This is a genomic window from Actinoplanes sp. NPDC024001, assembly GCF_040638955.1.
In the GTDB taxonomy this organism is placed as follows: domain Bacteria; phylum Actinomycetota; class Actinomycetes; order Mycobacteriales; family Micromonosporaceae; genus Actinoplanes.
Genome location: NZ_JBEZZB010000083.1, coordinates 1 through 44502, shown reverse-complemented (window position 1 = coordinate 44502; position 44502 = coordinate 1). Strand labels below are relative to the sequence as shown.

Annotated in this window: 40 protein-coding genes and 1 pseudogene; 23 read left to right on the top strand and 18 right to left on the bottom strand. The window is 71.8% G+C overall.

The features are described 5' to 3' along the window. Positions 1-1238 (top strand): D-alanyl-D-alanine carboxypeptidase family protein (locus AB0F81_RS29010; protein WP_360202273.1); only part of this gene is annotated, 1238 nt, incomplete at its 5' end. 224 nt (positions 1239-1462) lie between these two features. On the opposite strand, the gene AB0F81_RS29005 is transcribed toward AB0F81_RS29010, so the two are convergent. Continuing rightward, entirely contained in the window at positions 1463-1963 is a 501-nt protein-coding gene (locus tag AB0F81_RS29005) for a DUF456 domain-containing protein (protein ID WP_360202271.1), read from the bottom strand. Positions 1964-2165: 202 nt separating this feature from the next. On the opposite strand from AB0F81_RS29005, the gene AB0F81_RS29000 reads away from it, so the two are divergent. Then, a complete protein-coding gene (locus tag AB0F81_RS29000; RefSeq protein WP_360202269.1) occupies positions 2166-3092 on the top strand; it encodes a sigma-70 family RNA polymerase sigma factor in 927 nt (308 codons plus the stop codon). A 46-nt stretch (positions 3093-3138) separates the two neighbouring features. Here AB0F81_RS29000 and AB0F81_RS28995 read toward each other — a convergent pair whose 3' ends face one another. After that, a complete protein-coding gene (locus tag AB0F81_RS28995; RefSeq protein ID WP_360202268.1) occupies positions 3139-3981 on the bottom strand; it encodes a GNAT family N-acetyltransferase in 843 nt (280 codons plus the stop codon). A gap of 118 nt (positions 3982-4099) precedes the next feature. Next, positions 4100-6418, bottom strand: coding sequence for an ATP-binding domain-containing protein (locus tag AB0F81_RS28990; RefSeq protein WP_360202266.1), 2319 nt, complete (start codon positions 6416-6418; stop codon positions 4100-4102). Positions 6419-6593: 175 nt separating this feature from the next. Between AB0F81_RS28990 and AB0F81_RS28985 the strand changes: the two genes are divergently transcribed. Beyond that, positions 6594-7109 carry a hypothetical protein gene (locus tag AB0F81_RS28985; RefSeq protein WP_360202264.1) on the top strand — a complete coding sequence of 172 codons (516 nt, stop codon included), beginning with the start codon at positions 6594-6596 and terminating at the stop codon, positions 7107-7109. A 54-nt stretch (positions 7110-7163) separates the two neighbouring features. On the opposite strand, the gene AB0F81_RS28980 is transcribed toward AB0F81_RS28985, so the two are convergent. After that, positions 7164-8021, bottom strand: a complete 858-nt coding sequence (locus AB0F81_RS28980; RefSeq protein ID WP_360202263.1) for a sigma-70 family RNA polymerase sigma factor — start codon at positions 8019-8021, stop codon at positions 7164-7166. A gap of 248 nt (positions 8022-8269) precedes the next feature. Between AB0F81_RS28980 and AB0F81_RS28975 the strand changes: the two genes are divergently transcribed. Continuing rightward, positions 8270-9808 (top strand): DEAD/DEAH box helicase, encoded by a 1539-nt coding sequence (locus AB0F81_RS28975; RefSeq protein WP_360202261.1) that lies wholly within the window; start codon positions 8270-8272, stop codon positions 9806-9808. Positions 9809-9847: 39 nt separating this feature from the next. Here AB0F81_RS28975 and AB0F81_RS28970 read toward each other — a convergent pair whose 3' ends face one another. After that, positions 9848-10369, bottom strand: a complete 522-nt coding sequence (locus AB0F81_RS28970) for a YceI family protein (RefSeq protein ID WP_360202259.1) — start codon at positions 10367-10369, stop codon at positions 9848-9850. A 34-nt stretch (positions 10370-10403) separates the two neighbouring features. Continuing rightward, on the bottom strand, positions 10404-13115 hold the full coding sequence (locus AB0F81_RS28965) for an AAA family ATPase (protein ID WP_360202258.1): 2712 nt from the start codon (positions 13113-13115) through the stop codon (positions 10404-10406). A 127-nt stretch (positions 13116-13242) separates the two neighbouring features. Here AB0F81_RS28965 and AB0F81_RS28960 point away from each other — a divergent pair, with 127 nt between their 5' ends. Genes AB0F81_RS28960 through AB0F81_RS28950 form a run of 3 tightly spaced genes read left to right on the top strand, consistent with a single transcriptional unit; the run spans position 13243 to position 14428 of the window. Further along, positions 13243-13785 carry a hypothetical protein gene (locus AB0F81_RS28960; RefSeq protein ID WP_360202257.1) on the top strand — a complete coding sequence of 181 codons (543 nt, stop codon included), beginning with the start codon at positions 13243-13245 and terminating at the stop codon, positions 13783-13785. Continuing rightward, complete coding sequence (locus AB0F81_RS28955) at positions 13773-13973, top strand: hypothetical protein (RefSeq protein ID WP_360202255.1); 201 nt, start codon at positions 13773-13775, stop codon at positions 13971-13973. Before AB0F81_RS28960 ends, AB0F81_RS28955 begins: the two co-directional genes overlap by 13 nt. An 8-nt stretch (positions 13974-13981) precedes the next feature. Next, the gene (locus AB0F81_RS28950; protein WP_360202253.1) at positions 13982-14428 is read left to right on the top strand and encodes an RDD family protein; all 447 of its coding nucleotides are present in this window, start codon (positions 13982-13984) and stop codon (positions 14426-14428) included. A gap of 10 nt (positions 14429-14438) precedes the next feature. On the opposite strand, the gene AB0F81_RS28945 is transcribed toward AB0F81_RS28950, so the two are convergent. Then, positions 14439-15089: a hypothetical protein gene (locus tag AB0F81_RS28945; protein WP_360202252.1), complete on the bottom strand. Its 651-nt coding sequence runs from the start codon at positions 15087-15089 to the stop codon at positions 14439-14441. A 17-nt stretch (positions 15090-15106) separates the two neighbouring features. Here AB0F81_RS28945 and AB0F81_RS28940 point away from each other — a divergent pair, with 17 nt between their 5' ends. Continuing rightward, positions 15107-15268, top strand: coding sequence for a hypothetical protein (locus tag AB0F81_RS28940; RefSeq protein WP_360202251.1), 162 nt, complete (start codon positions 15107-15109; stop codon positions 15266-15268). 4 nt (positions 15269-15272) lie between these two features. Here the strand turns inward: AB0F81_RS28940 and AB0F81_RS28935 are convergent, their stop codons facing one another. The 3 genes from AB0F81_RS28935 to AB0F81_RS28925 all read right to left on the bottom strand — a co-directional run bounded on the left by AB0F81_RS28935 (position 15273) and on the right by AB0F81_RS28925 (position 17507). After that, on the bottom strand, positions 15273-16319 hold the full coding sequence (locus AB0F81_RS28935) for a phosphatase domain-containing protein (protein WP_360202249.1): 1047 nt from the start codon (positions 16317-16319) through the stop codon (positions 15273-15275). 99 nt (positions 16320-16418) lie between these two features. Further along, complete coding sequence (locus AB0F81_RS28930; protein WP_360202247.1) at positions 16419-17120, bottom strand: hypothetical protein; 702 nt, start codon at positions 17118-17120, stop codon at positions 16419-16421. A gap of 66 nt (positions 17121-17186) precedes the next feature. Continuing rightward, complete coding sequence (locus AB0F81_RS28925; RefSeq protein WP_360202246.1) at positions 17187-17507, bottom strand: hypothetical protein; 321 nt, start codon at positions 17505-17507, stop codon at positions 17187-17189. Positions 17508-17611: 104 nt separating this feature from the next. On the opposite strand from AB0F81_RS28925, the gene AB0F81_RS28920 reads away from it, so the two are divergent. From AB0F81_RS28920 to AB0F81_RS28875, 10 genes are all read left to right on the top strand, one after another. Continuing rightward, a complete protein-coding gene (locus AB0F81_RS28920) occupies positions 17612-18472 on the top strand; it encodes an NAD-dependent protein deacetylase (protein WP_360202245.1) in 861 nt (286 codons plus the stop codon). A gap of 111 nt (positions 18473-18583) precedes the next feature. After that, complete coding sequence (locus AB0F81_RS28915; RefSeq protein WP_360202243.1) at positions 18584-19585, top strand: LacI family DNA-binding transcriptional regulator; 1002 nt, start codon at positions 18584-18586, stop codon at positions 19583-19585. A gap of 145 nt (positions 19586-19730) precedes the next feature. Next, the gene (locus AB0F81_RS28910) at positions 19731-21419 is read left to right on the top strand and encodes an ABC transporter substrate-binding protein (RefSeq protein WP_360202241.1); all 1689 of its coding nucleotides are present in this window, start codon (positions 19731-19733) and stop codon (positions 21417-21419) included. Positions 21420-21482: 63 nt separating this feature from the next. Further along, positions 21483-22571: an ABC transporter ATP-binding protein gene (locus tag AB0F81_RS28905; protein WP_360202239.1), complete on the top strand. Its 1089-nt coding sequence runs from the start codon at positions 21483-21485 to the stop codon at positions 22569-22571. Then, a complete protein-coding gene (locus AB0F81_RS28900) occupies positions 22568-23548 on the top strand; it encodes an ABC transporter permease (protein ID WP_360202238.1) in 981 nt (326 codons plus the stop codon). Before AB0F81_RS28905 ends, AB0F81_RS28900 begins: the two co-directional genes overlap by 4 nt. Positions 23549-23641: 93 nt before the next feature. Continuing rightward, positions 23642-24700 (top strand): ABC transporter permease, encoded by a 1059-nt coding sequence (locus AB0F81_RS28895; protein WP_360202236.1) that lies wholly within the window; start codon positions 23642-23644, stop codon positions 24698-24700. A gap of 150 nt (positions 24701-24850) precedes the next feature. Continuing rightward, positions 24851-25858, top strand: coding sequence for an ABC transporter ATP-binding protein (locus AB0F81_RS28890; protein WP_360202234.1), 1008 nt, complete (start codon positions 24851-24853; stop codon positions 25856-25858). Positions 25859-25923: 65 nt separating this feature from the next. Further along, a complete protein-coding gene (locus tag AB0F81_RS28885) occupies positions 25924-27240 on the top strand; it encodes a GH1 family beta-glucosidase (protein ID WP_360202232.1) in 1317 nt (438 codons plus the stop codon). Next, positions 27237-28043, top strand: coding sequence for a class I SAM-dependent methyltransferase (locus AB0F81_RS28880; protein WP_360202230.1), 807 nt, complete (start codon positions 27237-27239; stop codon positions 28041-28043). The genes AB0F81_RS28885 and AB0F81_RS28880 overlap by 4 nt, the downstream gene beginning before the upstream one ends. Before the next feature lie 54 nt (positions 28044-28097). Further along, complete coding sequence (locus tag AB0F81_RS28875; protein ID WP_360202228.1) at positions 28098-28298, top strand: hypothetical protein; 201 nt, start codon at positions 28098-28100, stop codon at positions 28296-28298. 1 nt (position 28299) lies between these two features. Here AB0F81_RS28875 and AB0F81_RS28870 read toward each other — a convergent pair whose 3' ends face one another. After that, positions 28300-28794 carry a hypothetical protein gene (locus AB0F81_RS28870; RefSeq protein ID WP_360202226.1) on the bottom strand — a complete coding sequence of 165 codons (495 nt, stop codon included), beginning with the start codon at positions 28792-28794 and terminating at the stop codon, positions 28300-28302. 177 nt (positions 28795-28971) lie between these two features. Between AB0F81_RS28870 and AB0F81_RS28865 the strand changes: the two genes are divergently transcribed. Further along, positions 28972-29931, top strand: coding sequence for an aldo/keto reductase (locus AB0F81_RS28865; RefSeq protein ID WP_360202224.1), 960 nt, complete (start codon positions 28972-28974; stop codon positions 29929-29931). Positions 29932-30295: 364 nt separating this feature from the next. On the opposite strand, the gene AB0F81_RS28860 is transcribed toward AB0F81_RS28865, so the two are convergent. Continuing rightward, the gene (locus AB0F81_RS28860; protein WP_360202222.1) at positions 30296-30670 is read right to left on the bottom strand and encodes a cupin domain-containing protein; all 375 of its coding nucleotides are present in this window, start codon (positions 30668-30670) and stop codon (positions 30296-30298) included. Positions 30671-30742: 72 nt separating this feature from the next. On the opposite strand from AB0F81_RS28860, the gene AB0F81_RS28855 reads away from it, so the two are divergent. Both AB0F81_RS28855 and AB0F81_RS28850 read left to right on the top strand, forming a co-directional pair. Next, entirely contained in the window at positions 30743-31186 is a 444-nt protein-coding gene (locus AB0F81_RS28855; protein WP_360202220.1) for a MarR family transcriptional regulator, read from the top strand. A gap of 271 nt (positions 31187-31457) precedes the next feature. Continuing rightward, a complete protein-coding gene (locus tag AB0F81_RS28850; RefSeq protein WP_360202218.1) occupies positions 31458-32489 on the top strand; it encodes a sigma-70 family RNA polymerase sigma factor in 1032 nt (343 codons plus the stop codon). Here AB0F81_RS28850 and AB0F81_RS28845 read toward each other — a convergent pair. The 4 genes from AB0F81_RS28845 to AB0F81_RS28830 all read right to left on the bottom strand — a co-directional run bounded on the left by AB0F81_RS28845 (position 32470) and on the right by AB0F81_RS28830 (position 39254). Continuing rightward, positions 32470-33705: a BtrH N-terminal domain-containing protein gene (locus AB0F81_RS28845; RefSeq protein ID WP_360202216.1), complete on the bottom strand. Its 1236-nt coding sequence runs from the start codon at positions 33703-33705 to the stop codon at positions 32470-32472. The genes AB0F81_RS28850 and AB0F81_RS28845 overlap by 20 nt on opposite strands. A 207-nt stretch (positions 33706-33912) precedes the next feature. Beyond that, on the bottom strand, positions 33913-36435 hold the full coding sequence (locus AB0F81_RS28840) for a DNA topoisomerase IV subunit A (protein ID WP_360202214.1): 2523 nt from the start codon (positions 36433-36435) through the stop codon (positions 33913-33915). A gap of 14 nt (positions 36436-36449) precedes the next feature. Further along, positions 36450-38531 carry a DNA topoisomerase IV subunit B gene (locus AB0F81_RS28835; RefSeq protein ID WP_360202212.1) on the bottom strand — a complete coding sequence of 694 codons (2082 nt, stop codon included), beginning with the start codon at positions 38529-38531 and terminating at the stop codon, positions 36450-36452. A 114-nt stretch (positions 38532-38645) separates the two neighbouring features. Then, the gene (locus tag AB0F81_RS28830; RefSeq protein WP_360202210.1) at positions 38646-39254 is read right to left on the bottom strand and encodes an adenylate/guanylate cyclase domain-containing protein; all 609 of its coding nucleotides are present in this window, start codon (positions 39252-39254) and stop codon (positions 38646-38648) included. 175 nt (positions 39255-39429) lie between these two features. Here AB0F81_RS28830 and AB0F81_RS28825 point away from each other — a divergent pair, with 175 nt between their 5' ends. Both AB0F81_RS28825 and AB0F81_RS28820 read left to right on the top strand, forming a co-directional pair. Further along, on the top strand, positions 39430-42246 hold the full coding sequence (locus tag AB0F81_RS28825) for an AAA family ATPase (protein WP_360202208.1): 2817 nt from the start codon (positions 39430-39432) through the stop codon (positions 42244-42246). Positions 42247-42420: 174 nt separating this feature from the next. Beyond that, positions 42421-43191: a DUF5995 family protein gene (locus AB0F81_RS28820; protein WP_360202206.1), complete on the top strand. Its 771-nt coding sequence runs from the start codon at positions 42421-42423 to the stop codon at positions 43189-43191. On the opposite strand, the gene AB0F81_RS28815 is transcribed toward AB0F81_RS28820, so the two are convergent. Together AB0F81_RS28815 and AB0F81_RS28810 are read right to left on the bottom strand one after the other, a co-directional pair. After that, positions 43192-43668 carry a hypothetical protein gene (locus AB0F81_RS28815; protein WP_360202204.1) on the bottom strand — a complete coding sequence of 159 codons (477 nt, stop codon included), beginning with the start codon at positions 43666-43668 and terminating at the stop codon, positions 43192-43194. A gap of 35 nt (positions 43669-43703) precedes the next feature. Continuing rightward, a pseudogene (locus AB0F81_RS28810) lies at positions 43704-44405 on the bottom strand (HAMP domain-containing sensor histidine kinase); the annotation flags it as partial. Positions 44406-44502 lie beyond the last annotated feature (97 nt).

The following is a 44502-nucleotide window of genomic DNA, read 5'->3' as shown; positions in this document are numbered from 1 at the left end:
GCCGCTGCCGACGGCTGCCTCGGCGGCAGCGGCGAACTCCTCCGGCGACGCGCCAGCGCCCAGATCGAGCGGATTATCGTGCAGAGCCGGATCGGCCACCGGCCGAGAACCCGGCCGACATGGCGGTCGGCGGCAGCGCGCTGGCCACGCACGGGCTCGTCGTCGCGCCGGGCAGCCCGAAACCGCCGGCGCTGACCGCGACCACCTGGCTGGTCGCCGACCTGGACACCGGTGAGGTGCTCGGCGCCTGCGGGCCGCACGTCCACCAGACCCCGGCCAGCGTGCAGAAGATGCTGCTGGCGGCGACCGCGATCGAGCAGCTGGACCCGGCGCAGAAGGTGACCATCACCCAGGGCGACCTGGACATCGAGCCGGGCAGCTCGGCGGTCGGCCTGATAGTCGGCGGCACCTATCCGGTCTCGACGCTCTGGCTGGGCCTGATGCTCAACTCCGGCAACGACGCGGCCAACGCCCTGGCCCGGCTGGCCGGCGGGGGCGGCACGGACGGCCTGGCGAAAACGGTGGCGGCGATGAACGCCAAGGCAGCCTCGCTGGGCGCCAACCAGACACACGCGGTCACCCCGTCCGGATTGGACGGTCCGGGTCAGTTCACCAGTGCGTACGATCTGGCGCTGATCGCCCGGGTGTGTTTCGCCAACGCCGACTTCCGCAAATACGTGCTGACCCGCAGCGCGCAGATGCCCGCCCAGAAACTGAAGTCGCGCAAGGTGGGCGGCTTCCAGTTCCAGAACGAGAACAAGCTGGTCTACAACTACCCGGGCGCGCTGGGCGGCAAGACCGGCTTCACCACCCTGGCCCGGCACAGCTATGTCGGCGCGGCCGAGCGCAACGGCCGCCGGCTGGTGGTCACCCTGCTCGGCGCCGAGGCCCGGCCGATCCGCGGCTGGGAACAGGGCGCCAAGCTGCTCGACTGGGGGTTCGCGCAGCCGCAGGGCACCGCGGTCGGCAATCTGGTGACGCCCGAGGAGGTGGCCGCCGCGAAGGCCGCCGCCACCACCGAGCCCACCGAGGAGAAGGCGGCCCAGGGCGCGCCGCAGAGCGGGAACACCCGTCCGGGCGCGCCGCGTGGCCTGTCGGTGGCGGCCGCCCTGTCGGTGGCGGTCGTCCTGGCCGGCGCGCCGCTCCTGCTGCTGCTCACCCAGCGCCGCAAGCGGCGCCTGGCTCGCCCGCCGGCACCCGCGGATGAGCCGGCGGGCCACCTGCCGTTGAGGCGCTGACCGCCCCGCCGCCGACTTCCCGCTGCCCTGGCGTCTTCCGGCTCCGCCGGCCTCCGGCTCCCGCGAGCCGGGTCTGCCGGCTCCCGCGGACCGGGTCTGCCGGCTACCGCGGGCCGGGTCTGCCGGCTACCGCGGACCGGGTCTGCCGGCTACCGCGGACCGGGTCTGCCGGCTACCGCGGACCGGGTCTGCCGGCTACCGCGAGCCGAGTCTGCCGGCTACCGCTAGGCGAGGATCAACCCGAATACCCAGACCACGGCGATCGCCAGCGCCGCCGCGAACTCCACGAGCAGTGACAGCCCGACCGCGGCGAACGCCGCCCGGGTCGACGGCCAAGCCCGCTCGTGACCCACCCGGCTCAGCTCGACCAGCCAGACACCGAGCAGGAAGCCCAGCACCAGGCCGATCACCGGGATCACGAAGAACCCGATCAGACCGAGCACCCCACCGGCCATCAGCGCCGACGACGGCACCCCGGTGCTCTTCAGCCGTTTGCCGGGCCAGAGGAACTTGGTCACCAGCCCGGCGCCGGCGATCAGCGTGGCGACCGCCAGAACCGTCCATCGCACGCCGGCCGAACCGCTCCCGAGCAGCGTCCAGAGCAGCACTCCCGACCAGCTGAGCAACAGGCCGGGGAGCACCGGCAGCATCACGCCGATCGCCCCGACCGCGATGAGCAACCCGGCGAGCAGCGTGACCAGTTCGCCGGTGTCAGTCAGATCCATGCGGCACACCCTGCACCACCGGCCCGGAACCCTCAACCGGGCCCGCCGGCCGCCGATGGAACGGCCGTCGTGGAGAACGCCGGGCGAAGCAACCGGTACGCAACCGTGCGTGACCGGAACGCGCACCCTCCGCAGTTGAAAGTTTCTCTTGTCAGCCGGTGCCCACCAGCCAGGGGCGCCGACAACAACCGGGGGAAACGACATGACCAGCACCGTGACGACCGCTGCCGACTTCGCCGCCGACACCGCCACCGCCACGCCCGTGCTCTCCGCCGCGGAGCAGGAGAACCTGATCCGCACGCACATGCCGCTGGTCGGCCACCTGGTGCGGGACATGCTGAGCCGCATCCCGAACCACATCCACCGCGACGACCTGACCAGCGCCGGCCTGCACGCCCTGGTCACCGCTGTCCGCGGCTGGGACCCGAACCGCGGCGTCCCGTTCCACCGCTTCGCCGGCACCCGCATCCGCGGCGCGCTCCTGGACGAGCTGCGCGCGCTGGACTGGGCGACCCGCTCGGTGCGGTCCAAGGCCCGCAACACCGACGTGACCCGTCAGCAGCTCACCACCACGCTGGGCCGTACGCCCACCCCGGAGGAGCTGGCCCAGGCGCTCGGCACCACCACGACCGAGCTGCACCAGACCGACACCGACGTGCAGCGCGCCACCGTGCTCTCGCTGCAGGGCTTCACCACCAGCAGCGCCGACGACCTGGTCACCGAGCGCGACCCGGGCCCGGAGGAGATGCTGCTGCGCCGTGAGCAGATCGGCTACCTGCACCACGCGATCGGCTCGCTGCCGGAGCGGCTGCAGATGGTCGTCACCGAGTACTTCCTGCACGAGCGCCCGATGGCGGACATCGCCGCCGACCTGGGCGTCACCGAGTCGCGGGTCTCGCAGCTGCGCGCCGAGGCGCTCTCGCTGCTCAAGGACGGCCTGAACACCCACCTCAACCCGGAGCTGGCGCCGGTGCCGGACAACCCGGAGAGCATCACCGCCCGCCGTCGCGCCTCCTACTACGCCAACATCGCCAACAACACCACCATGCGCAGCCGCCTCGCCATGACGAACGAGCACGGTCACACCACGTTCGGCCGCGGCCAGAAGCTGCCGGCCACGGCTGCCTGACGTACCGACGAGAAGGGCCCGGCGTCCATGACGCCGGGCCCTTTCGTCAGCCCAGTTCCAGGCTGGTGACGGCGTAGATACCGGAGTGGTCCAGCTCCGGCGGGCCGGCGGTGTACATCCGGGCGGTGTCCCAGACCGGCTGGAGCCCGAGCCGCTCGGCCAGCTTCGCCGCCTCCGGGTTGATGTGCGGCACGTCGGCCAGGACCGGCATCTCGTACTCGGTGCTCAGGCCGGCGTAGAGCGCCTCGGCGACCGCCAGGTCGTCGGCGAAGAGCGGCCCGATCCGGTCGGCCGCCCCGGCGGCCCGGCGCACGCCGAAACCCACCACCTCGTCGTCGCGGATCACCGCGACGCCGTGCCGGCCCGGCGCGGTGATCCACAGCGCCAGGAAGGTGTCGCGCTCGGCCGGGAAGAACCGGCGATCGTACGCGGCCAGCTCGTGGAACGGGACCTCCCGTGCCTCCACCACCCGCAGGCCGGGGGCGACGGTGGCGCCGGTGAGCACGCCGTCGTATCGCGTGGTGGTCCAGGCCGGCTGGAATCCGGATCTGCGGTAGTTGTCCTGCTGCGCGACCACGCCGTCGAGGCCGATGGCGCGCCCGGCGAGCCGTTCCATGCCGGCCTGCCAGGTGCGCAGGCCGTAGCCCTGACCGCGGAACTCCGGGTCGGTCACGTAGAGGCCGATGAAGCCGTGATCGGTTCCGTACCGGATCGCCGCGATCGTGCTGATCGGCCGGCCGTCGAGGCGCCCGACGAGGATCCCGCCGGGGTCGGTGACGAAGAAGACGTCCGCGTCACCGTCCCCCGGGTGCCAATCCTCGTTGCGCGCCCACTGCGCGATCAGCCGCAAGTCGTCCGCGCTCGCCGACGAGACCGTGAACTCCGCCATGCCGCCACCATAGCGTCGCTTATTCCTGTTATGCCCGGTATTGCGCCGCAGCCCGGTTCCCGGCATCACCCGCTGCGTGAAGTTGCGGCGTGGAGCGCGCCGCAACTTCACACGCTGGTCAGGCCAGGGCGGAGAGGACGCCGGGGAGGTCGGCGGTGTGCAGGACACCGAGGTGGCGGGTGGCGCGGGTGACGGCGACGTAGAGGTCGGAGAGACCGCGCGGGCTCTCCGCGATGATCTCGTCGGGCGCCACCACCAGCACCGAATCGAACTCCAGCCCCTTGGCCTGGCGCACGGTCATCAGCACGACGTGGTTCAGCAGGTCGGGCTGCTCCCCCACGGCCGCACCGGGGATCGCGGCGACCAGCTCGGCGCCGAGCGAGGCTTCCAGCCGGTCCGGCACGAGCACCCCGAGCCGGCCGTCCTCGATCAGGGCGGCCTCCTTGCGTACGTCAGCGATCAGCTCCTCGGCAAGCGTGCCGGCCGGCACCCGCCGCGCCCACGGCGTGACGCCGGCGGACCGCACCGACCGCGGCGGCCGCAGCGCGGGATCGACCGCGGCCAGCACATCGGCCGCGACCGCCATCACCTCGGCCGGGGTGCGGTAGTTGACGCTCAGCTCGACCAGACGCCACCGCTGCGCCACATAGGGCTCGAAGATCTGCTCCCAGCTGGTGCTTCCGGCCAGCTCCGAGGTCTGCGCGACGTCGCCGACCGCGGTGATCGACCGGCTCGGGCAGCGGCGCATCAGCAGCCGCCAGGCCATCGGCGACAGCTCCTGCGCCTCGTCGACGATCACGTGACCGAAGACCCAGCTGCGATCGGCGGCGGCCCGTTCCGCGGCGGTCCGGGTGTCCAGCACCTCGTGCCGCTCGACGAAGGCGCTCGCGTCGACCACGTCCAGCGCGGAGAGGATCTCGTCCTTCTCGCTGCCCTCGTCCTCGAAGTCCAGCGACCGGGAACCCTCGACGATCTCGAGGACACCCTCCGCGTACTCGATCGCGGCCTTGCGCTGGCGCTGCTGCTCACGCACCTTGAGGGTGTCGTCGACGCCGAGCAGCTCGGCCAGCTCGTCGAGCAGTGGCACGTCGGCCGGCGCCCAGCCGGCGCTGCGGTCGCGCAGCAGCAGGGCCCGCTCCTCGGGAGTGCAGCCCGCCGACTCCAGCCGGTCGTCGTCGGAGAGCAGGTCGCGCAGCACCTGGCGCGGGGTGAGCACCGGCCAGAACTCGAAGAGCGCCTGCTGCACGTCGATGTCCTCGCGCAGCTCCCGGCGGGTCTCGGCGAGGTCGGCCTCGGAGAGCAGGTTCTCCCCGCCCAGCGGGTCGGCGCCGATCCGCTCGGCGATCAGCAGCGACAGCTGGTGGATCGCCTCGGTCACGAAGATCTGCCGGGCCACGTTGTGCGGGCGGCCGGAGCGGCGGGCAGCGGCCCGGGCGTCCTCCAGCACGGCCCGCTCGATCCGCAGCGGGTACCCGTCGTGGTCCACCTCGACGAACTCGTCCGGCACGGTCTGCCGGTCGGCGACCGCGTTCTCCAGGACGTCGAGCATGTGCAGCGAACCCTTGAGGGCAGCGGTCGCCGGCGGCTCCACGGCGCGGGCCCGCACGCCGGGGAACATGTCGCCGAGGGTGGCGAGCAGCACACCGGTCTCCGCCAGCGACGGCAGGACCTGGGAGATGTAGCGCAGGAACGTGGTGTTCGGTCCGAGGATCAGCACACCGGTCCGGGTCAGCTGCTCCCGGTAGGTGTAGAGCAGGTAGGCCGCGCGGTGCAGCGCGACCGCGGTCTTGCCGGTGCCGGGACCGCCCTGCACCACCAGCACCCCGGGCAGCCCGGAGCGGATCACCTCGTCCTGCTCGGCCTGGATGGTCTCGACGATGTCGCGCATCCGGCCGGTCCGGTTGGCGGTCAGCGCGGAGAGCAGCGCCGCCTCACCGGTCACGTCCTCGCGGCCGCTGCCGTCGCCGGCCTCGATGTCCAGGGTCTCGTCGTCGATGCCGGTGAGGACCCGGCCCCGGGTGCGCAGGTGCCGCCGCCGGGTCACGCCGTCCGGGTTGACCGCGGTGGCGAGGTAGAACGGCCGGGCCGCGGGGGCCCGCCAGTCGACCAGGAGCGGGTCCTGGTCGCGGTCCTCGGCGAACAGGCCGATCCGCCCGATGTAGCGGGGGCTGCTCGCGGAGAAGTCCAGCCGGCCGAAACAAAGTCCGTTCTCCACCGAATTGAACTGGGCGAGTTGTTCCGCGTAGTGGCTGCGGGTGGCCTCCCGCTGGGCGCGTCCCTGCGGGGTGCCACCCGCCTCCAACAGGATCGCGCGCAGGCGACTGTCGGCCTGCTCACGCAATTGATCCAGACGCTGGTAGAGCGTGGTCAAGTACGCCTGCTCGCAATCGATGTCGGCGCTCGAGCTTGACAAAGTCGCCCCTTTTCGTGCTATCATTCCGGCGCTGGCAACCATTTTTATGGTTGCCTTTTTGTGTTTGCGGCAATGCATTCCGCAAACGACCAGAATAGCGGAAGCCGCTCGGGTTACGGCCTGCGGTGCGTCTGTCCGGAATCCGTCATCGACACGCCGGGGCCGTTACGCCCGGCCGCCGACCGGGATTAACCGGGACATGGACTACAACACCCCGTACCGCCGCTTCAGCGCCCTGGCCCTCGCCGCGGCTGCCACGCTCACCTTCTCCGCCGCCTGCTCCGACGACGCCGAGGAGCCGGCCGGCAACGCCGCCGCGGCCGCCGCGGGCGGACCGGAACAGAAGACCCTGGAGGGCGCCAAGACCGCCGCGCAGACCGTGTTCGACCGGTTCAGCGGCGGCGACTTCGCCGGGGCGTGGGAGATGTACACCACGGCCGGCAAGCAGGCGATCAGCAAGGACGACTACGTCAAGCTCAACCAGGCCTGCTCCCGCAAGGGCCTGGCGATCCAGCTCACCAGTGCCCGGATGGAGGGCACCGACCGGGCCATCGTGATCGCCAAGCAGCTGGTCGCGGCGCAGTCGTACACCATGGTCTACGAGGGCGACGCCTGGAAGCTGGAGCCGGCCAAGGAGGGTCTGGCCCTCTACAAGCTGGGCGCGGCGAAGGCCATCGCCGCCCAGAAGAAGGCCGGCACCTGCGCCAACGCCTGAGAAATTTATTGGGGCCCGCCGCGAACCGCGGCGGGCCCCTCCTCCTCATCGGGTCTATGCGGCGACGGCCAGCGGCAGGCCGTCCGGGCTGGTCAGCGCGAGCCGGGTACGCAGGGTGCCGCGACTGGCGATCCGGTCGTAGTACGCCGCCCGGCGCCGCGCCACGCAGCCCTCCTTGGGCGGGTTCTGCGCCGCCAGGGCCGGGTCCAGGTGGGCGTTCATCCCGTCCCGGAGCAGGACCAGAGCCTCGGCGCGCAGCTGCGACACCCGGGACTCGCTGACCCCCAGCTCGGCGGCGATCTGCGCCATCGGCCGCTCCTCGAAGAAGTAGCCCTGCACCACCACCCGGAGCCGGTCCGGCAGCGCGTCCACGGCGTGCCGCAGGTAACCGAACCGCTCCCGGCGCAGCAGCAGGTCCTCCGGGCCGGCGCCCGGCTCGGTGACGATGTCGTCGGCGGTCGCGGTGGCGAACCCCTGCAGGCTGAAGACGGTGGCGCGGTGCACGTCGTCCTCGGAGTGCTCGATGTCCTCCACCGTGCAGCCGAGCCGTTCGGCCACCTCCTGCACCGTGGGGGTGCGCCCGAGCTCGGCGATCAGCTCCTCCCGGGCCGAGTCGGTGCGCCGGGCCCGCTGGCGCACCGAGCGGCTGGCCCAGTCGAGGCCGCGCAGCTCGTCCAGCAGAGCGCCGCGCACCCGGGTGGCGGCGAAGCGCGGGAACGGGACGCCGCGCTCCGGGTCGAAGCCACGTGCGGCCGCCACCAGCGCGGCGTATCCGGCGGAGAGCAGGTCGTCACGGTTCACGTGGGCCGGAACCCGGGCCAGGATCTCCCGGACCAGGTGGCCGACGAGCGGCATGTTCGCTCGTACGATGTCCTCTCCGCGCCGCTCGACAGCGGGTGCCTCACCGGTCATCGGGGGTCTCCTCAGGTCCCGGCCGGGTTTCGGGGGAGCCCGGCGCTGAGGAAAAAGATGCGGTGCGTTGAGTGCCACCCGGTTCGCCTTCGGGTGCGACATGGTTGCGAAGTTCTGGCGGTACAATGATCGTGAGCGGCCTGGCACGTCTTGCCCGGGCCGCCCTCGGATCGACCACCACGCGCCGCGGCTGGGTACACGGTCTGCGCCGGGCAGGACGACCTCGACTCTTGGGAGTTCCCACCTTCATGACGACCTTCACCGAGCTCGGCGTGCCCGCCGTCCTCACCACGGCACTGACCGGGCTCGGAATCACCACCCCGTTCCCGATCCAGGCGGCCACCCTGCCCGACTCGCTGGCCGGACGTGACGTCCTCGGCCGCGGTCGCACCGGCTCCGGCAAGACCTACGCGTTCGTGCTGCCCGTGGTCACCCGCCTGGCCGCCGGCCGCAAGCCGGCCCGTCCCGGGCGCCCGCGCGCGCTGATCCTCGCCCCCACCCGGGAGCTCGCCACCCAGATCGAGGCGACGCTGCGCCCGCTCGCCGACGCGGCCCGGCTGCGGACCCTCGTGGTCTTCGGCGGTGTCGGGGCGAACCCGCAGATCAAGGCTCTGCAGGCGGGCGTCGACATCCTGGTCGCCTGCCCCGGCCGGCTCGACGACCACATCCGCAACGGGCACGCCTCGCTGGAGTCGGTGGAGATCACCGTCCTGGACGAGGCCGACCACATGGCCGACCTGGGCTTCCTCCCGGTGGTGCGGCGGCTGCTGTCGCAGACCCCGGCCACCGGGCAGCGGCTGCTCTTCTCCGCCACCCTGGACAACGGGGTGGACGTGCTGGTGCAGCGGTTCATGCGCAAGCCGGTCACGCACCACGTGGACGCGGCTGCGCAGGCGCCGGTCGAGATGGACCACCACGTGCTGCACGTGCAGCACGACGACCGGTTCGGGGTGCTGGTCGAGCTGCTCGCGGCGCCCGGCCGGTCGGTGGTGTTCACCCGGACCAAGCGGCGCGCCAAGGTGCTGACCCGGCAGCTGTGCGCGGCCGGGGTGCCGGCGGTCGAGCTGCACGGCAACCTCGCGCAGAACGCCCGCAACCGGAACCTGTCGGCGTTCTCCGACGGCACGGCCGCGACGCTGGTCGCCACCGACATCGCGGCGCGCGGCATCCACGTCGACGACGTGACGCTGGTCGTGCACGCCGATCCGCCGGTGGAGCACAAGGCATATCTGCACCGCTCCGGCCGGACCGCCCGGGCCGGCGCCCGCGGCACGGTGATCACGCTGATGACCGACGACCAGCAGGCCGACGTCCGGGATCTGGCGCGCAAGGCGGGCATCCGCCCGGTCACCCAGCGGGTGCGGCCCGGTGACGCGCTGCTGGCCGAGTTGGCGCCGGGCGAGCGTACGTTCGTCGCCCCCGCATCGACTCCGGCCGCCCCGGCGCCGCAGGCCTCGCCGGCGGCTGCCGAGGGCCGGTCGCGGTCGTCCCGGCGCCGGCGTGGCCGCGCCCGTGGGGCGGAGAACGGCGTGCCGGTCGCCGCCGCGGAGAAGCCGCGGACCGCTCGCGCGCCGCGTTCCGGTCAGGCGCAGGGTCAGGGCAACGCGCGCGCCGCGGCCACGGCCTCCGGCCAGACGCGCAACGCCGGCCAGGCACGCGGGTCCGGCCAGGCACGGGGTTCCGCTTCAGCCCACCGCCCGGGTACGCCGCAGCAGCGCCCCGCCTCCTCGGGCGGCGGTGCGGCGGCGTTCTCCGCCCGGGCCGGCGGCCGCCGCTCCACCCGCTGAAAGTCCTTGTGGCATGGGGGTGCGCTGCGCACCCCCATGTCACGCGGTTCGGGTGGCGTGGATGTCGAGGGTCACGTGGACCAGGCGGCCGATCAGCAGGCGGCCTGAGGTGACGCCGGCGGCCACCCGGTCGACGGCGCAGGTCGCGACGAAGCGGTAGCCGTCGGCTACCGGTTCGGCGGAGACCAGGTCGAGGACCACGTCGCAGGAGCCGCCGCGGACCGCGAGCACCCCGGCGAGCTGCCAGCCGTCGCCGGTGCGCCGGCAGCGGGTGCTGCGGAAGCCGATCTCCGGGTGGTCGGCCACGTCGAGGAGCCGTCTGCCCCGGACGTCCCGGTCCCGGCGAGGGTCGTCGGTGGTGAACGAGGCCGCGTCGAGTTCGGCGGAGGCGATCGAGCGTTCCGGATCCGCGGCGACGCTGATCGTGCCGCCGGTCACCGCCATGGTGCCGGGGACCGGTTTGAGGCCGAAGATGTGGGTTCCGGTGAACCGGCACACCGAGCGGGCCGGCTCGATGCGGTAGGTGCCGGTGCGTACCTCGGTGAGTGTGTTCGTCGTCATGTGCCCAGCCTGCGGCGGGGCGCGGCCGGGCACCTCAGTGCTGGTACTGATCCCCGGCACGCAACCGGGCGGCCAGCTGGGTCCGGTTGGCGAGGCCGAGTTTCGCCAGGGCGTTGCGGACGTGCGTCTCCACGGTCCGCTCGGAGATGTGCAGGCGCTCGGCGATCACGCGATTGGCCAGGCCCTCCGCGGCCAGCCGGACGATCTCCCGCTCCCGGGCGGTCAGGTCGTCGCGGGTCAGCTCGGCGGCGGCCGTCGCGATCGCGGCCAGCCCGAGACGCCGCGCGGTGGTCAGCGCCTCCTCGGCGAGCGTCCGGGACCGGCGTCCGTCGACGTCGCGCAGCGCTTTCGCGTACGCCAATCGGGCCTGAGCGGCGAAAGCCGCGGCGCCGAGCCGGTCCTCCATCCGGATCGCGGTGGTCAGATGCCGCTCGGCGGCGTCCCGGTTGCCGAGAGCCGCCGCGACGACCCCGAGCGATCGTGACATCGCGCCGTGGCAGGCGGTCATCGTGTTCAGGTAGCGGTCCGCCAGCGGCAGCGCGCGGGCGTAGGCGTCGGCCGCCAGATCCGCCTCGTCCAGCCAGACGGCCAGCTCCCCGGCGCTGAACAGGACGAAGCTGCGGCGGCTGTCCGGCGGCAGATCGGGGAGCATGGCGCGCAGGGTGCGAGCGCAGTCCGCGGCGGTCGGCCGGTCGCCGCCGAGCCTCGCGAGCTGGGCGATCTGGGCCACCGCGATCGGCTCGGAGCCGAAGGCGGCCAGCGCGGCCGGCAGCCCGCCCGGCCAGTCGGGGACGATGCCGGTGAACACCGCGAGTGAGCCGCGGAAAGCCGCGTAGAGTTCGGCGGCCGGCTGTTCCTCGAACGTTCCGGCCACCGCGAACGCCTCCGCGGCGACCTCGGCCGCCGCCTCGACCCGGCCGTTGAGCAGCAGCCTCGCGGCGCGGGCCCGAAACAGATGCCAGCGGGCCATCGGCCGGCCCAGCCGCTCCGCGAGATCGGCCAGGGCTGCCGTCTCGGCGTCGTAGGCGGGAAGATCGCCGATGGCGAGCAGGGCGTCGAGACGCCACAACCGGCCCCACAGCTCGGCCTCGACCCGGCCACCGGCGGCGGCCAGCTCGCAGCTGCGGCGGGCCAGGTCCAGCACCTCCTCCGCGGCGGCGACCGTGTCGAGCACCTCGTGCCGGGCGTGCACGGCGGCAGCCAGCGCCCGCGGGTCACCGGTCTGTTCGGCGAGCGCCATCGCCTGCCGGCTGATCGGCTCGGCGCGCTGGTGCTGACCGGTTTCGGCCAGCAGGAAGGCGTAGTGGGCGAGCAGCTCGGCGCGGGTGACGTCCCCGGCGCCGGATTCGAAGGCGAGGGCCCGCTCGCAGAGCCGGAGGACGGCTGCGGCGACCTGGCCGCCGTAACCCCGCACGACGAGCGCGGCGGCCGCGGCCTCGTCCGCGCGCTGCGCGGTCTCGGCCTGGTTGAGCACGGAGGTGCAGTCGGCTACGGCGACGGCGAGCCGGCCGTCCCGGCAGGCGGCCTCGGCGCGAGCCAGCAGCAGCGACGGGTCGGCCGGGAAGAGGTCCAGGGCCTGGCCCAGCCAGGTGGCCGCGGCGTGGTGGTCGAGCTGCCGGGTCGCCTCGTCCGCTGCCGCCACGCAGGCGTCCCGGGCCAGCTGCCGGGAGCCGTCGTCGACCACGGCGCGCACCCGATGGCGGGCGGTCTCGCCGGGCCGGGCCGAGCCGGCGGCGAGCACCTCGGCGATCCGGCGGTGGGCGGTGATCCGATCGGTACGGCTCAACTCCGCGTACCGTGCCTCGCGGACCAGCTCGTGGGCGAACCGCAGCCGGGCCGGCGTCCACGGGTCCTCGACCAGCACCCCGGCGGCGATCGCCTCGGCCAGCAGCGGCTCGACCGGCTCGGCGGCGATCCGGGCCAGCACGACCACGTCGATCTCGGCGCCCAAAGCCGCGGCCAGGCCGAGCAGGTCCCGGCAGCCCGGGGAGAGTCCCGCGGTCCGGCGGCCGACCAGGCGCAGCAGCCCGTCCGGCAGGTCCAGGTGGGCGGCCGGGCCGCGCAGTCCCCCGGAACCGGCGAGCAGGCGGGCCAGCTCCCGGGTGTAGAGCGGGTTGCCGCCACCGAGCCGGTGGATCACGGGCGGCCAGGAGGGGTGCGCCTGGCCGTACGCCTGGGTCAGGTAGGTGGCGACGGTGCCCTGGTCCCAGGGGCGCAACGGGAGGATCTCGGCGCCGGGCAGGTCGACGTCCAGGGCTCGGGCGGTCGCGACGACCAGCAGCGGGACCCGGGCCACCTCGCGGGCCAGGGCGGTGAGCAGGGCGAGCGAGCCCGGATCGGCCCAGTGCAGATCCTCCAGGACCAGCAGCAGGCCCCCATCGGCCCGGGACGCGGCCGCGCACAGGGCGCGGACGGTCGACTGGACCACACGGAACCGGGCGGTGGCGGGCGGTTCGCCGGTGTCGGCGGTCTCCAGCAGGGCCGGGGTGAGGCCGGGCAGCTCGCAGTCGAGCAGGCGCAGCCACGGCCAGAAGGCGGGCGCCCCCTCGTCCGGGTCGGCCCGGCCGGTCAGCACGGTGACGCCGGCGGCGTTCGCCCGGGCCACGGCCTCCTCGACGACGGCCGTCTTGCCGATCCCGGCCTCGCCGGTCAACAGCACGACCGCGCCCGACCCGGCGGCGGCGTCGGCACGCAGCCGGTCCAGAGCGACCACTTCGGCCACCCGGGCGACCAGAGGCGTTCCCATGCACGGATTGTCCGCCGTGACCGGCCGGACCGGGTGGTGGCCCGCCCGGAACGTCGCCGTCCGGACAACCGGTGAGTCAGTCGTTCAGGCGACGCGGCCTACTGATGATCAACTTTAGGATCATCGGATGCCGCATCTGGGTCCGCAGCGCTACGTCCCCGGCCAGAGTCGTCCATACCCTCCGCCGCAGAGCGGCAGCCCGGTGCCCCCGCACTGGTGGTGGTTCGTGGTTCCGCTGGCGACGTTCGGCTTCGGAACCTTCGCCATGGTCTGGATCGCCGGAACTCGCCTGGCCACGCGGCGCACCACCATGGCAGCCGCAGGGTATGCAGCAAGCGCGTTCCTTACCTTCCTGCTGATCATCGTCGGCTCACCCGATGGCGTGCTCGGTGGCCTGACCGCGTTGCTTCTCCTGATGCTCTGGTTCGGCGGGACGGCGCACGTCGCCGTGCTGCAGACCCGGGTTCGACAGTTGGACGCCGGCACACCCGCCCCGCCGGTGGTCACACATGCCGACGATCCGGGGATCGCCGCCGCGCAATGGCGGCAGCAGCGCCGCCGGGAGGCCCGGGAGCTGCTGCTGACCAACCCCGGCATGGCCGCTGAGCTGCGGATCGGGCGCCCCGATGTACCAGATCGGAGCTATAGGACGGCGGCTTGGTCGATGTGAACCATGTACCGGCCGAGTGGCTGCGGAACGAACTCGACCTAACGTCCGAGCAGGTCGCCGAGTTGATTCAGGTACGCGAGGAACGCCGTGGCCTCCACGGGCTGGACGACATCCTGACCTACTGCAAAACCCTCTCCCCGCAGCGGCTGATGCTCATCGAGGACCGGCTCGTCTACCTGCCCTGGTGAAGGAACTCATGACCTACGACCCGCACCGACCTGCCTACACCACACCGGCTCCAGCCCTGCAGCAGCCGCCCGTCACCTTCCCGTCCTTCGTCCCGCCCCCACCCCCGGCCAATTCGGTGCTCTTGGTCTCGGTGGGCGGCAGGGCAGCGGCACTTCTACTCGATTTGATGCTTTTCTTCCTCACGATGTACATCGGTTGGATCGTGTGGTCGGTGTACACCTGGGGCACCGGACAAACGCCGGCCAAAAAGATCCTCGGCCATGTGGTCGCTGATGCGAATACCGGCGCGCCCATCGACTGGCACCGCATGTTCCGCCGTGAAGTACTCGGCAAGATCCTTGTAGGTTTCTTCACCGGCGGCATGGCTACTGCTGTAGATGCGCTGGGCGTCCTGCGACGCGACCGGCGCACGCTCCATGACCAGGCCACCGAGACGATCGTTCGGTACGAGTAGGGGCAGGGCGTCAGGCTTCCGGGACGCGTACCGTCAGCTCGTCGCCGAGGGTGTAGCCGGTGCAGAGCTCCAGTTCGTCGCCGGACCAGAAGCGGCCGGGGTCGTACCAGTTGGCCTTGCGGCCGCGCGGCAGCAGGCCCATGTCCTCGTAGGTCACCGCGACCACCTCGGCGCAGTAGGCCCGCTCCAGGGTGGCGTCGCTGACCTCGCCCCTCTGCCAGGGCAGGCGGATCTGCGGCACCCGGCCGCGGGCCCACCGCCAGGCCAGCTGCGAGGTCGACGGGAACGGGGTGCCGTCCAGGCGGGCCACCGTCTTGAGTGCCTTGTCCTCCATGGCCCGGGTGACGCCCGGTTCGAGCTGGCGCAGCCAGCCGCGCTGACCGTAGCGCCGGGCCCAGACCGTGACCGCGTCGCGCAGGTCGTGCAGCTGCACGCCGCGCTGGAAGGTGCCGGACCACAAGTCGGGCAGCGACTTGCCCAACTCGGCGTGCCACATCAGTGGCGGCATGTCCTCGATCACCAGGGACATGCCGACGTGGTTGACCGGGCTGTTGGTGAGGGTCTGGATGGCACGGTCCGGGCCGGAGCGCCCCCGGAAGATCCAGATATCACCCGTACGCGTCAGATCTATCGCCTCGTCGAGGCTGAGTTCGGCAACCACGTGTCTATCCTCAGCTGATGCGTTGGTGGAAGGTAGCGGGACTGGCAGGGCTGGCGGGCGTCGCGGCGACCGGGGTGGTGATCGCCCGCTCGGAGCGGCGGCGCCGGGCGTACACGCCGGACGAGATCCGGAGCAGACTGCACGAGCGCGTCGCTGAGGCTACCGAGAAAAAGGACTGACCGCTCACACCAGCTCGGTGTCGCGCAGCACCGACCACAGGCCGGCGCCGTCCGGGGCGGAGAACCAGATCTTGCCGCCGGACGGCACCACCTCGGCGGTCTCCGACGGGCCGGGAATGGCGCCGGCCAGCACCGCCTGGGTGGGTGAGAGCCGGCGGATCGCGACGGCCGCCACGTTCTCCGGGTGGGTACGCGCGAACTCGGAGTAGATCTCCTGGTCGTGCTGCCCGTCGTCGCCGATCAGCAGCCACTTGACGTCCGGGAACTCCTCGGCGAGCCGGCGCAGCGTCTTGCGCTTGTGCTCCTGGCCGCTGCGGAACCAGCGGTCCGGGGTGGGACCCCAGTCGGTGAGCAGGATCGGGCCGGCCGGGTAGAGGTGCCGGCTGAGGAAGCGGGTCAGCGTGGGCGCGACGTTCCACGCGCCGGTGGAGAGGTAGACCACCGGGGCGCCGGGGTTCGCGTTGACCAGCCGCTCGTAGAGGACCGCCATGCCGGGCACCGCGGTGCGGGCGTGCTCGTCGAGGACGAACGTGTTCCAGGCGGCCAGCAGGGGACGCGGCAGCGCGGTGACCATGACCGTGTCGTCGATGTCGGAGATGACACCGAACTTGACCGCCGGGTCGAGCACCCGGATCGGCGCCTCCACCGGGGTGTTGCCCTCGGTGCTGAGTTTCGCGCAGCCCCAGCCCGGGTCGAGGTCGCCCTTGACCCGGCAGTCCAGGTAGCCGCTGCGGTCGGTGCGGGCCTCGGTGACGGTGCCGCCGATCTCGATGCGGACCACGGCGCTGCTGGCCGGGGTGGTGGTGAAGCTGCGCCAGCCGCGCACCTTCTCGCGGCGTTTGCGGACCAGGCCGGGCCGGGCCAGCAGGACGCGGCCCATCACGCGCGCCCAGCCGGGCGCGCCATATCCGGTGTACGCCGTGATGTACGGCTTCCAGCCCCGAACCCGCAGCCGGCGCTCGATCATCTCGTGCACCGCGTCCTCGATCAGAGCGGCCCGGTGGATCCGCACCGCCGGCGGGCTCGCACCTGCGGGAGTAACGGTCACCATCGCCTCCTTACCCGTCCGACGTACCGCCCGTCCGCTCGGCCACGTTACCCGGCGCTCGTCACCGCCAATCGAGAACGGTGCGCTGGTCCGGGTTGGACATCACGCGGCTGCCGGGAGTTCGGCCGGCGTCCACTGCTCGGACCACCAATGGCGGTCGATGGGTTCGGTGGCGGGGTCGCGCAGCCGGGCGGCGGCCGCTTCGGCGCGCAGCTGCCGGACCGCGTCGGCGGCGGCCTCGGCGCTGCGCCAGGCGGCCTGCTCACGCTGCACCGCCTGCTGGTATGCCTCCCACCGGTACGCCCGGGAGGCCTGGCTCAGCACCGACTCCTGCTGGACCGGGTGCAGGCGCGGGTTCCAGCCGCGGTGCGCGTAGACGTCGTTGAGCTGGGCGATGGACAGGTCGTGGGTGCGGCACAGCCGGGTGGCGGCGCGGTGCAGGTAACGCTGCCGGTCCGCGTTCTCCCCCAGCTTGCGGCGGCGGCTCATCAGCGGATAGGCGGTCGCCGCGGCCATCTTGCGGGCGACCAGTTCGGCCTGCTCGTACTCCGTCCAGGCGGTCTCGACCGCCTCCTGGGCGGCGAGCCACTCGGCGCGCCGTCGGCCGGCGGCCTCGGCCGCCTGGGCGGCCGCGGTCTCCAGCTCGGCCGCGTAGTGGTTCTCCTCCGCCTCGGGCGGGGCCGGCGCGAGGCCGCGGGGCACCTTCGCGGTGGCGACCGCGACGGCCAGAACGAGCAGGATGATCAACCAGATCGCGGCTGCCTGCGGCACCGCGCTGACGAAGGTCTGCAAAGCGGAATCCATGGAACACCCCCAGTGATGGATCTACGGCCGGCGACGGAACCGGACGGGCCACGACGGCCCGCCTGGTCAGCGGACCGGGGGTGCGCGTGGGCCGGCGCTCTGTGGGGTCTCGCCGGCCGGCAGGTGGCGCGGCGTCGCGACGGTCGCGGCGACCGGAACGGCCGGGACCGGCGGCTGCGGCTCGGTGCGGGCCCGGGTCCGGACGGGCTGCTCAGCGGGGGTCTCGGCAGCGTCCGGAGCGGGGGTCTCGGCGATGACCGAGACGGTGACCGATGTGACAGCGGGGGCGTCGACGGCGGCGGGCGCCGGCGCGGGGCCGGGCAGGCGCAGCGTCACGGCAAGCGCCAGTAACGCCAGGCTGGTGAGGAACCGCACAACCGCGATCACGGATATCAACCTACTAGTGACCGGGTGAACGCGCACCGCTCGTTCTCGTCACGCCCACCCGAGAGATGTCGTCGGCGGTCACCCGGACGAGGGACCATGTGGGCATGGACCTACAGGTGGTGGAGCAGGTGGCGCGGCTGGACGGGTGGATCGCCGAGGGCGGCGTGGTCATCCTCAGTGGCGCGGGTCTCTCGACCGACTCCGGGATCCCCGACTACCGGGGTCCCTCCGGCTCCGCCCGCCGCAGCACCCCGATGACGTACCAGACCTTCACCTCCGACCCGATCGCCCGCCGCCGGTACTGGGCGCGCAGCCATCTGGGCTGGCGGACGATCGGTGACGCCCGGCCCAACGACGGGCACCGGGCGGTGGCCCGGTGGCAGCGGCAGGGCCTGCTCACCGGGTTGATCACGCAGAACGTGGACGGGCTGCACCAGGCGGGCGGCGCCGGCGACGTGGTGGAGCTGCACGGCAACCTGGCCCGGATCGTCTGCCTGGACTGCGGCGAGCTGACCGCCCGGGCCGAGCTGGAGCACCGGCTGACCGAGGCGAACCCGGGCTTCAGCGCGGTGGCCGCGTCGATCAACCCGGACGGCGACGTGGAGCTGGACGACGCCGAGCTGGACGGGTTCACCGTGGTGCCCTGCCGGTCCTGCGACGGGACACTGAAACCGGACGTGGTGTATTTCGGCGAGACCGTGCCGGCCGACCGGGTGGCGACCGCGTTCTCCCTGGTGGAGGCGGCTCGTACGCTGCTGGTCCTGGGGTCGTCGCTGACCGTCATGTCGGGCCGGCGGTTCGTGCTGCGCGCGGTCCGCGAGGGGATCCGGGTGGCGATCGTGAACCGGGGCGTGACCCGCGGTGAGCCCTATGCCGATCTGGTGATCGATGCCCCGCTCGGTGTGGTTTTACCCAATCTGGCCGGGACCGGCGACGCCATGGTTACCGTCTCGAAATCTAATTAGATCTCTGGGCACATTGACGTGACCGCCCTCACTGAGGTTGACTGCCGAAACCGGTACCGAAACCGGTTCCGAAACGCCGACGCAACCGCGTAGTCACACCCCGGAGGAGCTGTGCCGATCACCATCGCCGATGTGGCGGCCCGGGCCAAGGTCAGTAAGACCACCGTGTCCCGGGTGCTGAACGGCAAGGGCGAACTCGACGAGACCACGGCCGCCCGGGTCCGGGCGGTCATCGACGAGCTCGGCTACGTGCCGAGCGCCCGGGCGGTCAACCTGGCCCGTGGGCGCACCCGGGTGGTCGGCATGCTGGTCCCCTCACTGACCTGGCCCTGGATGGGCGAGGTGGTGCAGGGGGCGGTGGACGTGCTGGAGGCCGAGGAGTACGGGCTGCTGCTGTTCACCTGCAACCGCGGTGCCGACTCGATGCGCCAGTTCAGCGCTCAGGTCGCCGCGAAGTCCTTCGACGGGCTCCTGGCCATCGAGCCGGAGGGCACCTTCGACTACATCGCCAACCTGCACGCCCGCGGCCTGCCGATGGTGCTGATCGACGACCGGGATCAGGTGGACGGCCAGATCCCGAGCGTGGGCACCACCAACCACACCGGTGCCGCCGCGGCGGCCCGCCACCTGCTGGAGATCGGGCGCCACAAGCCGCTCGTGATCACCGGGCCGTCCCGCTTCGGCTGCACCCAGCAGCGCACGGACGGCTTCACCTCGGTCTTCGCCGAGGCCGGGCATCCGGTTCCTGAGGAACGCCGGATGCTGGGCGACTTCACCTTCGCCGCCGGCGTGGACAACGTCCGGCGGGCGATCGAGTCGGGCATCGAGTTCGACGCCGTCTTCTGCCACAACGACATCTCCGCCACCGGCGCCATGCAGGCGATCCTCGACTCGGGCCGCCGCATCCCGGAGGACGTCGCGGTCGTCGGCTTCGACGACATACCGCTCGCGGCGCACACCCAGCCGCCGCTGACCACGGTCCACCAGCCCATGCGGGAGATGGGCGAGGCAGCGGCCCGGACGCTGCTCGCCTCCTTCGAGGGCACCCCGCTGCCGAGCCGGCCGACGATCATCCCGGCCACGTTCACCGTCCGCGCCTCGACCGCCTCCTGACCCACATCTGAACCTGCCGGCCGCCGTCGCGGCCGGCCCCTCAGCGACACCTGGTGACCGGCCCCGGCCGGCCGCACGGTACCGCACGCCCTTCGGGCACCCCTCTCACCCGAAATACCGCGTTTGACCCCGAGGAGTATTTGCGATGCAGAGAAGGAAACTGTTCGCGGTGGCCCTGGCAGGCGTGCTCGCCACGGGCGGTCTCGCCGCGTGCGGTGACTCGCCGAACGCGAACAACAAGAACGCCAACAGCGGCAAGACGGCCGACTTCCTGTCGATCGGCATGCCGAACGGCACGGTCACCGAGAGCAACAACCCGTTCGTCAACACCGCGGCCGGCACGTCGCTCGGCTACCGCTGGATGATCTTCGAGCCGCTCGGCCAGTGGAACAACACCAAGCCGTCCGACCCGCTGACCCCGTGGCTGGCCAGCGAGATCAAGTGGTCCGCCGACTACAAGACCGTGGACCTGGTCATCCGGGACAACGCGACCTGGTCCGACGGCCAGAAGCTGACCGCCGAGGACGTGGTGTTCACCCACACCATGCTCAAGGACAACGCGGCGCTCAACAGCTACGCCATTCCGTACGACCAGATCACCGCCGACGGCAACAAGGTCAAGATGACCTTCAAGACGTCGCAGTTCACCACGCACCACAAGGTCATCGGACAGACCCCGATCGTGCCGAAGCACATCTGGTCGAAGATCTCCGACCCGGCCACCGACCCGATCAAGGAGCCGGTCGGCAGTGGGCCGTACACCTTGAAGTCGTGGAGCCAGCAGGCGATCACGCTCGCCGTGCGAGAGAGCGGTTACTGGCAGGACCCGCCGAAGGTCAAGGAGCTGCGCTACACCTCCTACGCCGACAACAACGCGCAGGCCACCGCCCTGGCCAACGGCCAGTCGGAGTGGAGCTTCGTCTTCATCCCGAACTACCAGCAGACCTTCGTCGCCAAGGACCCGGAGCACTACAAGGTCTGGGCGCCGGGCGTGCTGGGCATCCACGGCCTCTACATCAACACCACGAAGAAGCCGTTCGACGACCCGGCCCTGCGCCGCGCCATGAACATGGTCATCAACCGCAACGACATCTTCGTGCAGGCCGAGGCCAGCTACTTCCACCCGGAGATCAAGAGCGTCACCGGCCTGCCGGAAGGCGCGGGTGACGCCTACATCGCCGAGGAGTACAAGGGCAAGACCTTCACGGTCGATGTCGAGGGCGCCAAGAAGCTGCTCGCCGACTCCGGCTACAAGCTGGAGGGCACCACGCTGAAGGACAAGTCCGGCAAGCCGGTCACCATCAAGCTCAGCGACCCGGCGCCGTGGTCGGACTACCAGACCACGCTCGAGATCATCAAGAGCAACCTGGCCGAGATCGGCATCGCCGCGACCGTGGAGAAGCCGAACCAGAACGTCTGGGACGCGAACATCCAGAAGGGTGACTTCGAGGCCAGCGTGCGGTGGACCAACGGCGGCTCGACGCCGTTCGACATCTACCAGACGGTCATGGACGGCGACCTGATGAAGCCGATCGGCACCGCCGCCCAGCAGGGCAACTTCGGCCGGTTCAAGAGCCCGGAGGCCACCGCGGCGCTGAAGGCGTACTCGAACGCCACCGACGAGACCGCGCGTAAGACCGCGCTCGCCACGCTCCAGAAGATCTTCGTGGAGCAGGCCCCGATGCTGCCGATCGGCTCGGACAACGTCGGTGGCGCGTACAGCACCAAGAACTGGGTCGGCTGGCCCTCGGACCAGGACTCCTACGCGCCGATGCAGCCCACCCAGGCTGCCGCGCTCCAGGTCGTCCTGAAGCTGCAGCCCGCCAACTCCTGATCGCCTCGCGGGCGCCCCGGGCAACCGGGGCGCCCGCCCTCCGCCTGTACGAAGGAACCCGGCATGACGTCGATCCCGGACGCCAAGGCGCCGGCCGACGAGGTGGTGCTCGAGGCGATCGGCCTGACCAAGCACTTCCCCGTCCGCCGCCGGCTGCGCGACCTGTTCTCCAAGAGGCACGACGCGGTTCACGCCGTCGATGACGTGAACCTCACCCTCCGCCGCGGTCAGGTGGTGGCCCTGGTCGGCGAGTCCGGCTCGGGGAAGTCCACAGTGGCCCGGCTGCTCGCCCAGCTGTATCCCCGTACCGGCGGCGACATCCGGCTGCACGGCGAGTCGACGAAGGTCAAGTCGGGCTCGGCGTTCCGCCGCTACTGCGCCCGGGTTCAGATGATCTTCCAGGACCCGTTCGCCTCGCTGAACCCGGTGCACACCATCCGGTACCACCTGAGCCGGTCCCTGAAGATCCACGGCCACGCCGGGAAGACCGACGCCGACCTGGAGCAGGCGCTGCACGCGCTGCTCGAACGGGTCGCGCTCACCCCGCCGGAGCGTTACCTCGACAAGTTCCCGCACGAGCTCTCCGGCGGCCAGCGGCAGCGCGTGGCGATCGCCCGGGCCCTCGGTGCGGAGCCGGAGGCGCTGCTCGCCGACGAGCCGGTCTCGATGCTCGACGTCTCCATCCGGCTCGGCGTCCTCAACCTGCTGCGCGACCTCAAGGAACGCCTCAACCTGGCGATCCTCTACATCACCCACGACATCGCGTCGGCCCGGTACTTCGCCGACCAGACGATGGTGATGTACGCGGGCCGGATGGTCGAGGGCGGCGACAGCGAGACGGTCACCCAGTCGCCGGCTCACCCGTACACCCGCTTGCTGATCGACTCGGCGCCGGACCCGGACCGGCTCACCGGCGCGTCCGATGCCGAAGGCGAGGACCGCGGCAACGGTGAGCCGCCCAGCCTGATCCACCCGCCCACCGGCTGCCGGTTCCACCCGCGCTGCCCGATGGCGATGCCGCGGTGCACGACCGACCTGCCGGTCCGCCTCGAGATCGGCGACGCGCCCGGCCACTGGGCCGCGTGCTGGCTCTATGACGAAGCCACCGTCGCCGCCCAGAAGCCCGGCTCGGCCGCGGAGGTGTCGCAGTGAAGTACTTCCTGCAGCGGATCGCCTTCTACGTGTTCACCGCGTGGGCCGCGATCACCCTCAACTTCTTCATCCCCCGGATGGTGCCGGGCGACCCGGTGCAGGCGCTCGTCACCAAGTTCCAGGGCCAGCTCAGCAGCCAGGCGATCGACTCCCTCTACGTCCTGTTCGGCCTGGACCGGGACGCCAGCATGTGGGAGGAGTACGTCAGCTACTGGAAGCAGCTGCTCTCCGGTGACCTGGGCCTGTCGTTCACGTTCTTCCCGACGCCGGTCTCCGAGATCATCAGCAACAGCCTCCCCTGGACGCTGCTACTGGTCGGCATCACCACGATCGTCAGCTTCTTCCTCGGCACCGGCCTGGGCGTCCTGGCCGGCTGGCGGCGGGGCTCGTGGACCGACGGGCTGCTGCCGGTGACCACGTTCCTCTCCTCGGTCCCCTACTTCTGGCTCGGCATCATCGCGATCTACCTGCTCACCGGCCCGGACAGCTTCTTCCCGTCGTCGGGTGGGTTCGACAGCGGCCTGGTGCCCGCCTGGGACCAGTACTTCATCCCGAGCGCGATCCAGCACAGCCTGCTGCCCGCCCTGACGATTCTGATCTCGTCGGTCAGCGGCTGGATCCTCAGCATGCGGAACATGATGGTGACCGTCGCCTCCGAGGACTACATCACCGTCGCGCATGCCAAGGGACTGTCCGACCGCCGGGTCGCGCTGAGCTACGCGGCGCGCAACGCGCTGCTGCCGAACGTCTCGGGCTTCGCGCTGTCGCTCGGCTTCATCGTCGGTGGCACCCTGCTCGTGGAGATCGTCTTCTCCTATCCGGGCGTCGGCTTCGCACTCTTCCAGGCGCTGGGCGCCCAGGACTACCCGCTCATGCAGGGCGTCTTCCTCATCATCACCATCTCGGTGCTGGTAGCGAACCTGCTGGCGGACATCGCCTATCTGCTCCTCGACCCGCGCACCCGCAAGGAGGGCTGACACAGTGATGACCGCCTGCACCGAGCGGCACCCAGCTGAACCGAACTTCGACCTCGCACGCGAGGGCCAGAAGGGCATCACGGAGGTGGCACAGTGACGATTCCCACCTCCAGCATCGAGCAGGTCATCCCGGAACAGGGCGCGATGGCGCAGCCGGAGACCGGCAAGCCGACCAAGGCCAAACGGCAGCGCTTCCGGTTCATCGCCAACAAGAAGGCGGCCACCGGCCTGGTCATCCTCGGCATCTACCTGCTCTTCGCGGTCATCGGCCCGTGGATCGCGCCGTACGACCCGGGTGCCCGCGGCAACGACCTGGTGCAGCCGCCCTCCTCCGAGCACTGGATGGGCACCACCCACCTGGGCCAGGACGTGTTCAGCCAGCTGCTGGCCGGCACCCGCAGCGTCATCTTCGTCGGCTTCTTCGCCGGCATCGTGGCCACCGTGCTCTCGGTCATCATCGGCGTGACGGCCGGCTACGTCGGCGGCAAGACCGACGAGGTCCTCTCCGCGCTCTCCAACGTCTTCCTGGTGATCCCCGCACTGCCGCTGATCATCATCATCACGTCCACTCTGGAGAGCGCCGAGGACTGGCTCATCGCCCTGGTCATCGGCCTCACCTCGTGGTCGTGGAACGCCCGAGTGCTGCGCGCGCAGACCCTGTCGCTGCGCCGGCGCGACTTCGTCGAGGCGGCCCGGGCCAGCGGTGAGCGCACCTGGCGGGTGATCGGCTTCGAGCTGCTGCCGAACCTGACCGCGGTGATCGCCTCCGGGTTCGTCGGCACGGTCATCTTCGCGGTGCTCTCCGAGATCACCCTGGCCTTCATCGGCGTCACCTCGGCCAACACCTGGAACTGGGGCACCATCCTGTTCTGGGCGCAGGGCCAGCAGGCGCTCGCCCAGAACGCCTGGTGGTGGTTCGTGCCCGCCGGTCTGGCCATCGCGATCCTCGGCACCGCGCTCTCCCTGATCAACTTCGGGATCGACGAGTTCGTCAGCCCGCGCCTGCGCAGCGCCGGCAAGACCAAGGTGAAGACGACCACCGGGCAGACCGTCCGGATGCGCATCGGCTTCACCCCGGTGCTCAGCAACTCGCCCGAACCGCACACCCACGCCCGGCCGACACCGGTGTTGAAACAGGAGGTCGCGCAATGAGCGAGCTTGCGAACGAATCATTCGGCTCAGTTCCGGACTCATGTCGGCGCCGGAGCGCAGCGGAGGTGACGGCATGAGCGAGCTTGCGAGCGAATCATTCGGCTCAGGTCCGGACTCATGTCGGCGCCGGAGCGCAGCGGAGGTGACGGCATGAGCGAGCCAGTGATCGAGATCCGCAACCTGAACGTCGGCTACGGGCTGGGCGACCAAGGGGTACGCGCGGTCCGCGACGTCAACCTGACCCTGCACCGCGGCGAGGTGCTGGGCCTGGCCGGCGAGAGCGGCTCCGGCAAGTCCACCCTGGCGTACGGGATGACCCGCCTCCTCCCCCCGCCCGGGGTGATCACCGGCGGACAGGTCATCTACCACCCTCCGTCCGGGGAGCCGTACGACGTCCTGGGCCTGACCGACCGACAGCTCCGGCAGTTCCGGTGGAACGAGACGGCGATCGTGTTCCAGGGCGCGATGAACTCGCTGAACCCGGTGCACAAGATCTCCACCCAGCTGACCGACGTGCTCAAGGCGCACGACCCGAAGATGAGCGAGCACAGCCGCAACGCCCGCGCCCGGGAGATGCTGAAACTGGTCGGGATCGCGCCGGACCGGATGGACGCCTACCCGCACCAGCTCTCCGGCGGCATGCGGCAGCGCGTGATGATCGGCATGGCGCTGATCCTGCAACCGCAGGTGGTCATCATGGACGAGCCGACCACCGCGCTCGACGTGGTGATGCAGCGGCAGATCCTGGGCCAGCTCATCGAGTTGCGGGAGCGGCTCGGCTTCTCGGTCATCTTCATCACGCACGACCTGTCGCTGCTGGTCGAGTTCTCGAACCGGATCGCGATCATGTACGGCGGCCGGATCGTCGAGGAGGCGCCGGCGTCGTCGATCTACCGGGACGCGCTGCACCCGTACTCGGCGGGTCTGCTCGGATCGTTCCCGGCGCTGCGCGGACCGCGCCGCGAGCTGACCGGCATCCCCGGCTCCCCGCCGGACCTGAAGGGCATGCCGAGCGGCTGCTCGTTCCACCCGCGCTGCCCCAAGGCGTTCGACCCGTGCGCCGGCAACATCCCGGTGCTCGGCCACCCGGACGCCGCGGACGGTGCGACGCGAACCGTGGCGTGCTGGCTGCACCCGACCGCGCAACCGGTCGGCTGATTTCCTAGGCCGAGGGCCGGTCCCCTGCCGTCGGGACCGGCCCTCACTATGTTCGGGAGAGTTCGTTGTCATTCACATGGGGCGTGGCCACCTCGGCGTACCAGATCGAGGGCGCGGCCGCGGAGGACGGGCGGACACCGTCCATCTGGGACACGTTCAGCCGCGACGTGGTCGGCGAGACCGGTGACGTCGCCTGCGACCACTATCACCGGATGCCCGACGACGTTCAGCTGATCAAGAGTCTGGGCGTGAACGCGTACCGGTTCTCGGTGTCCTGGACCCGGGTGCAGCCGGGTGGCCGCGGCCCGGCCAACCGGGCCGGCCTGGACTTCTACGACCGGCTCGTCGACGAGCTGCTGGCCGCCGGGATCGACCCGTGGGTGACGCTCTACCACTGGGACCTGCCGCAGGAGCTGGAGGACGCCGGCGGCTGGCCGCACCGGGACACCGCGTACCGGTTCGCTGACTTCTCCGCGCTGGTCATCGACCGGTTGCAGGACCGGGTGCGCAACTGGGGCACGGTGAACGAGCCGTGGTGCGTGGCCTACCTCGGCTACGAGCACGGCGTGCACGCCCCGGGCCGGCGCGACTTCGGGGCCGCCGTCGCCGCCACCCACCACCTGCTGCTCGGCCACGGCCTGGTGGCCCGGCAGCTGCGGTCGCCGTCGAACACGGTGGGCATCGCGCTCAACATCGGCACGGCCACGCCCGCCTCGGACGATCCGATCGACGTGGCGGCGGCCTGGCGCGCGGACGGCAACGTCGCGCGGATCTTCCTGGACCCGCTGCGGCACGGCCGCTATCCCGCGGACGTGGTCGAGGACCTCGCCGCCCGCGGCCACGCGCTGCCGGTACGCGACGGCGACATGGAGATCATCTCTACGCCGATCGACCTGCTCGGCGTGAACTTCTACTTCGGACAGGACTTCGCCGGCACCGACCTCGACGGCAACACCGTCGACGCGCTCGGCCGGCCGGTGATCCGGGAGATCAAGCCGGACGCGCCGGTCACCGACCTGGGCTGGCCGATCACCCCGGACCGGTTCACCACGCTGCTGCTGCGGCTGCACCGCGACTACGGGTATCCGCTCGTGGTCACCGAGAACGGCGCGGTCTTCGAGGACCACCCGGATCCGACCGGCTTCGTCGCCGACGAGCAGCGGACCGCGTACCTCAAGGAGCACATCGACGCAGCCTTCGCCGCCCGCGCCCAGGGCGCGGACGTGCGCGGCTATTTCGCCTGGTCCCTCATGGACAACTTCGAGTGGGCCGAGGGCTACGCGAAACGGTTCGGCCTGGTGCGCGTCGACTACGAGACCCAGACGCGTACGCCCAAACAGAGCGCGCTGTGGTTCCGGGATCGCATACTCTCCACCCCGTGACGGACTACCTCGAGGTGAACCGGGCCAACTGGGACGAGCGGGCAGCCGCGCACGCGGCGTCGCCCGGCTATCCCGTGCGGGAACTGATCGCCGACCCGGCGCACCTCAGTTCCGTGGTCCGGTTCGACCTGCCGCGGCTCGGTGACATCGCCGGGCTGCGCGGGGTTCACCTGCAGTGCCACATCGGCACCGACACGATCTCGCTGTCCCGGCTCGGCGCCACGATGACCGGCCTGGACTTCTCCGGCGCCTCGCTGGAGCAGGCTCGCGACATCGCGGCCCGGGCCGGCGCCGACATCCCGTTCGTGCAGAGCGACGTCTACGCGGCGCGCGACGTCCTGGACGGCGAGTTCGACCTGGTCTACACCGGGATCGGGGCGCTCGGCTGGCTGCCGGACATCAAGCGGTGGGCACGGACCGTGGCGTCACTGCTGGCACCGGGCGGACGGCTGTTCATCCGCGAGGGGCACCCGATGCTGTGGACGCTCGACAACGACCTGACCCTGTCCGAGCCGTACTTCGAACAGCCCCAGCCGCAGATCTACGACGAGGCCGGCACCTATGTGCCGACCGAGCACGAGTTCCAGCACAACGTCACGCACGAGTGGAACCACGGGCTCGGCGAGATCGTCACCGCGGTGCTGGAGGCCGGGCTCGTCCTGACCGGTCTGGAGGAGCATCAGTCGGTGCCGTGGGACGCGCTGCCGGGCCGGATGCGGCCGATCGAGGGCGGTGAGTACCAGCTGATCGACAGGCCGGAACGGCTGCCGCACACCTACACCCTCCAGGCGCGCGCTGTTTAGAGATCAGCCGCTGCGGGGTATCTGCCGCGCATCCCCCGGCAGAGGAGGTCCCCGATGCGTATCGGTGCCGTCATAGTCGTCATCTGGCTCGTACTCGGCGTCGTCGCCGCTTTCGAACGCGGTTACTTCAAGGACGACGGCGACGCGAGCTGCGCCGAGGCCGGCACGGTCATCGTCACCACGATCGCCGGCCCGCTCAACTGGCTGGGCGTCAACCCGAAGATCACCTGCGACGTCCCCGAACCCAGCAAGTAACTCAGCGCAGGAACGCCCGCTCGTCGACGTGCCAGGTGGGCGTGCCGAAGAAGAGCTCCGGGTGCACCGGGCCGACCGCGATGTTCAGGGTGTCCTGACGGTAACCGGACCGTCCACCCTGGACCAGCGGCCAGGTCACCCGGAAGTTAACCTGCCAGCGCAGCCACTGACCCTGCTCGAGCCAGACGCCTGACGGGCGGCGGTCCCGGGAGGGGGCTCCGCGGGCGGGCAGCAGCTCCACCCGTACCCTCTCGTCGGCCCGGACCAGGCGCAGACCGCAACGGGCCAGGCTCGGCTCGCGCTCCGCCGGGTCGCTGCCCAGCGACTCCACCGGCTCGAAACCGTTACGCTCCGCCATCAACACCTCGTGGACGACGCCGGCCCGCAGGGCCGGCAGGCGGAAACCGACCGGCGCCGCGTTGCGGCGTGCCGCGGCCTTGCCGCCTCGGGAGAGCCTGGTCCACTCGGTGCTCACCCACTGCGCCACGACGTCCACCGCTCCCCCTTCCCGCCGGCGCCATCTTCCCTGTTCCAGCGCGCGAGAGCACGGATTATTCACCTGCTGGACACCTTCGCGGCAACGGCGCGCCGAAACAGTTCCGGGACTTGAGCTGGAGCGCGCTCCAGGTCCTACGGTCGATGACGAAGCGACCGGAACTGGGGGAGGACGACCATGGAAACGCGGAACTTCGGACGGCTCGGCCGGATCAGCGCGCTGACTCTCGGTGGTGGTGGCATCGGCGGCGTGTGGGGCAGCACCGACCGCGCCGAGGCGGTGGCGACCGTCCACGCGGCACTCGACGCGGGCATCACCATGCTGGACCTGGCGCCCAGCTACGGATCCGACTTCGAGTCGGAGCGGGCGGCCGGTGCGGCGCTGCGCGACCGGCCCGGCTCGGACGTGATGATCACGTCGAAGGTGCAGCTGCCGGACGGGAGGTTCGGCGACGTGCCCGGGCAGATCCGTGCCAGCCTGCGCAACAGCCTCGACCTGCTCGGCCGTGAGCACCTCGACCTGTACCTGCTGCACACCCAGCTGCGGCCGCGCGACGGTTCGCCGGCGCCGGACGACATCATCAGCTGGGAGGTCTACCGCGACGAGGTGATCGGCGAGTTCGTGCGGCTGCGGGACGAGGGGCTGATCCGGGCCTGGGGGATCACCGCGGTCGGGCACCCCTCGCCGGTGACGGAGGCGCTGCGGGAGACGCCGCGGCCGGACGCCGCCCAGGTGGTGGTCAACGCGCTGGACCTCAACGGCGACATGTGGGTCTACGGCGACCGGGCCCGGCCGGACAACGACGAGATCCTCCGGGTGGCGAACGCGCACGAGGTCCCGGTGATCGGCATCCGAGCGGTCGCGGCCGGGTCGCTGACCGATGCCCTGGACCGCGCGCTGGACCCGCGCCATCCGGCGGCTGCGGACTTCGTCCGCGCCGAGCCGTTCCGCAAGCTGGCCGCGGAGTTCGGCGAGAGCGCGGCATCGCTGGCCCATCGGTACGCGCTGAGCGTCCCGGGGGTGGCGACGGTCGTGCTCGGCGTCAAGAACCGTGCCGAGCTCGCCGAATGCGTGGCGGCCGAGGCGCGGGGCCCGTTGACTGCTGACGAGCTGCGCGCTGTGGCCGCCCTCCGCTGACACCCCCGGCTGTCACCCAGCGCTGCCTCCGGGCGCCGCAGACGACACTGGCCGTCAGCCGAGTCCCACGGCTGACCGCCAGCGCTGCCTCCGCAGGCCAGAGACGACACTGGCCGCCAGCCGCGGACACAGGCTGACCGCCAGCGCTGCCCCCGCAGGCCGGAGACGACGCTGGGCGTCAGCCGCGGACACCGGCTGACCGCCAGCGCTGCCCCCGCAGGCCAGAAACGACGCTGGGCGTCAGCCGCGGACACCGGCTGACCGCCAGCGCTGCCCCCGCAGGCCGGAGACGACGCTGGGCGTCAGCCGCGGACTTCGGCTGACGGCCGGGGCTGCCTCCGCGGGCGGGGGACGGCGCTGGGGGTCAGCTCACCCAGGGTGGGGTAATGGTGGTGCCGTCGGGCAGGGTGGCCTCGAAGCCCGCGCTGGTGGTCACCCACGCCTCGGCCGGCACCGGCCCGTCGTTGTCGACGCGGAACTCGGCGCCGGCCGGGATCACCAGCACGTCGCACGGCTCGACGACGCTTGCGGCACCGTCCAGAGTGACCGCCAGCCGGCCGGCGAACAGGATCAGCACCTCGTCGCGGGCCACCCGGTGCGGCACGCCGGTCGTGCCGGCGGCGACCTCGATCCGCCAGGTGCACAGCTGTTTGCTGCCGGTGGACGGCGAGGCGTAGGCGTGAAAGACCGTCCCGTGCAACCGGTGCTGCACGGCGTCGGCACTGCGATAGATCGGCATCGCCCCTCCAAAATTCGTCAAGCTGCTTGACCAAATAGTCAAGCAGCTTGACCGATGTGTCAAACTCTTTCCGTGCGCGACGATCTTCAAGACCTTCCGGTGCTCCTGCTGAGCGCGGCACGCGCGCTGGTCGACGGCATAGACGCCGGGGTACGGGCCCGCGGCTTCACCGATCTACGGCCGGCCCATGGGTTCGCGTTCGTCCGCCTCTCCGGCACGGGTGCCACCATCAGCGAACTGGCCGAGCATCTGGAGATCACCAAGCAGGCCGCCAGCCAGATGGCCGAGGAACTCGTGCGCAAGGGCTACGTGGAGCGACTGCCCCACCCGGCCGATGCCCGTGCGCGCCTGCTGGTCCTGACGGCCCGGGGCATCGCCTGCACCCGAGCGGCCGACGAGGCCGCCGACGAGACCCTGCGGCCGTGGGCGCAGACCCTCTCCCCCGCCCAGGTGGCAGCGCTCCGCACGGCGCTGTCCCGCCTCGCCACCCCCGGCCGCATCCGACCCACCTGGTAGCCCACCGGCGGCACCCGACGTCCGGCGTACCGAAAGGGAAGGCCGCAACGAAAGGAAGGCCGCGGTGAAAAGGAGGGCCGCGGCGATGAGGAGGCCGCAGCGAAAAAGTAGAGCCGCAGCGGGAGAGGCCCGCGGCGATGAGAAGGCCGCAGCGAAAATGGAGGGCCGCCGCGGTGAGGAGGCCGCATCGAAGATGCGGGATGACGGCGGTAATGCCGGGCCCGCGGCCGGACACCTTCCTGATCGGAGCCGTCTACGACAGGAGGGCGATGTGGCGGGCAGTTCGCCGCAGGAGGAAGAGTTCAATCGGCTGTGGCGTGAGCACGCGGCCGCGGTGCTGCGGTACGCCCGGCGCCGGGTGACCGAGGAGCAGGCCGACGAGGTGGTCGCCGAGACGTTCGTGGTCGCCTGGCGACGGCAGGTGGAGGTTCCGGCGGCGGCACTGCCGTGGCTGCTCGGCGTGGCCCGGCGGGTCAGCGCCAACCTGCGCCGATCGGATCGGCGCCGGGACGCGCTGCACGAGCGGCTAGTTGAGGGGACCCGCCCGCAGGATCTGGTCGCTCCGGCCGCCGGCGAGAGCGGCGGGGTGACCCGGGCGCTGGACCGGCTGCCGGGGCGAGCCGGCGGGTGGGCGTACGCCGGCGTGGCCGCGGACGGGCTGGTCCGGGGCCGGGTGTCGGTGGTCGGGCCGGCTCGCGGCATCGCCACCGACCCGGGCATCAGCCCGGATCCGGGCACCGTCGACGGCCGCACGGCGCAGCTGTTCACCGGGCTGCAGCCGAACACGTACTCGTGGCTGTGGTCCGACGACGACGGCCGGCAGTGCTACGCCACGGTGACCGGATACCCCCTGGACCGGGCGCGCGCGGCGATGGCGGCGGTCGGCACCGACGGCGACGAGGTCACCTGGCGCGCCGGGGCCGCGCCCGGCCTGCGGGTGCTGCACCGGCGAACCGGCGCGCCCTACCCGCAGGTGACCAGGTCGGAGAGCTGGCTGCTCCTGCTCACCGACGGCGAGCGGGACCGGAACATCGCGGTCGACACCGGCCGGAGCCGGCCGCTGGACTCCGGGCCGCCGTCGGCATGCGGATCGAGTCGCAGGCCGGGCGGACGCTGCTGCTCAGCGGCGTCGGCGAGCCGTGGCCGGAGGATCAGGACCGGCTCCACTACGAACCGCTGCCGGGGGCGTAGGCGCAGACCGACACCTTCGGGGATGACGACGAGGTGCGCGAACTCCTCGCCGGCCTGCGCCAGATCCCCGCGGACGATCCGCGCCTCGACCGCTACGCCGAATAGCCACTGAGAGACTCGACCGCCGCCTGCTCGGCGGTGAGGGCCGCCTCGACCCGGTCCGCGAGATCACGCAGCAACCCCCCCGGGTCGCCGGGCCCGGTCAACTCGGCCGGGCTCGGCGCGGGCGGCACCGGCGCGCCGGTGAGCTGGGCGAAGAGCCGCCGCTCCAGGATCTCGCCGGCCGGGCGGCAGTTGTCCAGTGCCGTCGCGGCGACCGCGGACCAGTGCTCACCGGCGGCGCGGAAGAGATCGGCGGCCCGGCCGATCCCCGGCTCGGCCAGCACTCCGGCGGCCTCGTCGAGGAAGGCGGCGTAGAGCGGGCGGGTGCCGGCCGGCGCCGTGTACCGCAACTCCAGGCACTCGTAGAGGCGCAGCAGCGCGAAGGCGAGCGCGCCCGGCTCGGCGAACCGGCGTGCCCAGCCGCGTTTCGTCCGCTCGTCCCGCAGGTCGGCGAGCAGCCGCGCCATCCCGGAGAAACCCATGTTCGCGTCGAAGGCGTTGCCGAGCACCGGGCCGGTCAGGTGCGCCACGGTGGTGCCGATCGCGGAGCGCATCGCGGCCGGAAGGTCGACCGGGCCGGCCGGCGGGGACAGCACCAGCCGCTCGTGCCGGCCCTTGCGGTGCGCCGACCAGGCCGCGGCGAAGACGTCGGCCGCGACCACGTGCGGGGCGCCGGCCAGGTCCTCGACCAGGTATTCGTCGCCGTCACGGCCGGCCACCACCACCCGGTACGGGTCGGAGTCGAGCGCGCCGGCCGGCTGGTGCCAGGGCAGGCCGCCGCGGCCCACCGTGCAGAGCACCGGGCGGCCCGCCCCGATCAGGGCGTCGAGATCCCGGCGGGCGGGCGCGGCCGCGGTGTTGTGCCGGATCTCGTAGCCGATGCCGAGCCGGTCCAGCGCCGCCGGGGCCCACGGCTCGGGGTGGTGCTGGGCGACGATCGTGAGGATCGGCGGCAGCCCGGTGTAGGCGAAAACGGCGTACAGGAAACCGACGCCGCCGGCGAGCCCGCACAGGGTCGTCTCCGAGTAGCGCGAGCCGGCCTGCCGGAGCAGATGCGCCAGCAGCGTGCTCTCGTGGTGGTCACCGCCGCCGAACGTGTCGTAGCCCGGCACCAGGCCGGGCCGGGCCGCCCTGGCGAGCACGGTGCGGCGCGCGGTCGTGTAGGACTCCCCGGTCCGCGCGGCGCGCTCACGGACGAGTCGCTTGAGGTCGCGATGGGTGGTCATGGTCGTCTGCCCTGCCGGCGGTCGTCACCGCGCGCCCGCCCACACCGGCGACGCGGCCACCGCCTGGATCGGGAACGCCCGGCATGACCAGTGCCCCGCGACGGCATGGAGACCACCTTCGCCCCGCGACGCCGGCGGGTGTGGGCCGCCGGTCAGGGGTAGGGCGAACGGGACCGCCCGCCCAGCATCCTAACCACTGCGGCCCGGTCAGTCCCGCTCGATCAGGTGACCGATCAGCTGCGGGCCCATGATGACCGCGTTGCCCGAGCCGTCCCGGCGGGCGTCCGGTTCCGGCAGCTCGACCGGGTCGCCGGTGTTGCTGGCGCCGACCGGGCGCGGGCCCACCCAGGCGACCGTGAGCCGCGTCTCGCCCTTGAGGAACCGCTGCACCCGCACACCGCCGGTGGCCCGCCCCTTCGCCGGGTACGACGCGAACGGCGACACCTTGACCTGCGTGCCGGTCGACGTGACGACCATCGGCTCACCGTGCACCGGGTCGGACGTGGAGACCGCGTTGAACGAGATCACCTCGGCCCCGGCAGCGAGGTTGACGCCGGCCATGCCACCGCCCTTGAGGCCCTGCGGGCGGACCAGCTTGGCCGGGAAGCGCAGCAGCGACGCGTCGGAGGTGACGAAGACCAGCGACTCGGCGCCGTCGGTGAGCCAGGTCGCCTGCAGGACCTCGTCACCCTCTTTCAGGGTGATCACCTCGAACTCGTCGGAGCGGACCGGCCACTCCGGCGCGCACACCTTCACCACGCCGAACTTGGTGCCGAGCGCGATGCCCGGGGACCCGTCGCCGTTGAGCGGGGCGAGCCCGACGACCTTCTCGCCCTTCTCCAGCGGCACCAGCTCGGAGGCGGACATGCCGCCGCGCAGCGAGACCGTGCCGGACTGCTCGGGCAGCACCGGCAGCGGCAGGACGTCGGTCTTGAACGCCCGGCCCCGGTTGGTGACCAGCAGGATCCGCCCGCGGGCCGTGGAGTGGATGACCGCGCGGACCGCGTCGTGCTTGACCCGGCCGCTGCGCCGGCGCGCCTCGGTCGACTCCTCGCTCTCGGCGGCGGTCCGGGCGATCAGCCCGGTCGCGGAGAGGATCACCTGGCACGGGTCGTCGGCCACCTCGAGCGGACCGGCCGGCACCGAGGCGGCCAGCACCTCCTTGAGGTCGCCGTCGATCAGCGTGGTGTGCCGGGGCCGGCCGAACTCGGCGGCCACCTCGGCCAGCTCGTCGGAGACCACCTGCTTGAGCACGTCCTCGTTCTGCAGGATGCGGTCCAGCTCGGCGATCTCGTTGCGCAGCCGCTCCTGCTCGGTCTCCAGCTCGATCCGGTCGAAGCGGGTGAGCCGGCGCAGCGGGGTGTCCAGGATGTAGGTCGCCTGGATGTCGGAGAGCCCGAACTCGCTCATCAGGCCGGCCTTGGCGGACGCGGCGTCGTCGCTGGCCCGGATCAGCGCGACCACCCGGTCGATGTCGATCAGGGCGATCAGCAGGCCGTCGACCAGGTGCAGCCGGTCGGCCCGCTTGTTGCGCCGGTACGTCGTCCGCCGGGTGACCACCTCGTAGCGGTGCTGGACGAAGACCTCCAGCAGCGCCTTGAGCCCGAGGGTGCGCGGCTGCCCGTCGACCAGCACCAGGTTGTTGATGCCGAACGAGCTCTCCAGCGGGGTGAGCCGGTAGAGGTCGGCGAGCAGCGCCTGCGGGTTAACGCCGACCTTGCACTCGATGACGAGACGGGTGCCGTGCTCGCGGTCGGTGAGGTCCTTGACGTCGGCGATGCCCTGCAGGCGGGCCGCCTGACGCTGGCCGCGCCGCGGACCCGAGGTGATCATCTTGCCCTTCACCTCGTCGGTGATCGCCTCGATGATCTTCTCGGTGCCGACGCCGTACGGCAGCTCGGTGACGGTGATCGCCTGCCGGCCGCGCCCGCCCTCGAGCAGACCGGTCTGGGCCCGGGCCCGCATGCGCACCACGCCACGACCGGTCTCATACGCCCGGCGCACCTCGTCGAGGCCGAGCAGCTGGCCGCCGGTGGGCAGGTCGGGGCCGGGCACGAACCGCATCAGCTCGTCGAGGTCGGCCTCCGGGTTGGTGATCAGGTGCCGGGCGGCCGCGACCACCTCGCCGAGGTTGTGCGGGATCATGTTGGTCGCCATCCCGACCGCGATCCCGGACGTGCCGTTGACCAGCAGGTTCGGGAAGGCCGCCGGCAGCACCTTGGGCTCCAGGTCGGAGCCGTCGTAGGTGGGCTTGAAGTCGACGGTGCCCTCACCCAGCTCACCGACCAGCAGCATCGCCTCGCGCGACATGCGGGCCTCGGTGTATCGAGCGGCGGCCGGGCCGTCGTCGGGCGAGCCGAAGTTGCCGTGCCCGTCGATGAGCGGGGTGTTCAGCGAGAAGTCCTGGGCGAGCCGGACCAGGGCGTCGTAGATCGCGACGTCGCCGTGCGGGTGGTACTTACCCATCACGTCGCCGACCACCCGGGCGGACTTCACATAGGCCCGGTCGGGGCGGTGACCCTGCTCCGACATCGACCAGAGGATCCGCCGGTGCACCGGCTTCAGACCGTCCCGCGCGTCCGGCAGCGCCCGGGAGTGGATCACGGAGTACGCGTACTCCAGGTACGAGTCCTCGACCTCGGTGGTGAGCGGGTTGTCGATGACCCGGGCCCCGGCCTGGTCGAAGGCGGACAGGTCGACGCGGCGGCTCTCGTTCTTGCGGCGTGCCATTGGTAGTGAACCTCTCAGGCGTCGATCGTCTCTTGGTCGATCCGGCCGGCGGCCTCGATCAACCAGTTCTTCCGGGGCTCGACCCGCTCACCCATCAGCAGCTCGAGCGTCGCCTCGGCGCGCTCAGCGTCCTCGATGGTGATCCGCCGGACGGTGCGGGCGGCCGGGTTCATCGTGGTCTCCCACAGCTCGTCGGCGTCCATCTCGCCGAGACCCTTGAACCGGGGCACCGGTTTCTGCACCTGGCGGCCGTCGCGCTCGATGCGGGCGACGGTGCTCTCCATCTCCTGCTGGGTGTAGGTGAAGATGGTCTCCGAGTTGCGGCCCTTGGTGACCACCTTGTGCAGCGGCGGCATGGCGGCGAAGAGCCGGCCGTGCTCGATGACCGGCCGCATGTACTTGGCGAAGAGCGTGATCAGCAGGGTCCGGATGTGCGAGCCGTCGACGTCGGCGTCCGCCATGATCATGACCCGGCCGTAGCGCATGTTGCCGATCTCGAAGGTGCGCCCGGAGCCGGCGCCCAGCACCTGCACGATCGCCGAGCACTCGGCGTTGTCCAGGACCTGCTGGAGGCTGGCTTTCTGCACGTTGAGGATCTTGCCGCGGATCGGCAGCAGCGCCTGGTACTCCGAGGAGCGGGCCATCCGGGCGGTGCCGAGGGCCGAGTCGCCCTCCACGATGAACAGCTCGGAGCGGTCGATGCCGATCGCCCGGCAGTCGACCAGCTTGGCCGGCATCGACGCGCCCTCCAGGGCGGTCTTGCGGCGGGCCGCGTCCTTCTGCTGTTTCTGGGTGAGCCGGACGCGGGCGGCGTCCACCACCTTCTGCAGGACGGTGCGGGCCTCGGCCTTGGTGCGCCGGCCGTCGATCCACTCCTTCAGGTAGGACTCGACGAGGCCCTGCATCACCCGGGTGATGCCGGCGGTGGACAGCTCGTCCTTGGTCTGCGAGGTGAACTGCGGCTCCGGCACCCGCACGTGGATGACCGCGGTCATGCCCTCCAGGAAGTCGTCCAGGACGGGCGGCTCCTCCTTGGGCTTGAGCAGGCCACGGGCGTTGCGGACGGCCTCGGTGAGCGCGCGCACCAGGGCCCGCTCGAAGCCCTTGCGATGGGTGCCGCCGTGCACGTTGCGGATCGTGTTGGTGAAGCACTCGACGGTGCGCTCGTAACCGGTGCCCCAGCGGAACGCGACCTCGATCTGGGCGTGGCGCACCACGTTGGACTGCATGACGCCGTTGGCGTCGGCGGCGTTCTCCTTGTAGGTCCCCTCGCCGGTGACGACCAGGACGCCGGAGACCGGCTTGTCACCCGACGGGGTGAGGAACTCCACCATGTCGGTGAGCCCGTTGGGGTAGTGGAAGGCCTCGGTGGCCGGCTCCTCGGCTCCGGCGTCGAAGAGCGTGTACTGAACGCCGGGGACCAGGAACGCGGTGTTGCGCAGCTTGGTCCGCACGGCGTCGACGTCGAGCCGGGCGCCGGTCTCGAAATAGCGGGCGTCGTACCAGTACCGGATCGAGGTGCCGGAGGGCTCGCCCCGCTTCATCCGGCGGACCACCCGCAGGCCGGGCTCGCGGGTGAACGACGCGTCCGGCCCGGGGCCGTCGAAGACGCCGGGCACGCCGCGCTGGAAGGAGATCTCGTGCACCTTGCCGTCACGCTTGACGGTGACGTCGAAGCGCAGGGAGAGCGCGTTGACCGCGGAGGCGCCGACGCCGTGCAGGCCGCCGGACGTCTTGTAGCCCGAGCCGCCGAACTTGCCGCCGGCGTGCAGGCGGGTGAGCACCAGCTCGACGCCGCTGAGGCCGGACTTGGCGTGCACATCGGTCGGGATGCCCCGGCCGTCGTCGTCGACCTGCACCGAGCCGTCGGCGTGCAGGATCACCGCGATCTTGGTCGCGTGCCCGCCGACGCCCTCGTCGGTGCAGTTGTCGATGATCTCGTTGGCCAGGTGGTTGATGCCCCGGCTGTCGGTCGACCCGATGTACATGCCTGGGCGTTTCCGGACAGCGTCCAGCCCTTCCAGGTGCGTGAGGTCGTCAGCCCCGTACAAGGTCTCTGGCTGTGCGGTCACGAGGCGGCACTCCCGATCGGCCATGGGTGGTCAAGACGGCGCGAGCCTACCCGGCGCCTACGACACTTCTGCCCCAGGCGAGCCAGGTCTAGACCACCCTGTAGCCGAAAACGGGATAAAGCGTACGATATCGGGGCGCTACGCCACTGCGGCCAGCGGTGCCGCCTGAGGCTGCAGGGCCCGCCACAGGTCCAGCGGGTAAGACTTGCCCGGCACCGAGACCGGCGGTAACTCCTGGTAGGCGATCAGTTCGTCGGTGACCTCCCGGGTCGCCGAGCAGACCACCACCGTGTCGTGCGGCGCGTACGCCTGCAACCGGGCCGCGGTGCTCACCACGCTGCCGCTGATCATCCCGTAACCGCCGTCGAACGCCGCCAACGTGTCGACGATCACCTCTCCGGTGGCGAGTCCCACCCGGGTCCGGATCGGGAACCTGCCGGCCAGGAGACGCCCCCTCAACGCCTCCTGGACCGACAGGCCCGCCTGCACCGCCGCGGCGGCCGCTTCCGGACCGAAGTCGTCCGCGCCGGCGCCGAACACCGCCATCACCGCGTCCCCGACGTACTTCTCCACGATCCCGCCGCAGTCGCGGACCACACCGGACACCGTCGAGAAGTAGTCCCGTTGCAGCGCACGCACCTCCGCGCAGTCCAGCCGGTCCACCAGAGCGGTGAAGCCGACGATGTCGATGAACAGCACGGTCACGTTCTGGCGCCGCTCCTGATCGGCCATGGTGATGGTGGTCATGTCTCACGCTCCCCCAGATCACTGCGTTGACCGGGAGTACGGTGCCAGCCCGGGACAACGTACGGATCCGCAGAACGACGTATCTCTGACAGCATCGGTGCCCGTCATTTTTGTGACGCAGAACAGTCCGAACCGACGACAACGTGGTAGGCCGATTCGCATTAGGCTGCCGTTCATGGCCAGCCAGGGGGACGAGGGGCCGCTTGTCGGGCGCACCGGCACGCTGGCCGACATCCAGTCCAACCTGCGCGACGTCGGTCCCGGTGGGACAGCCGCGGTCTTCGTGACCGGGGAGAGCGGTGTCGGCAAGAGCCGGTTGCTGCGCGAAACCGCCGACGCCTTGCGCGGGTCGGGCTTCGCCGTGCTGTTCGGCACCTGTTTGGACATCGGCGACGCCTCACCGCTGCACCCGGTGCTGCAGGCGCTGCGCCGGCACGATCCGAGCCTGGCGGCGCCCGGCACCGGGACCGCCGACGACGCCGGCGCCCTGCTCGACCGGGTCTCGCGCGACCTGCGGGCGATCGCCGGTGACCAGCGGCTGCTGCTGGTCCTCGACGACCTGCAGTGGGCCGACCGCAGCACCCGCCAGCTGCTGCTCTACCTGCTCGCCGGCCTCGGTGACGTGCGGGTCTCGGTGCTCGCCGCGATCCGGGCCGAGGCGCTGCACGGCACCCACCCGCTGCGCCGCGTCCTGGCCGAGCTGCGCCGGCTGCGCTCGGTGCGGGTGGTCGACCTGGCCCCGCTCAACCAGGAGCACACCCGCGAGCTGGTCTCCTCGATCGCCGGGGCGAGCGTGGCGACCGAGGACGCCGACCGGGTCTACAAGCGCAGCGGCGGCAACCCGTTCGTCGCCGAGGAGCTGGCCCGTGACCTGCGCGACGGCCGGGTGGAGCTGTCCGACACGCTGCGCGAGATCTTCCTGTCCCGGGTGGACGAGCTGCCGGCCAACGCGCACGCCGTGGTGCACGCGCTGGCCGCCGGGGTGGAGCCGGTGGACCACGCGGTGCTCTCGCGGGTCGTGCCACTGCCCGAGGACCAGCTGATCGAGGCGATCCGGGCCGCGGTCGCGCACCGGTTCGTGGCCAGCGACGGCGACGGTTACCGGCTGCGGCACCGGCTGGTGGCCGAGGTCCTGGAGCAGGAGGTGCTGCCCGCCGAGGCGGCCGCCCTGCACCGGCGTTACGCGGAGGCGCTGGAGGCGGCCGGCGGCGAACCCGACCACGCCCGCCTGGCCTTCCACTGGCAGCGGGCCGGGGTGCTCTCCCGGGCGCTGCCGCCGGTGATCGCCGCCGCCCGCGCCGCCGAGGGGCTGTACGGCTTCGCCGAGGCGCACCGCTACTGGACCATCGCGCTGCAGATCACCACCGAGGACGACAAGGAGCGCACCGAGCTGCTCGGGCACGCCGCCGAGTCGGCCCACCAGTGCGGCGAGCACCTGCTGGCGCTGGCCCGGCTGGAGGAGCTGGCCGGCCGCCCGGACGCGCCCGGCCAGTGCGACCTGCACCTGCGCCGGGCCCGTTACCTGGCCGCCGCCGGCCGCTCCGCACCCGCCGAGACGGAGTACGAGCGGGCGCTGCAGGCTGCCGACTGCTCCCCCGCGCAGCGGGCGACGGCCGCCGCCTGCCTCGCCGAGCTGCTGCTGCACCTGTGCCGGTACGCCGACGCCAACCAGCGGGCCCGCGAGGCCCTGGAGCTGGCGGCGGTGGACGGCTCCACCGCCGACCTGGTGCGGGCCAGTGCCGCCCTCGGGTTCAGCTCGGCTTTCCGGGAGGACCCGGACGCCGGCCTGGCCGTCATCCGGCACGCCGTGGAGATCGCCGAGCGCTCCGGCCACCCGGACGACCTGGGCGTGGCCTATCTGCACCTGGCCGAGCTGCTCACCGGCCCGCTGAACAGCATCGAGGAGGGCGTGCTGGTGGCCCGCCGCGGCGCGGACCGGCTGGCCAAGCTGGGCGTCGGCCGGACCTACCAGACGCGGCTGCTCGCCATCGCCGCCAACGGCCTGTTCCGGGTCGGCCAGTGGGCGGAGGCCGACGCGGTGCTGGACACCGCGATGCGGCACCGCCCGTCCGGCGCCGACGCGGTGGAGCTGCTGCTCGCGCGGTGCCGGCTGCTGGTCGGCTTCGGCGAGCTGGAGAGCGCGAGCCGTGACCTCGACGCCGCCTCGACGCTGCTGGCCGGCGGCGGCGCCAAGCACGTGCTCCCGATGCTGACCCTGCGCTCCGGCCTGGCCATGTGGAAAGGCGAGCACGCCGAGGCGCGGGCGGCGGTGCAGCGCGGGCTCACCGAGACCCGCTCCGACGACATGGTGCTGCTCGGCGTGCTGGCCTGGCACGGCCTGCGCGCCGAGGCGGAGGCGCACGCCGCCGGCAAGCCGGTCGATCCGGGTGCGCTGCGCCGGCTGAAGACGGTCCGGGACCGGCTGGCCGACGGGGTGAACAACGCCGGGGCGGCCCGCGCCGTGGTCGACGGCTACCTGGACCTGTGCGCCGCCGAGCTGAGCCGGATCGAGAACCGGCACGACCCGGAGCCGTGGGCCCGGGCGGCCGCGATCTGGGACCGGCGCCAGCAGCCGTACCCGGCGGCGTACTCGCGGCTGCGCCACGCCGAGGCGGTGCTGCACCGCAAGGCCCGGCGGGCGACCGCGATCGCCGGGCTGCGGCAGGCGTACGCGACGGCCACCGCGATGGGCGCCCGCCCGTTCGCGAACGAGATCCGCGGGGTGGCCCAGCGTTTCCGGGTCTCTCTCGCCGACGACACGCCGACCATGCCGATGGCGGCGCCGGAGCAGGTCACCGACGAGCTGGCGGCGCTGACCGGCCGCGAGCGTGAGGTGCTGGCCGCGGTGGCTGAGGGGCTGACCAATCGCGAGATCGGTGAGAAGCTCTTCATCAGCGAGCGGACGGTGGGTGTCCATTTGGGGCACATCTTCGACAAGCTCCAGGTGCGTACCCGCGTGCAAGCAAGTCGCGTCTATCTAACAGCGGCCTGACCAGGCAATCGTTATCTCCGCGTGACATACGTACAAGGAATACGTCGTTCTACCGATCCCACGGCGGACCCCCGATGGAAGGCTGTTGCGCACGGGGGAGCACCGCCCGGTGGTTCGCGCCGCCGGGCGGTGCTGGGGGCCCTCCGCATTTCTGCATCACCCGTGGAGGATCCGATGACCCAGCCCATCTGGGGCCCGGTGCAGCAGGAGATGCACGACATCCTGCAACAGCACCCCGACGACGTGCCCGCCGTGGTCGACCAGCTCGCCCAGCTGCAGGAAGTCCTGTGCCGTGTGCCGCCGCTGCTGCACAGCAACCCGCTGGCCGATTTCAACAAGCTCTACCTGACCATCACCGAGAACGTGCTGGAGCGTCTCTACGCCGGCAAGTTCAAGGACCCGGCGTTCCTGTCCCGGCTGGACGTGGAGTTCGCGGCACGCTATTTCGACGCCCTGCGCTACTGGACCGAGGCCAGCCCGGCCTGTCCCGGCGTCTGGGCCGGCCTGTTCTGCCGCGTCCCGGGCCCGGATGCCCGCCCGCTGCCGTCCGCCGTCGCGGGCGTCAACGCGCACATCAACTTCGACCTGCCGTTCGCCCTGGTCACCACCTTCGACCACCTGGGCAGCGACCCGATCGACGGCAGCGACCAGCACCACGACTACCTGCAGGTCAACGACATCTTCGCGGAGGAGATCCCGGGCCTGCGCCGGGGTTACCTGGACAGGTGGCAGCTGCTCATCGACACGATGAACGGCGACCTGGACGACTGGTGGCAGGGCGAGATGGTGGAGTACACGCGCAATGTCGCGTGGCGCAACGCGCAGAAGGTCTGGGCGATCCGGCACGACATGATCGCGCTGGACAAGGAGCGGCGCCGGCTCGACAAGACCGCCACCGGCCTCGGCAAGCTGCTGCTCTCCCCGTTCGCGGACTTCCTGCAGTGACTACTGCACCAGGATCAGCCGGGCCCGGGTGACGTCGCCGTCGCGGAGGCCGCCCACGCCGACCTGGACGCCGGTGCGCAGCACGGTCCGCTCGGCGGCCTTGCGGTCCTGCCTGATCCGCAGCGGGTCGCCGTAACTCCAGGCCTGCCGGAAGCCGTCGGTGGATTCGACGGTGATGCCCGAGTCGCTCACCGCGGTGATCTTGCCGCGCTGGACGACCAGGGTGCGCACTCCGTCCTTCGCCTGCACCGTCACCTCACCGTGCAGGGTGTTCCGGCGCATGTACTTACGCAGCGCGCCGGGGCGGTCGCGTTGCTGATCGAGGCCGGCCTCCTCCATCGCGACAAGATCGAGGTCCACGTCCTCCTCCGTCCCGGCCGCGGCCGGGACGGAGGACGCGGCCTGCGGTGCGCCACAGCCGGTCAGGGCGAGCGCGGCGGAGAGGCAGAGGGTCACAGCGATGCGGGTACGAGTCATGCACCGGATCCTGGGCGCCGCCGGCTCGAACGGTGTCAGGCGATTGTTCGGGTCCGGTAAGGAAGCTCCACCGTGAACATCGCCCCGCCCTCGGGGGCGTGCCCGGCGCTGATCCGCCCGCCGAGCCGGCTCACCAGCCGTGCCGCGAGCGCCAGGCCGAGCCCGCTGCCGACCGACCGGATGCCGCGGTAACGCCGGTTCAGCTCGCCCCGGTCGAAGGCCACCGCCAGGTCGTCGTCGGTGAAGCCGGGGCCGCCGTCCCGGACCTCGACGATCCCGCCGTCGCCGCCGCCACGGACCGCGAGGACCAGCGGCGCGCCGGCCGGGACGACGCGCAGCGCGTTCTCGCAGAGGCCGTCGAGCACCTGCCGGATCCGGCCCGGGTCGGTGTCCACGGTGACCGGCCGCTCGGCGAGCTCCAGGACGAGGCGGGGACCGTCCGGGGCGCATCGGGTGGTCCACGCCGCGCCGGCCTCGCGGACCAGCTCGACCAGGTCCACCGTGACGATGTCGAGCGGCAGGTCGGCGGCCTCCAGCCGGGCCAGCACGAGCAGGTCGGAGATCAGCCGGTCGAGACGGTTCGCCTCAGCGAGCATGGTGGCCCCGGCCCGCTGCGTACCGTCCTCGGCGATCACCCCGTCGGCGAGCGCTTCGGCGTACCCGCGGATGGTGGCCAGCGGCGTACGCAACTCGTGGGAGACCGACAACAGGAAGTCGCGCTCGCGGCCCTCGCTGGTCTAGCACTACCCGGCGCATCCGCCGCCACCACGATCTCCGCCCGGCCGTCACCGTCGACATCACCGGCCACCGCCAGCTTCACCGCGGGCTGCAGCC

What these genes read in the sequence shown, in the direction of transcription:
- AB0F81_RS28830 (WP_360202210.1), bottom strand. Translation starts at nt 39,254, where the DNA reads ATGACCACCATCACCATGGCCGATCAGGAGCGGCGCCAGAACGTGACC.
- AB0F81_RS28905 (WP_360202239.1), top strand. Translation starts at nt 21,483, where the DNA reads ATGACGTCGATCCCGGACGCCAAGGCGCCGGCCGACGAGGTGGTGCTC.
- AB0F81_RS28990 (WP_360202266.1), bottom strand. Translation starts at nt 6,418, where the DNA reads ATGATAGCACGAAAAGGGGCGACTTTGTCAAGCTCGAGCGCCGACATC.
- AB0F81_RS28920 (WP_360202245.1), top strand. Translation starts at nt 17,612, where the DNA reads ATGGACCTACAGGTGGTGGAGCAGGTGGCGCGGCTGGACGGGTGGATC.
- AB0F81_RS28940 (WP_360202251.1), top strand. Translation starts at nt 15,107, where the DNA reads ATGCGTTGGTGGAAGGTAGCGGGACTGGCAGGGCTGGCGGGCGTCGCG.
- AB0F81_RS28995 (WP_360202268.1), bottom strand. Translation starts at nt 3,981, where the DNA reads ATGGCGGAGTTCACGGTCTCGTCGGCGAGCGCGGACGACTTGCGGCTG.
- AB0F81_RS28960 (WP_360202257.1), top strand. Translation starts at nt 13,243, where the DNA reads ATGCCGCATCTGGGTCCGCAGCGCTACGTCCCCGGCCAGAGTCGTCCA.
- AB0F81_RS28950 (WP_360202253.1), top strand. Translation starts at nt 13,982, where the DNA reads ATGACCTACGACCCGCACCGACCTGCCTACACCACACCGGCTCCAGCC.
- AB0F81_RS28980 (WP_360202263.1), bottom strand. Translation starts at nt 8,021, where the DNA reads ATGACCGGTGAGGCACCCGCTGTCGAGCGGCGCGGAGAGGACATCGTA.
- AB0F81_RS28865 (WP_360202224.1), top strand. Translation starts at nt 28,972, where the DNA reads ATGGAAACGCGGAACTTCGGACGGCTCGGCCGGATCAGCGCGCTGACT.
- AB0F81_RS28835 (WP_360202212.1), bottom strand. Translation starts at nt 38,531, where the DNA reads ATGGCCGATCGGGAGTGCCGCCTCGTGACCGCACAGCCAGAGACCTTG.
- AB0F81_RS28890 (WP_360202234.1), top strand. Translation starts at nt 24,851, where the DNA reads ATGAGCGAGCCAGTGATCGAGATCCGCAACCTGAACGTCGGCTACGGG.
- AB0F81_RS28935 (WP_360202249.1), bottom strand. Translation starts at nt 16,319, where the DNA reads ATGGTGACCGTTACTCCCGCAGGTGCGAGCCCGCCGGCGGTGCGGATC.
- AB0F81_RS29005 (WP_360202271.1), bottom strand. Translation starts at nt 1,963, where the DNA reads ATGGATCTGACTGACACCGGCGAACTGGTCACGCTGCTCGCCGGGTTG.
- AB0F81_RS29000 (WP_360202269.1), top strand. Translation starts at nt 2,166, where the DNA reads ATGACCAGCACCGTGACGACCGCTGCCGACTTCGCCGCCGACACCGCC.
- AB0F81_RS28985 (WP_360202264.1), top strand. Translation starts at nt 6,594, where the DNA reads ATGGACTACAACACCCCGTACCGCCGCTTCAGCGCCCTGGCCCTCGCC.
- AB0F81_RS28970 (WP_360202259.1), bottom strand. Translation starts at nt 10,369, where the DNA reads ATGACGACGAACACACTCACCGAGGTACGCACCGGCACCTACCGCATC.
- AB0F81_RS28930 (WP_360202247.1), bottom strand. Translation starts at nt 17,120, where the DNA reads ATGGATTCCGCTTTGCAGACCTTCGTCAGCGCGGTGCCGCAGGCAGCC.
- AB0F81_RS28975 (WP_360202261.1), top strand. Translation starts at nt 8,270, where the DNA reads ATGACGACCTTCACCGAGCTCGGCGTGCCCGCCGTCCTCACCACGGCA.
- AB0F81_RS28965 (WP_360202258.1), bottom strand. Translation starts at nt 13,115, where the DNA reads ATGGGAACGCCTCTGGTCGCCCGGGTGGCCGAAGTGGTCGCTCTGGAC.
- AB0F81_RS28815 (WP_360202204.1), bottom strand. Translation starts at nt 43,668, where the DNA reads ATGACTCGTACCCGCATCGCTGTGACCCTCTGCCTCTCCGCCGCGCTC.
- AB0F81_RS28840 (WP_360202214.1), bottom strand. Translation starts at nt 36,435, where the DNA reads ATGGCACGCCGCAAGAACGAGAGCCGCCGCGTCGACCTGTCCGCCTTC.
- AB0F81_RS28825 (WP_360202208.1), top strand. Translation starts at nt 39,430, where the DNA reads ATGGCCAGCCAGGGGGACGAGGGGCCGCTTGTCGGGCGCACCGGCACG.
- AB0F81_RS28875 (WP_360202228.1), top strand. Translation starts at nt 28,098, where the DNA reads ATGCGTATCGGTGCCGTCATAGTCGTCATCTGGCTCGTACTCGGCGTC.
- AB0F81_RS28820 (WP_360202206.1), top strand. Translation starts at nt 42,421, where the DNA reads ATGACCCAGCCCATCTGGGGCCCGGTGCAGCAGGAGATGCACGACATC.
- AB0F81_RS28845 (WP_360202216.1), bottom strand. Translation starts at nt 33,705, where the DNA reads ATGACCACCCATCGCGACCTCAAGCGACTCGTCCGTGAGCGCGCCGCG.
- AB0F81_RS28910 (WP_360202241.1), top strand. Translation starts at nt 19,731, where the DNA reads ATGCAGAGAAGGAAACTGTTCGCGGTGGCCCTGGCAGGCGTGCTCGCC.
- AB0F81_RS28860 (WP_360202222.1), bottom strand. Translation starts at nt 30,670, where the DNA reads ATGCCGATCTATCGCAGTGCCGACGCCGTGCAGCACCGGTTGCACGGG.